We start from the raw sequence: 56,326 nt of genomic DNA on the forward strand, positions 1-56,326 counted from the left end.
GTTGTTCCCCCAGCCGCCGCCTCCCGTCTGGATCCTCCACACATCGGGATTCGGCTTCCCCCCGGCGGAACCGTCGAAATCCTCGAACAGCACCGAGTCGTCTCCGTACCGAGCCCCGAGGAAGGAGAAGCCGGTGAACCACCAGACGCCGCCGAGCACCAGCACGACCGCGAGGGTCCCGGCAGCGATGCCGAGGGTCAGCCGGCGTCGTCGTCGTCGTCGCGTCTGCTCGGAAGAGGGGCTGCCGGGGTCGGTGAAAGGGGCGGTCGCGGTCACGGGAGCAGTCCCTTCGGATCGTGGCGGAGGAGGTCGCACGCGGCGCTGACCGCATCGCGCTCCCACAGCGAGCTGTCGAAGCTGACCGAGATATTGAGGCGACGGCGCAACACCGCGGTCAGCGCTGTGATGCCGTTGCGGCCCGCGGGGTCCACCGAAACCCGCACCACCGCGTCGTCCGAGGCCCAGGGAAGCGGCTCGAGGGCTCGGAGGAAGCCCATGTCGCTGAGGGTCGGGCTCGCCGCGGCGGGGACCTCGGTCGCTGCGCGGCGCCGCCACGCATGGGTGGCGAGGCCCGAGGTGAGCGCCGCGAGCGGACGGCCGACGTGAAGATCCCGATGGAAGCGCGCGCCCGCGACGTCGATGCCGTCCCGGACCGAGACCGGGTGGCCGACCACGAAGTTCGCGAGCGTCGATCGTCCGGAGGGCAGGTATCGGCGCAGGTCGACGAGGATGGCGCCCTCGTCCGTCACGGGGATGCCCGAGCGGCGCAGGGCCTCGTGGAGAGCGAACATCATCGCAAGGGTCGGAGGCACACGCCCTCTGCTCCAGTCGGCGACGGCGCGGAAGGTGGCGGCATCCATCGTCCCTGTCACGAGGTCCAGGCGGCCTCGCCGACCGGGCACCGTCGGCCCCGCGTACCCCGGCCGATCATCGGTCCATCGGTCCCGCAGCAGTGCGCCGAGGCGGCTCGCGTGACGCCCGTAGGTTGCAGACAGCGCGGCAGGGAGGGGGTTGCGGTCGTCCGCGCTCGCGAAGACGGCGGGCGTACCGCGTCCCGCGAGGGCGCCGGCGGTGAGCATCACGCTGAGGAAGCCGTCGCCGAGCCGGTGATCGATGCACAGCGACGCCCGATCCTCGCCGAGGAAGACCATGAAGGGGAGGTCGGGTGCCACGATCTCGCGCAGCCGCGGCAGGCCCGCGTCGCCGGTGCTTTCGACGGGCAGCGGCTGGACCATGCGCTCGGCCTGTGCATCGAGCCGGCTGGCGTCGTAGCGCCAGCGGCTGCCCTCGAATGTGCGACCTGCGCGCGCGGCGGCGCCCATCCCGATGAGGGCGCGCACGGCGCGCACCACGGTCGCCCGCTCGGGCACGATCAGCGGCGCGAGCTCGACGCTGATCCGCACGCCCTCCGAGAGCAGGTCCCTGCCGGCGATCCTTCCCGACGAGACCGCGCCGCGCTCCGGCTCGACGGCGTCGTGCCGGGGGGACGTCGTCGCTCTGGGCTCTCGTGCGATGACCACGGCTACACCATGTCCGTCGCTGCGGCCAGGTCGGGTGCGAACTCGAGCGGAAGGTCGAGGTCGTGGAACCAGGTCGCGGCATAGTTGGTGAGCTTGCCGTTGGCGTTGTCTATCGCGATGACTCGCCGGCCCATCTGCAGGGCGATGAGCATCGCATGCAGTCGATCGGTGATGATCGTCTCGCCGGGGGAGAGGAGCGCGACGCCGGTCGCGAGCCGCTTCGACGCGTCCGCGAACCAGCGGTCGGTCGACCGGTTCATCGTGCGTGTCACCGCGCCCTCGAACAAGGTGCGGCTCAACCGCTGGCGCAGTCGGTCGGCGAACGTCATCGCGGGCCAGTCGACCGCCGTCTCTATGCTGCCGGGCCCGGCGCTCTCATCGTCACGACGCAGCAGATGCACCACCGCGACGGAGGGCGCCGCCGACTCGAGTCGCCCCAGCATGTGCACGCTGTCGGGTGCGAGGATCACGTTCGGCACGAAGGCACTGACCGCGGAGAACGAGACCCGGTCCCGCACCGCCATGCGCAGAAGGCGCCGGGGAGCCATGCGCGACGCGAACGCGCGCCGATCGGCATCCGACTCGAAGTGCACAGACTGCGGCTCCTGGATCAGCTCGATCCGCGGATCGAGGCGCTCGGCGAGACGATAGCGGTGCTCGCTGTGCTGCGGGTACAGGCCGCCGAAGTTGCCGCCACCCTGTATGGCGACGGGCCACCGCGATTCATAGACCTTCGGCGAGATCGTGCGCCACGAGTACGCGGCTTCCAGGCGGATCCCCGCCTGGCGCCAGAACTCGGCCTGGCCGAGTGCGATCACGGAGTCGCCGATGTTCTCGTAGTCGGGGAAGTCGGTGAGCACGAGCCGGTCGATCCCGCGGTGCAGTGCGGACATCGCGATGTAGGAACGGCGCTGCATCCTGCCGATCGCGTCCTCGGCGTGCGGAATGCGCGAGTTCGTGTTCTCGATCGGCAGCGTCACGGGGAGTCCTCCACGGTACGGCCGCCGCGCAGGCGGCGGGTGAGGGTGGATCGCAGCGACGAACGGGTCGTCGCGTCGAGGGCGATGAAGTAATAGAGGGTGATCGCCGTGATCGCCCAGACGGCGCCGATGACGGGGATCAGGGGGAGCGGCGGGTCGAGCAGGCTCACCAGCACCAGCGCGGCGGCCACAGGTGCGACGGTTCCGAACGGCAGCAGCAGGCAGCGGATCGCGAAGTCCTTGACGGCGAGGTCGAGACGTCGCAGTGCGATCGCGATGTAGAAGGGCTCCAGCACGAGGATCGGGAGGGTGAGCCCCCACGCGATCCCGGTGAGCCCGGACGTCGCCCCGAGCACGACCGCCAGCGCCGTGCCCGTGACCGCCCAGACGGTGTGGAGGATCGCGTACCCGCGCACCGAACCCTGCGCGGTGAGAATGGGGACCGCAAGCAGGTGGTTGTTGTTCGCGAACATCGACAGCACGAGGATCTGCGCGACGACGGCCGCGCCCACGCCCGACGGGCCGAGCCAGACGCTCATGATCTCGGGCATGAAGACCACCACGGGCACGAGGACGACCGTCATCAGCATGTTGGCGTAGCTGGTGCCCCGGAGGTACATCTGTCCCATCGATGCGCCCGCCGCACCGCCTTCGCGCATCGAGGCGGTCGGCAGGATCGCGGTCGCGAGCGAATTCGTCACCTCCTTCACGAGGAGGTAGATGCGCTGGCCCGCGGCGTACAGGGCGGTGTAGGCGATCGGGAGCATGAGCGCGGTGAGGATGCCGCCCACTTGCATGATCACGACGCCAGCGAGGCCCAGGATCATGAGCTGCGCCGACATCGCGAACAGCTCGCGGAACACGCTCCACCGGAAGTCCCGCGGGCGGGCGGTGATCTGCGGCGCCCGTCTGCGTCGCAGGACGTACGTCGCTATGCCGAATGCGAGAATGCCGAGCACATCCACCGCCGCGACGGCGACGATCCCGATTCCCGCCCAGCACACCAGCACAGTGAGCGCGACACGGAAGACGGCGAGGCCGATGAGGAGGTAGTTGACGTCGTTGAGGCGCCCGATCCCGGTGAGGATCTGCCGGTTCGCGGAGAACGAGAGCAGGATGAAGACGTTGGCGACGCCGAGGGCCGCGAGGATCCAGGCGGTGTCGGTGAGTTCCGGGCTGAACTGCGTGCGGGGGATCGTGAGGGCGAACACCAGAACGGTGGCGCTGGAGAGGATGACCGCCGTCGCGAGGAAGAACACATTGCTCGCCGCGGCGACCCGGCGCATGCGGGCGAAATCGTTGGAGGGAGCCGCCACCCCGATGAACCGGGTGGTGGCTCCTCCGACGCCGAGATCCTGCTGGAACAGTGCGCCCACGGCCACGGTGAGCATGTAGAGGCCGTACGCCTCTGCGCCGAACGCGGTGAGAACCACCGGGAGCAGCGCCACATACGCGATCATCGACGCGAAGCGCGCTGCGTAGGTCGTGATGACCGCGCCCGTGATCCCCCCCGCGCCGGCGGCGAGGTCGGGCTGAGCGCGGGTCTTGCGCTGCGCCACGGCGTCGACCGGGGTACGCATCTCAGCCCTGCCCGGCGGAGTCGGCGCTGAGCGTGAGATCGAGGCGGTAGACGAGGGTCTCGTCCGACTCGTAGACCAGCTCCCAGCGGGGGTCGTCCTCGAGGAAGCCCTGGAACCGGTCGAGCGCTCCGTCGGGGAGGGTGCCGTAGTACGTGCTGTACGCGCGCATCTGCTCCGTGATGACCACCAGGGCCGGCCGCTGCTCCCACACCAGGCTGTCGGTGAGGCGCTCCACGCGGCGCGGGTCGGCGAATTCCTCGTCCTCCCAGCCGGGCCACGACGTCAGCCACATGTCGATGCCGCTGTCGAAGAGTTGGTTTGCGCGTACGAAGTCGACGTACTCCGCGACGATCCGGCCCGGTGCGCCGGGTGCGACGCCGATCGTGAGCGTGGAGGGATCCTCTTCTGTGAGCACCTGGGTGGTCAGCCGCACGGACTCGGGGGTGACGAGGTTGGCGAACCATCCGCCGTATGACGTCTGGATCGACCCCAGAGCCACGATCGTGAGGATGGCCGAGACGGCCACCTGTGCTGCGCGCCTGCCGCGAGCGAGCCCGCCGCCGAGCATCCGTGTGAGGACGGGAGCGAGGATGAGCATGCACCCGGGGATCGAATAGAGGAAGACGCGGAACATCGCCTCGCCGCCGTACCCCTGGCCGAGGAGGATCAATCCAGGAGAGAAGGCGACCACCGCCGGCACGGCGATGTCACGCCACCGGTCGCGACGGCGGATGAGGTGCACCGCGACGACCGCTGCGGTCGACACCCACACGAGCCCGGTGATTCCGCGAGCGATCCACGAGTTGAAGACCTGTCCGATGCTCGGGGCGCCCAGCACCTCGTTGCGCGCCGACGGCGTCAGGATGTTGCTGAGGAGGTCGAGGTTGATGAGGTCTCCGAACTTCACCACGACCTCGAAGTGCAGGAGCAGGTAGCCGACGGCGATCGCGGCGAACACCGCGACGAGGTAGCGAGGTCGCACGCGTCCCAGCAGCGTGAGCATCAGGGTCGCCGCCAGAAGCCAGTACGGCGTGAGCTGATGCGTCACGACGATCGCGGTGAAGATCGGCACCGCCACCCACGAGGCCGCCCTGGTGCGGGTCGACGCCAGCACCAGAGCGATCACGACGATCCCGAGGGCGAAGGCGATGGCCTGAGGTGAGAGGTAGTCCTGCCCGACCCAGTTCACGAGTTGCGCCCCGAAGGCGGCGACCAGCGCGGTCGGGGCGGCATACCCGTAGGTGCGGGCGAGGAAGAACACCGCCGCCGTGAACGCGAGCTGCGCACCGACCGCGAACCATTGCGCGATGACGATCGTGTCCGACCCGGTGATCGTGTTGATCCATGCGATGAGCGAGAACGCCCCCGGCCAGTTGTGGTAGATGTCGGCGGTCACGTCGACACTGCCGTAGCGCTGGATGTAGTCGATCGGACCGAAGTGCTTGTACGTCCACGAGTAGAGCGGCGCATCGGTCGACACCGCCGTGGGAAGCCGCATCATGAGGACGGTCGCGACGAGAGCGACTCCGGCCGTGCGGGTGGCCCCGGACGCGATGGCGACGCAGAACGCGATGGTCGCGAGCGCGATCGACGCAGGGAAGAGCGGACTGGCGGCCGGGATCAGCCCGAACAGGTTCCACGGCGCGTCGTGGAGGGTGGGGATGGCGAGCGCCCAGGCGACGACGGCCACGAGGAGCACGATCGCCGCGTACTTCCCGGCACGACGGGCCGCCGACCGGTCGGTCGCTGCAGGGGAGGTCACCCGCGGCTCGGTGACTGTCATGCGCCCCTCCTCGTGACGAACGTCGCCAGCGCGCCGCCGCACGTCGCGGCAGCGGCCGCGAGCAGCCACGCCGCGGGTGCCCACCATTGGAGGTTGACGGTCGCGGTCGTGAGGAGGATCACCGCCGACAGGCCGAGGGCGGGTACGACGATCGGCGCGAAATGCGGGGGAAGAGGCACCCAGGCCCGCACGAGAGAGCCGGGACCGATCAGTATGAAGATCGCCAGGAAGGCGAATGACACGCCTGCGGCAGTGGGAAGCAGCGCGAGCAGCCCGAAGAGGCCGCCCAGCGCGGCCAGCACCGACCACAGTCGTCGATCGAGGGCGACGTCGCGCGAGGGCGGCCCGGCGAACGTGCCGGCGTCGCGCTGCGCACGTCGCTCGGCGAAGTAGGCCGCGGGGCCGCCGATGACGCTGGCCAGCTCGACCCGCCCGATTCCCTTGGACTCCCGTGACAGAGTGGCGGTCACCGTGGTCTCGTCGACCGATGCCATCGGCTTGTTGACCAGACGCGCAAGAGCTCGCGGCGATCTGGCGATGGCTGCGCCGACGGTGCGGGGGTCCAGTGCGACGGTCACGGCCCACGCTCCGAATCCGCGGCCATAGCCGACGGCTTGCGCCTCCAGCGCCGCCAGGTCGTCTCGGTGCCGGTGCCAGACGACGGCAGCTGGGTTGACCACGATCGCCTGCCCGTCGTAGAGCACGCGGAGGAACATGTCGAGGTCTTCGCCGCCCTTCGTGCGGGTGCCGGCGCCCAGGGCGGTGTCGAAGCCGCCGAGGGCGAGCATGTGGTCACGGCGTACCGCGAAGTTCGCACCCGTCCCGAACTCGCCGACGCAGAACGGGAACATCGGCAGATCGTCCGGCGGATCGCTCAACCGGAACGTGCGTGCAGCGGTGAGCTTCGACCAGCTCACGCGTGCGTCGAACCACGCCTGGACGGCATTGCGCAGCTCGCCACTGGGCACGATCCCGGTCACGCACCCCACATCGTCGGCCTGCGCGAATCCCGCCGCGATCGCCCAGAGCCACTGCGGATCGACGATCACGTCGTCATCGGTATACGCGACGATGGCCGAGGACGCCGCCTCGAGCCCGGCGTTGCGAGCGTGCGACAGCCCCGCCCTCTCCTCTCGCACGTAGCGGAACTCGGGGAACTCTTCGGCCAGCAGATCGCGGGTCATATCGTCAGAGGGCGCGTTGTCGACCACGACGATCTCCATGAGCGGATAGTCGATCCCGCGGATGGCGCCGAGCGACTCCCGCAGGAGGGCGCCTCGATCTCGCGTGCAGACCACGACGGTGATCGGCCCCGGTGCCGTACGTGCCGCGGGCGGGGTGGCGGGGAGGCGATCGACAGCGTTCACTACGGAGGCGGCATCTGCTTCGCCGTCCACGACGGGGACCGCGATGTATCCGCGGACCGAGCCGTGATCGCGCACCAGGAGTCTGGCGCGGTCGAACTGGTCGCCTGATTCGAGCACGAGGCGCTGGGGTGCGCCGGCGAGGTCGGATGCCTCGACGAGACCCACCCACGTCGCGACGTTTCTGTCGACCATCCCGTGCAGCGGCATGGCCAGGGGGAGCGTCAGAGTGGTCATGCGGGTGCACCTTTCGAGGGGAGGGGCGCGGCGCGGTGGGGGTGTGCGTGGCGGAGGCCGACGATGCCGATGACCGTCAGCACGAGCGCCGCGCACACGACGGCTGTCGACGCGCCCAGCGCCCCCCAGCGGGGGACGAGGAGGAGGACGAATGCGAGCAGCGTCAGCAACCAGACCGCGTTGCCGACGAGCACCGGTCGCACGCGGTGCCGCGCACGAGACAGTGCCGACCAGATGTCGTAGCCGGGGCGGATCGCGCTCGCGGCGGCGAGGATCCCGACGACCGCCATTCCGTAGAGGGGCGGATACCCCCGACCGAGGAGAAGGAACATGAGCGGAGTGGCGATCGCTGCCGTCGCGCCGAGGGCACCCACCGCGATCGACACCTTCAGCGCATAGCCGTGAGCGAGTTCGGCGGTGTGCGCGAATGCGCCGACCGCGCTGCGGGCGAGCGCGGTGGCCACGGCCACGCCTACGAGGTCGAGGGCGACGCTGAACTGGAACGCGATGGCGAAGATCGCTCCTTCGACGGGTGAGGCCAGCGTGGTCACGAGGAACGAGAGCGACAGGCCGGCGCACATCACGATGCCGACGGCGATGGCGTTCTCGAACGCGAACCGCCGGAAGGCGCGTGCGAGATCGCCGTCCCACCGCCGCACGGACCCGGACAGTCCATTGTCACGACGGAGCGCTCGTGGAATGAGCACGGTGAGACTCACGGTCGTCATCGCGATCGCGGGCAGGATCGTGGCGAGCACCAGGATGAGGGGCGTCGCATGCGCGGCGAAGGCGAGCAGTGCGAGGAGGCCCAGCTTGAGGAGGTTGGCCGACCCGTTGACGATGAGCGTCGCGCGCGCGTCAGAGGCACCGGCGAGCGCCTGCGCCTGCACGTTGAACAGCGCCCACGCGACAGAGCACGTCGCGACCACGCAGACAGTGGCGACCGGCGGCAGCGCCGACGGAAGGAGACCCGCGACGACCGCGCCCGCGACGACTCCGGACACCAGCGACAACACAGCGGTGGTGGTGAGCGCCCGTCGGAGGGTCTCGCGGGCGGCAGGACCGCCGAGGGGGAGCATCACCACCAGTGCGCTGCCGGGTCCGTTGGACGCCAATGCCGCGGCGGCCATCACTGCGGCGAGCACAGATGCCTCGATGCCGAGCTGGGCCTGAGGGATCCACACCGCCGCGAGCAGCCAGAACACGAAGCCCGAGCCCGCCGTCGCGGCGTACCCCGACGCGAGCCACAGCGAGTCGCGCGAGACGCGGGCGCGGACGTTCGTGGCAGGCGCAGCCTCGTCTGCGCGGGCGGGGCTGCTCATACGTGTGCCCCGTCGGTGATCGGCGACCGTGCCGCGCCGGGGCGCACCGCGGCGAGGCTGCCCCACACGTATCCGGACCCGGCGAGTGCGAGTGACAGGGCGATCGCGAACGCGGGCACCAGACCGGCACGACCGCGCCGCAGTTCTCGCCACACACCGGCGGGAAGGACCCGCGTCGCGTACGCCGACTCCGCGGCGAGCGCGTCCTGGCGGCCCACCGTGCGTGCGATCCCTGCCTTCGACAGTCCTTCGCACCAGCTGCGGTGCGCGACATAGCCGAGCCGCACGCGGTCTGCGCTCACGTGGTGACGCACGTTCGCCGTCGGCGCGTAGACGATGGTACGCGTGGGGTCGGCCTGGCGCAGGAGGATGCACGCCTCCGTCTCCTCGCATCCGATCGGCAGGGCGCCGATGCGGCCCGTGTCGGGATTGAAGCCGCCGATGGCGAGCAGCGGCTCGCGGCGGAACGCCATCGAGCAGCCCATCACGTTGCGAATGGGCCCCGCCGCGGGAAGACCGCGGTAGCTGCATCCGACGATCCACAGCAGTTCCTCCGGCAGCACGGCCGGTGCCGCCCCGGGCCAGATGGGGCTGGCGCTGCCGCCCACCGCGACAACGCTCGCATCGGCGAAAGGGGCCACGAGCGCATCGAGCCACCCCGGTTGCGCGGCGGCGTCGTCGTCGAGGAACGCGACGACCTCGCCAGTAGCCGCCCGAAGGGCGGTGTTGCGCCCACCGGAGAGTCCGCGGCGAGCGGTGTTGGGCAGGACGATGAACTCCGGCCAGCGCGAGCGGGCTCGCTCCAGCAGCTCATCGTTGTGGTCGACGACGAGGATCGTCTCGTGTGACGGGGTCTGCGCGGACAGCGAGTCCATCGCGAGCACGAGTTGGTCCCAGCGGTCGATCGTGTAGGCGCAGACGACGACGCTGACAGACATGGCTAGCCGGCCGTGTTGACGGATTCCTCGAGCACCGGGGCGGGGGGCGCGGAGCGGTGCGCGCTCGCGGGCGTCGCTTCGCGCACGGAGGTCGAGAACACGGGCGTGGTCGCGCGACGGCGTGTGCGTCCCCAGCGGTTGACGCGCTCGTCGAGCACCGTGCGCAGCACGCGAAGGCCGTCGCTCACGGCGTTGAGGTTGCTTTCGCCGTGGATGCGCAGGAGCTCCACGCTCGGTACCTCGACGACGGTGAGCCGGTTCTCGGCGAAGCGGCAGTTGAGCAGCGTCTCGATCTCGAACCCGTCGCCCCACAGCATCTCGCCCTCGGCGCCGGCGATGTCGGGCGCCGGCAGGTCGAGCGCGGGCACGATGCGGCGCCAGAACGCGTTGTAGCCGTAGCAGAGGTCGGAGTACGTGGTCCCCAGGAGGACGTTCGTCAGGAGGTTGAGGAACTTGTTGCCCAGCTGCCGGTGGAACGTGATGTCCTCGCTGCCGCCGCCCGCCATGAAGCGGCTTCCCTTGGCGACGTCCGCACCGCCGACCAGCGCGTCGACGAAGCGGGGGATCTCGTCGGCATCGGCCGAGCCGTCGGCGTCGAACATCACGATGATGTCGCCGGTCGCCCGCTCGAATCCGCAGACCAGAGCGTTGCCCTTGCCTTTGCGAGTCTGGGTGATGACGTCGACCGAGGGTCGCACGCGCCGTGCGACCTCCGCGGAGCCGTCGACGGAATGTCCGTCGACGACGATGATCTCGTGCACGTCGGGGAGGAGGGGGAGGACGATCTCGAGGTTCTTGGCCTCGTTCCGGACCGGAACGATGATCGAGACGCGGGGGGAGGAGAGGTTCGGATCGTTGGACATGTGACGCCCTTCCATGGGGAACGGTGGAGCGGTGATTGTCTGTCCGACGCGAACGGGCTGGTCGCACCCGTCGCATCGATGCGGTCCAGCACACCCCGTGTGACGGGATCCGCTCGTGGGGAAGCGGGTCCGGTGGGGCTCGGTTTGCCGATTTCGTTCTTCTTCGAGCGTGACCGGGTGGTGTTTCAGTCGCGTGAACGCGACACCAGATTCGGGTTAACGGCGGCGATTTCGTGTCCCCTCTTCGGGGGACATTTCGCAGGTGATGCAATAAAATGTCCTCCATTAGGTGGACAACAGCGGGCGCCCGGCACCATGGAGCGTCATCTCAGGATCGGGGTCCAGAATGGGTGACGATCGCACCACCCCCGAGGGCCGATCGCCTCGGGTCACTTCAATCTGGGGGCAAGGACACGTGGGAATCTCGAAGAAGACGGTTCCGCAGGCGAATGACATGTGCGAGTGCGGGCACGCATTCGAAGCGCACGAGCACTACCGCAAGGGCACCGAGTGCTCGATCTGCGATGTGAGGGCGTGCTCCGCCTTCTCGGCGGTGGCGGTCGCGGAGTACTCGAACGCCCAGTGACGGCCGCCGGCAGCCGATGGCCGTGCAGACGCCGTCGCGCCCGATCGTGGGCATACGCCGGCGACCATGCGAGCGTCGTCCGAAACGTGCCGGCATGCGCTCGCTCTAGACTTGACCCTCGTGGTCACCCGTCTGTCGCACTTCTTCCTCCGCACGCTCCGTGAAGACCCCGCCGACGCCGAGGTCACGAGCCACAAGCTGCTCGTGCGCGCCGGCTACATCCGGCGCCAGGCGCCGGGCATCTTCGCGTGGCTGCCGCTGGGCCTGCGCGTCAAGGCGAAGCTCGAGCAGGTCATCCGCGACGAGATGACGAACGCGGGCGCCTATGAGGTGCACTTCCCGGCGCTGCTGCCCCGCGAGCCCTACGAGGTCACGGGCCGCTGGGAGGAGTATGGCGACGGCATCTTCCGCCTGAAGGACCGCAAGGACGCCGACTATCTGCTCGCTCCCACGCACGAAGAGGTCTTCACGCTGCTCGTGAAGGACCTGTACTCGTCGTACAAGGACCTTCCTCTGACGATCTACCAGATCCAGGACAAGTACCGCGACGAGGCCCGTCCTCGAGCGGGTCTGCTGCGCGGACGCGAGTTCACCATGAAGGACGCCTACTCCTTCGACTCGTCCGACGCGGGGCTCGACGCGAGCTACATGCTGCAGCGCGACGCGTACGAGCGCATCTTCCAGCGGCTGGGTCTCGAATACGTGATCGTGCAGGCGGATGCCGGGGCCATGGGTGGTTCGCGATCGGAAGAGTTCCTGCATCCCACGGCCGTCGGCGAAGACACCTTCGTGCGCTCGGCGGGAGGATACGCCGCCAACGTCGAGGCGTTCACGACCATCGCCCCCGAGCCGATCGCGCTCGACGGGCTCGGTGCTCCCGTGATCTTCGACTCGCCGAACACGCCGACGATCCAGACGCTCGTCGATCACTCGAACGCGCACCTCGAGGCTCCCGCTTCCGGCATCGCCGGCCCCGCGACGGACGCGGTGACGGAGTGGACCGCCGCCCACACGCTGAAGAACGTCGTGCTGGCGCTGACGCATCTCGACGGCACGCGCGAGCTCGTCATCGTCGGCGTGCCCGGCGACCGCGACGTCGACGACAAGCGCGTCGAGGTGGCCTTCGCCCCGGCGTCGGTCGAGCCCGCCACCGAGCAGGATTTCGAGAAGCAGCCGTTGCTGGTCAAGGGGTACATCGGGCCGTGGTCCGAGACCGGCCCTGTGCTCGGCGAGGAGTCGGCCACCGGGATCCGGTACCTGCTCGACCCCCGCGTCGTCGACGGCACCGCATGGGTCACCGGCGCCAACATCGACCAGAAGCACGTGCACACGCTCGTCGCGGGCCGCGACTTCACCGGCGACGGATTCGTCGAGGTGGCGAGCGTGCGCGCGGGCGACCCGGCGCCCGACGGTTCGGGTCCGGTCGAGCTCGCGCGCGGCATGGAGATCGGGCATGTCTTCCAGCTCGGCCGCAAGTACGCCGACGCGCTGGGTCTCAAGGTGCTCGACGAGAACGGCAAGCTCGTCACCGTCACGATGGGCTCGTACGGCATCGGCGTGACGCGCATCCTCGCGATCATCGCCGAGCTCAACAACGACGACAAGGGGCTCATCTGGCCCGCCTCCGTCGCCCCGTTCGACGTGCATGTGGTCGCCGCGGGCCGCGAGCCCGTCATGTTCGACGTGGCGGCGCAGCTGTCGGCAGACCTCGAGGCGGTCGGTCTCGACGTGCTCTACGACGACCGTCCCAAGGTCTCGCCCGGCGTGAAGTTCGGCGACGCCGAGCTCATCGGCGTGCCGAAGATCGTCATCGTGGGCCGCGGCGCCGCCGACGGTCAGGTCGAGCTCTGGGACCGCCGCACCGGCGACCGCGAGGTCGTCTCGGTGGCGGAGGCCGTCGCCCACCTCAGCGCGCGCTGAACCGAGCGCGGGCCCGTAGGCCCCGCCGACACGACCGGATCGTTCACGCGTCGTCCACCGAACGGCGGTTCCGCGTGGCACTCTGGGCGTCATGGGACCCAGCGACACCGGAACCATCCCGCATCCCGTGACTGAGGAGCTGCGCGCGACGATCGCCGCGGCGGGCATCACGGAGAGCACCGATCTCGTGGCGCGCATCCTCGCGACCGGCATCGGACTGGGGATCGACGACACCGAGCGACTCGACCTCAAGATCACGTCCGCGGCGCTCAGCGAGATGCGCGCAGCCTTCCGCCTGTTCGCGCCGTACCGGGGGATCCCCAAGGTCACGATCTTCGGATCGGCGCGCACTCTGCCGGACGACGCGCTGTACCGGCAGGCGTCCGAGGCGGCGACGGCGCTCGCCGAGCGCGGCTGGATGGTGGTGACCGGTGCCGGACCGGGCATCATGCAGGCCGCCGCGGAGGGCGCGGGGCCGCACAACTCGCTCGGCGTCTCGATCCGCCTCCCGTTCGAGGAGAAGCCGAATGCGATCGTCGGCGCGAACGCGCGCAACGTGGCGATGAAGTACTTCTTCACGCGCAAGCTCATGCTCGTGAAGGAGTCGAGCGGATTCATCTGCGTACCGGGCGGCTTCGGCACGCTGGACGAGATGTTCGAGCTGCTGACGCTGCAGCAGACCGGCAAAGCGGATCCGACGCCGATCGTCCTGCTCGATGCGCCCGGCGGGACGTTCTGGTCGGGACTGCGCCGCTTCGTCGACGAGCACCTGCTGCCGTCCGGCGTGATCTCCTCGGGCGACTTCGATCGGGTGCTCGTCACCGACTCGGTGACCGCAGCGGTCGACGAGCTCACCGGGTTCTACCGCAACTACGACTCGTTGCGGTGGGTCGGCAAGCGACTCGTGCTGCGGCTGAAGGCGGAGCCGACGGATGCTGAGCTCCAGGCGCTCAACGCCGCGTTCGGCCACCTCGTCACCGAGGGCGAGATCGAGCGGCGCGGACCGCTCACCGTCGAGGTGGAGGACGACGACAAGCTCCACTTGCCGCGATTGGTACTGCGGCTGAATCAGTTCCGGGTGGGGGAGCTCTACCGCTTGATCCGGGCGATCAACTCGCTCGAATCTGCGCCGGCCGCCTGACGCCTTCGGCCGCCGGCGGGCGGCGGGCGGCGGCATCCGTCTCGATGAGGCCGTTCTCATGTTCTCGTCGCCGGCCGTTCACCTCGGGTTCCAGGCGGCTTCGCCCCACGGGGCGAGGCTGGCGCCACCCCACGCCAGCCCGCTGTCATGCATGCCGAGAGGACGCTCGTGAGCATCATCGAAGGATTCCGCCGTTCCCTGCCCATGGCCGACCACGCACGAGGCAAGCGCCTCGCCGTGACGTGCCAGTACAAGTGCGCCAACGCGTGCCTAGGCCCCGAGTGCAACTCGTCGCACAACGAGACGTTCCAGGAGGTCGCGTCGGCAGCGCTGTCGCGCCGCGCGCTCCTCGGACTCGGCGCCGCGGGTGCGGTCGCCCTCACCGTCGGCGGGCTCCGCGGGCAGACGCCGCTGTCGGGCCCCGGCTCGTCGGGCGTCGGCGGAGCGGGCGCCGCGTTCGCGCGTCCGGCGGGCGGCAGCCTCCCGTTCGACCCGATCGCGCCGGTGAACCGTCTGGTCGACGAGTTCACCGTGCCGGCCGGCTACACGTGGCAGCCGATCATCCGCTGGGGCGACCCGCTGTTCTCGAACGCGCCGGTCTTCGACATCAACGCGCAGTCGCCCGCAGCCCAGGCTGTGCAGTTCGGCTACAACTGCGACTACCTCGACATCGTCGCCGACCCGAGCGGCAAGACAGGCGTGCTCGTGAACAACCACGAGTACGTCAACCCCGAGATCATGTTCCCGCCCACCAGCGACGCCGCCGAGCTGCAGCGCCGTGGCGACATCTACAAGGCCGCGCAGGGCATGTCGGTCGTCGAGATCACGCGAAAGCGCACCGGTGAGCCCTGGTCGTACGTCGTCGACGGCAAGCGCAACCGTCGCATCACGGTCGAGACGGTGTTCGAGCTCACCGGTCCCGCCGCGGGCAGCGACCTCGTGAAGACGGCCGCCGACCCCGAGGGCCGCTGGGTGCACGGCACGCTGGGCAACTGCGCCGGCGGCACCACGCCGTGGGGGACGATCCTCTCGGGCGAGGAGAACTTCAACGGCTACTTCGCCTGGGCCGCCGACACCGCCGCGCAGAAGCGCTACCAGTCGTCGCCGTCGACCTCAACCTCCACCGGCTGGGACAAGTACGACCCCCGCTTCGACGCGCACAACGCCGACTACGTCAACGAGCCGAACCGCTTCGGCTACATCGTCGAGATCGACCCGCAAGATCCGACCTCGATCCCGCGCAAGCACACCGCGATGGGCCGCTTCAAGCACGAGGGTGCGAACGTCATCGTCGCCGAGGACGGCCGCGTGGTCGCCTACATGGGCGACGACGAGCGAAACGACTACCTGTACAAGTTCGTCTCGAAGAACAAGATCTCGGGCTCGCGCAAGAAGAACCTCGGACTGCTGAGCGAGGGCGACCTCTACGTCGCCAAGTTCTCGGGCAACTCGCCGGCGAATCAGATCATCGGCAACGGCGCCCTGCCTGCCGACGGCGCCTTCGACGGCTCGGGCACCTGGATCCCGCTCACGCAGAACGGTCAGAGCGTCGTCGCCGGGTTCACGACCGAGCAGGTGCTCGTCTACACCCGTCTGGCGGCGGATGCCGTGGGCGCGACGAAGATGGATCGTCCGGAGGACGTCGAGCCCAACCCCAAGACGGGCAAGGTGTACCTCGCGCTCACGAACAACTCGAGCCGGTCGGTGGCGACGCTGGACGAGGCGAACCCGGTCACGGGGAACCGCTACGGCCACGTCATCGAGATGACGGAGACCGCCGGGCAGGCGGGCACGACGTTCGGCTGGAGCATCCTGCTCCTGTGTGGCGACCCGGCGGTGTTCGCGAACTCGTACTTCGCCGGATTCCCGAAGGAGCTCGTGTCGCCGATCTCGTGCCCCGACAACGTGGCGTTCGACTCGGCGGGCAACCTCTGGATCTCGACCGACGGTGCGCCGAGCACCATCGGCTTCAACGACGGCCTGTTCCTGGTGCCGCTCGAGGGCGCGGAGCGCGGCCACGTGCAGCAGTTCCTCTCGGTGCCGCGCGAGGCCGAGACCTGCGGCCCGGTCATCCACGACAAAGACGGCCTCGTGTTCGTCGCGGTGCAGCACCCGGGCGAGGGCGGCACGTTCGACGCGCCGACGTCGCTCTTCCCCGACTACGGCAAGACCGGTCCGGGCTTTGCGGGTAGGGCACCGCGTCCGTCGGTCGTCCAGGTGTACCGCGGCTGAGGCCGCTTCGGATCGAGACGCCGCCCCGCTCCTCAGGCGGGGCGGCGTGGCGGCATCAGGACTCCGGGTCGCGGTCGCCGCGGATGCCCGGTGGCGTGGGAGGCCCGGCGGACGTCAGCAGCTGACCCTGCCGTGCGACATGGTGTCGTCAGGAGTGTCCCGGGTCACGAGCGCCTTCAGCATGCCCGCGGCGGTGACGAGCTTGCCGTGCCGAGGCTCCCAGAACTCGCACTCGACGGGCGTCACGCGCAGCAGCACGATGCCGGGGGTCTCGAGGCCGTCCTCGAACCAGATGTCGAGGCTGGGGGAGTACAGCTCCTTCATCTTCGCCTCATCGCGGATGACCTCCGCGCGCCCGGCGACGGACACGTACCGGTGTCCCTTCGAGTCGAGGTACGACAGGCCGACGTCGTGCTGCGGATCGGCCTGGCTCTCGGCGACCTTCCCGGTGCCGGCGAGGGTGAAGAACCAGATATCGCCCTTCTCGTCCATCTGCCGCGTGCTCATCGGCCGGCTGACGAGGTTCCCCGACGAGTCGCGGGTGGTCAGCATCGTGAAGTCGATGTCTTCGACGAGTTCCTTGACCCGCTCGATCGCTTCGGGGCCGGTGACGAGATCTTCCTCTGCGTGGGTCATGCCGCCAGATTGCGTCAGGTGTCAGCACGGGCGCCAGGGCATTGACAGCACGGATGCCGCGTCGTACGCCCACCTCCGGGCGGTCACATCCGCGCGAAGCGCGCGCGGGCTACCGTGAAGGCGGCGTAGGCCAGGAAGCCGATGCCGATCGTCCATGCGAGCGCCGAGCCGAACGGCAGCGCCAGCATGGCGTCGATGGCGCCGTCGAGGCTGCCAGCCGTCTCGGCGTCGGTCACCAACGCGGACACGATGAGCAACACACCCAGAGCGGCCAGCGCGACCCCCTTGGCGACGAATCCCACGACGCCGAGCGCCGTGACCCCTCGGCCCAGCGCGCCGTCGGGAATCTGCATGCGTGCGCGGAAGCTGCGCCGCACGCCCATCGCCACGAACGCGACGCCCGCGATAGCGATCGCCAGGCCGATCGCCGCCAGGACGATGGAGCCTCCGGGCACCCGGAGCAACTCGCGGCTGGCATCCTCGGCCGTCTGGTCGGCGTCCGGTCGCGCGCCGATCGCCACCGCCGCCGCGATCAGGCCGAGCGCGAGGAACACCGCGGCCTGACCCCACTCGGCGAGGCGGCGTCCCCACGTGCGGGCGGCGCCCTTCGTGTCGCCGGACCGGTCCCTGGCCAGAAGGCCCTCGGCCGTATGCCAGACCCCGAGCGCGCACAGCCCGACTGCGATGAGCCACAGTACGACGAAGCCCGCGGGGGCGCCCGCCACCGCCTTCATGGCGCCGGCCTGGTCACCCTCGCCCGTGCCGCCCGAGGCGATCACGATCACGATCACGCCGATGAGTGCGTGGATGACGGCGTTCGCGACGTAGCCGCCGCGAGCGACGCCCTCGAAGACGCTGTTCGACTCCGCATCGCGGGCGAGCTGCTTCGCGTTGCTCTTCACCCGCCCGCCGGTCGTCATCCCCCTCACGCTAGATGGCTGCCACGCGGCGCGCAGGGGCTTGACGGAACCGCGCATCGGTGACTCCCAGAGACGCGGTCCTATCTTGGGGGGATGATCCGCGAGGGCCGTCGACCACCGGCGACCGGCTGGAGCGTCGTACCCCGCCTGGTGCGGGGAGCTCCTCCCGTCGTGCTCGTCGCCGTGGGCGCGCTCTCGCTCCTCGTCGGCCTGCTCATCGTCACGCGGCCGCTCACATCCCTCGTGCTGCTGACCGTGTACGTGGGCCTCAGCGCGGTCTTCTCGGGAGTCGCGCGCCTGTTCGCCGCGCCCGAGACGCGTCTGTGGTCGCGCGTGATGTTCGGCGGCCTGTGGATCGCCCTGGGTCTCGCGATCCTCTCCGGACTCGGCCGCACGCTCGAGCTTCTGCCCGAGATCATCGCGGTGCTCCTCGTCCTCGGCGGTCTGGCGTCCCTCTACGACGCGATGTTGCGCGGCAACGTGAGCCAGCGCGTGCTCGCCGGCGTGTGGGGCGGCACGCAGATCGCGTTCGGCGTCCTGTCGTACGCCTGGCCCGACGTCACGGTCCTCCTCGTCGCGGTGGTCTTCGGTGTGCGCACGATCGTGTTCGGGGCGACACTGCTCGTCCGTGCGGTGCGCGCCTTCGTGGAGGGAAGGCGTTCCGTGCCGGCGACGGGGCTGCCCGCCGCATCCCTCCCGGCATCCGCGTCCCCGAGACGCGGCCATGCCCGTGCTGCATTGCTTGCGGCGGGGCGCTACGCGCTCTCGGCGCTCCTGGTGGTACTCGCCGTCGGCGGGTGGTGGGCGAACTCGTGGTTCGAGGACGGCGCCCAAGTGGTCGACGCGTTCTACGACCCGCCGGCCGTCGTGCCGTACGAACACGGGCGGCTGATCCGCAGCGACGACTTCTCGGGGCAGAAGCCGGCGGGCGCCGACGTTCGGCGCATCCTGTACACGACCCGTGATGCCAACGGCCAGCCGGCGGTCGCCAGCGCATTGGTCATCGTGCCGCAGGACCCGCCTCCCGGGCCGCGGCCGGTCGTCATCTGGAACCACGGCACGACCGGCGTCGCCCGCGGCTGCGCGCCCAGCCTGCGCGACGCGTCGGCGACCAAGTGGGCGATCCCGGGGCTCGACCAGGCGATCGCGAACGGCTGGGTGGTCGTCGCCTCCGACTACTCCGGGCAGGGGGCGCCCGGGGTCTTCCCGTACCTCATCGGCCGCGGCGAGGCGCGCTCGTCGCTCGACGCCGTCGTCGCTGCGCGAGAGCTCGACGGGGTCACACTGTCGAGCCGCACCGCGGTCTGGGGGCATTCCCAGGGCGGACACGCCGCCCTCTGGACTTCGCAGATCGCCGAGGAGTACGCGCCGGATCTGGATATGCGAGGCACCGCCCTGCTCGCGCCGGCCGCCGAGCCGGTCGCGCTCGCCGAGGAGTTGACGAGCGGTGACGCGAACGCGCTGCTGTCGATCCTCATCTCGTGGGTGCTCGTGCCTTACGCCGACACGTACGACGACGTCGACCTCACCCGCTATATCGCGCCAGGCTCGGAGGCGATCGTCCGCGAGATGACCCAGCGCTGTCCGTCCGAGCCCGGTGTGATCGTGTCGGTCGCGACCGCGCTGGGCGTCTCGGAAGACCGTCCGCTCTTCGTCGGCGACCTCACCACCGGTGCGCTCGGCCGTCGTTTGGAGGACAACACGCCGACGGGCCCGTGGACGCAGCCGATCCTCATCGCATGGGGGGACGAGGACGAGGTCATCCCGCCCCGCCTGCAGGAAGAGTTCGTCGAACGGCTGTGCGCGGAGGGCAACCAGGTGCGCCGCCTGGAGTACCGCGGGTACGACCACCTGCGCTCGCTGCTGCCGGGATCGCACTTCGTCCCGGTGCTGATCGAATGGACGGATGCCCGGTTCCGCCACTCCGCTACGCACGTCGACGACTGCCCGGAGCTGTGATCGCGGGCCCGCGGGGGAGCGCCCCGCCGGGGCCGCGCCACATGGAGCCGACTCGCAGAACCGTTGGACGCGGCATCCGGTAATGTTGGAGGGTTCCGGCGCGCGTCGACGCGCCGGTGAGAGCTGAATACGGAGGCCACTGTGGACATCGATCTCGGACTGCTGCGGACTGTCGAGCGCGAGAAGGAGATCCCCTTCGACGAGCTCGTGCGCATCATCGAACAGGCGATCCTGACCGCCTACGCCAAGCACACCTCGCCCACCGGCGAGCTGCCGGAGGGCGCGCGCGCGGAGCTGGACCGCAAGACCGGTCACGTGGCCGTGTTCATCCCGCTCCTCGATGAGGAAGGCGCCGTCGTCGGCGAGGAGGAGTCGACCCCCGAGGACTTCGGCCGCATCGCCGCGTTCGCCGCGAAGCAGGTCATCAGCCAGCGTCTGCGTGACATCGCCGACGACGCGGTGCTGGGGGAGTTCCGCGGCAAGGAGGGCGATATCGTCGCCGGCATCGTGCAGCAGGGACCGAATCCGCGCATGGTGCACGTCGACCTCGGCACGGTCGAGGCGATCCTGCCCCCCGAGGAGCAGGTGCCCGGCGAAGACTACGCCCACGGCGCGCGTCTGCGCGTCTACGTCACGTCGGTCGCGAAGGGCACCAAGGGCCCGCAGATCACCGTCTCACGCACGCACCCGGGTCTCGTCCGCAAGCTGTTCGCGCTCGAGGTGCCCGAGATCCCCGCAGGACTCGTCGAGATCGTCTCGCTCGCGCGCGAGGCCGGCCACCGCACCAAGATCGCGGTGAAGGCGAACGACCCGTCGATCAACGCCAAGGGGGCGTGCATCGGCGAGCTCGGCCGTCGCGTGCGCGCGGTCACCGAAGAGCTCGGCGGCGAGAAGATCGACATCGTCGACTACGACCCCGAGCTCGCGAAGTTCGTCGCGAACGCGCTGTCGCCTGCGAAGGTGACCTCGAGCTTCATCCTCGACGCCTCGAACAAGGCCGTGCGCGCGCTCGTGCCCGACTACCAGCTGTCGCTCGCGATCGGCAAGGAGGGTCAGAACGCCCGCCTGGCCGCCAAGCTCACGGGCGCGAAGATCGACATCCAGCCGGACTCGATCCTCGAGGAGGGCTGACCAGCGGCGCCGGCTCCCAGCTGCGCGGTGTAACATGGACTCAGTACGAACGTGCGTCGGATGCCGCACGCGTGCTCTCCGGTCCACCCTCCTCAGGGTGGTCTCCATCGATTCCCACCTCGTCGTCGACGAGCGTGCATCGATGCCCGGAAGAGGCGCGTGGGTGCACGAGACGCAGGAGTGCGTGGATGCCGCCATCCGGCGCCGCGCCTTCGTGCGGGCATTGCGTGTGTCAGGCCCGCTTGACACGCAGACCATCGAAAAGCACATCCAGCGAAAAGGCTGAACGGCTATGGAAACAAAGTGAACGGCTCGAAATGAGACCCGTCCGCCGATAACGGTCTGCCCTGTCCGGGGTGGGCCCCAGACAGGAGAATTGTGGCTGGAAAACCACGCGTACACGAGATCGCTTCCGAGCTCGGCGTCGACAGCAAGGTCGCGCTCGAGAAGCTGAAAGCTCTCGGCGAATACGTCAAGAGCCCCTCGTCCACCATCGAACCCCCCGTAGCGCGGAAGCTCCGCGCTGCGCTCGAAGCCGACGGCGCGGCGAAGTCCGCTGACGGCGCGCCCGCAGCGGCGAAGCCCGCCGCTGCGGCACCTTCCGCACCCGCGGCCAAGCCCGGTGCGCCCGCGAGTCGTCCCGGCCCGGCTGCGAAGCCCGGTCCGGCGCGCCCGGCCGCGCCCGCTGCTCCGGCAGCGAAGGCCGCCCCCGCGGCTCCGGCCGCGCCCGCTGCTCCGGCAGCGAAGGCCGCCCCCGCGGCTCCGGCGGCTCCCGCCGCCAAGGCGCCCGCCGCGAAGGCGCCGGAGGCTCCGGCCGCACCCGGCGCGCCCAAGCCCGGCCCGGCCGCCGCGACGCCGCAGCCCCCGCGCCCGGGTGGCACGCCGCGTCCCGGCAACAACCCCTTCGCATCGTCGCAGGGTATGGGCCAGCGTCCCGCCGGCCCGCGTCCGGGAAACAACCCGTTCGCGTCGGCACAGGGCATGGGCCAGCGCCCGAGCCCCGGCAACATCCCGCGTCCCCAGGCTCCGCGCCCGGGTGCCCCGCGTCCCGGCGCCCCGCGTCCGGGTGGTGCGGGCCGTCCCGGTGGTGGCGGTCGTCCCGGCGCTCCCTTCCAGCAGCGTCCCGGCGGCCCCGGTCGTCCCGGCGGTGCCGGCGGCGGCTTCCAGCGTCCCGGCGGCGCGCCCGGTGCGGGCGCACCCGGCGGCTTCGCCGGTCGTCCCGGTGGCGGCGGCGGTCGCGGCCGTGGCCCTGGTGGTGGCACCGCCGGCGCCTTCGGCAAGGGCGGCGGCAAGTCGAAGCAGCGCAAGTCGCGTCGGGCGAAGCGCCAGGAATTCGAGATGCGGTCGGCGCCGGTCGTCGGCGGCGTCAACGTCTCGAAGGGCAACGGCGAGATCATCCGGATGCGCCGCGGCGCATCGATCGCCGACTTCGCCGACAAGCTCGAGGCCCTGCGCGGCTACACCGTGCAGCCCGGCACGCTCGTGACGATCCTCTTCAACCTCGGCGAGATGGCCACGGCCACCGAGTCGCTGGACGAGGCGACGTTCGAGGTGCTCGGCGCCGAGCTCGGCTACAAGATCCAGATGGTCTCGCCCGAGGACGAGGACAAGGAGCTCCTCGAGGGCTTCGGTCTCGACCTCGAGGCCGAGCTGGAGGCGGAGAACGAGGAGGACCTCGAGATCCGGCCTCCGGTCGTGACCGTCATGGGTCACGTCGACCACGGTAAGACGCGACTGCTCGACGCCATCCGCCAGACCAACGTGGTCGCGGGCGAGGCCGGCGGCATCACGCAGCACATCGGTGCGTACCAGGTCTGGACCGAGCACGACGGCATCGACCGCGCCATCACCTTCATCGACACCCCCGGTCACGAGGCGTTCACCGCCATGCGTGCCCGTGGTGCGCAGGTCACCGACATCGCGATCCTCGTGGTCGCGGCCGACGACGGCATCATGCCGCAGACGGTGGAGGCCCTGAACCACGCCCAGGCGGCGAACGTGCCGATCGTGGTCGCGGTGAACAAGGTCGACAAGCCCGACGCCAACCCGGCCAAGGTGCGCCAGCAGCTCACCGAGTACGGTCTGGTCGCCGAGGAGTACGGCGGCGACGTGCTGTTCGTCGACGTGTCGGCTCGCCAGAACACCGGTATCCAGGAGCTCCTGGACGCCGTGCTGCTCACGGCCGACGCCGGACTGGACCTCACGGCCAACCCGAACAAGGACGCCCGCGGTGTCGCGATCGAGGCCAAGCTCGACAAGGGTCGCGGTTCGGTCGCCACGGTGCTCATCCAGTCCGGAACGCTGCGCGTCGGCGACGCCATCGTCGCGGGCACGGCCTACGGCCGCGTGCGCGCCATGATCGACGAGAACGGCGACCCGGTCGAGGAGGCGTACCCCTCGCGTCCGGTGCAGGTGCAGGGTCTCAACTCGGTGCCGCGAGCCGGCGACACGTTCATCGTGACCGAGGAGGACCGCACGGCCCGCCAGATCGCCGAGAAGCGTGAGGCCGCCGAGCGCAACGCCCAGCTGGCCAAGGCCCGCAAGCGCATCTCGCTCGAGGACTTCACCCGCGCTCTCGAAGAGGGCAAGGTCGAGTCGCTCAACCTCATCATCAAGGGTGACGTGTCGGGTGCCGTCGAGGCGCTCGAGGAGTCACTGCTCAAGATCGAGGTCGACGACTCCGTCCAGCTGCGGATCATCCACCGCGGTGTCGGTGCGATCACCGAGTCCGACATCAACCTCGCGACGATCGACAACGCGATCGTCATCGGCTTCAACGTCCGTCCCGACACGAAGGCGCGCGAGCGCGCCGCTCGTGAGGGTGTGGATGTCCGGTTCTACTCGGTCATCTACAACGCGATCGACGACGTCGAGCAGTCGCTCAAGGGCCTGCTCAAGCCGGAGTACGAAGAGGTCCAGTCGGGCGTCGCCGAGATCCGCGAGGTGTTCCGCTCCTCGAAGTTCGGCAACATCGCCGGTGTCATCGTCCGCTCGGGCACGATCACGCGCAACGCCAAGGCGCGCGTCATCCGCGACGGCGTGGTCATCGCCGACGGCCTGGCGATCGAGTCGCTGCGCCGCTTCAAGGACGACGTCACCGAGGTCCGCACGGACTTCGAAGCCGGTATCGGCCTCGGCAAGTACAACGACATCCAGGTGGGCGACGAGATCGAGACCACCGAGATGGTCGAGAAGCCCCGCGCGTAAGTCGCGCAACGTGAGGGGCGTCCTGATCCGTCAGGGCGTCCCTCACGCTTCGGAAGGAGCATCATCATGTCTTCGGAACGTCAGGCCCGTCTGGGCGACCGCATCCGCGTGATCCTGGCCGAGAGGCTCGAGAAGGGCCTGCGCGACCCGCGCCTGGGCTTCGTCACCATCACGGACGTGCGCGTCACGGGTGACCTGCAGCACGCGTCCGTGTTCTACACGGTGCTGGGTTCTGCCGAGGAGCGTGCGGATTCCGCGAAGGCGCTCAAGGCGGCGACCGGGATGCTGCGCTCCGAGGTGGGCAAGCACCTCAACGTCCGCCTCACCCCGTCGCTCGAGTTCATCCCCGACGCGATCCCCGAGAACGCGGGTCACATCGCCGACCTGCTGCGCGAGGCGCAGGAGCGGGATGCCGCGGTCGCGGGTCTCGCCGCGTCCGCGACGTACGCCGGCGACGCCGACCCGTACCTCAAGCCTCGCGAACTCGACGACGACGAGTAAGCGCTCGCCACGAGTCCCCTAGAATCGCGCCGGATCCCCCGGCGCGATTCTGCGCAGTACGTCGATTTCTGCGGAGCGCCGCCTATCCCGGGAGCCGCAGCATCCCTTCGGCCGCTTCGGCGAGTCCGTCCGCGATGAGCGAGTCGATGGCGCGGTCGCGCTGCAGCGCGTCAGGCCAGTCGGGCACGACCTCGGCGAGCGGCACCGCGTGGGTGGCAGCATCCCTCAGCGTCTTCAGCACCGCGCCGCGCGCCTGCCGGTCGCTGCCCTCGTACCGCGCCTGCTTGCGGCGTTCGTCGCCCGTGTCGGGGCGACCGGCTGCGAGCCAGGCGCAGCGATCGCTGAGCGGACACGCGTCGCACCGGGGGATCCGCGCGGTGCAGACCGTTGCGCCGAGCTCCATCGCCGCGGCGTTCACGACGGCGGCGATCGTGCGATCCGCGGGCAGGATCGCCTCCATCGCCGCGAGGTCGCGACGCGACGGCGGCCCCGCCTGCGACCGGCCGTCGATCGCGCGCGCCAGAACGCGCCGCGTGTTGGTGTCGACGACGGGATGCCGGTCGCCGTATGCGAAGACCGCCACGGCGCGGGCGGTGTAGTCGCCGACGCCCGTCAGCGCGAGCAGCGCGTCCACGTCGCGCGGGACGACGCCGTCGTGGCGGTCGCGGATCTCGACCGCCGCACGGTGCAGCCACAGCGCCCGGCGCGGGTACCCCAGGTTCGCCCACTGTCGCACCGCGTCGGCGGGGGCGGCCGCGGCCAGGTCGGCGGGCGTCGGCCATCGGGTGAGCCACGCCTCGAGGTGGGGGATGACGCGGTTCACCGGCGTCTGCTGCAGCATGAACTCGCTCACGAGCACGCCCCACGGCCCGAATCCGGCCCGCCGCCACGGCAGGTCGCGGGCGTTCGCCCGGTACCACTCGACCAGGGGCGCGGCGAGGTCGGGCATGCCTTCCAGCGTAGGCGTCCGGGCGGGCGAGGCGCCTGTGCGCCGTAGGCTGGAACCATGCGCCTGCCCGTCACACCGACCACGACGCTGTGGCGCGAGCTGCGCGACCGCGTGCGACGCCGGTACCCCGCCGGGCGGGTGATCGTCGCGATCGACGGACTCGACGGGGCGGGCAAGACGGTCTTCGCCGACGGCCTCGCCGAGGTCTTCGCCGAGACCGGCGCCGCGGTGTTCCGTGCCGGCATCGACGGGTTCCACCGCCCGCGCGCTGAGCGGTACGTCCGCGGGCGCCGCAGCCCCGAGGGCTTCTACTGGGACTCCTACGACTACGCCACGTTCCGTCGGGTGCTGATCGACCCGTTCCGCGACGGCGCGCAGACGGCCGGGACCACCGGGTTCCAGCTGACCGCGTTCGACGTGACCCGCGACGCTCCCGTCGAGTCCCAGTGGGTCACCGCACCGCTCGACGCCGTGCTGGTCGTCGACGGCATCTTCCTGAACCGTCCCGAGCTGCAGGACCTGTGGGACTGGTCGATCTGGCTCGATGTTCCCGTCGAGGTCGCCTATGGTCGCATGGCGCTCCGCGACGACTCCGATCCCGACCCCGACGCGCCCTCGAACGCGCGCTACAGGCAGGGGCAGGAGATCTACCTGAACGAGGCGAGGCCGCGGGAGGCAGCATCCGTCATCGTCGACAACACCGACCTCGCACACCCCCGGATCGTGGGGCGCAGCTGATGGCGGCACCCGGAATCCTGCTGGTCGACAAGCCCGGCGGCATCACCTCGCACGACGTCGTCGCGCGCGCTCGTCGCGCCCTCGGCACGCGCAAGATCGGCCACGCCGGCACGCTCGACCCGATGGCGACCGGCCTGCTCGTGCTCGGCGTCGAGGGTGCGACGCGCCTGCTGACCTTCGTGGTCGGGCTCGACAAGACCTACGAGGCGACGATCCGCCTCGGCGTCGCCACCGACACCGACGATGCCGAGGGGCAGGTCGTCTCGGAGACGGATGCTGCGTCCCTAGACTCCGTCGCTATCGCCGACGGCATCGCCGCGCTGACCGGCCGCATCTCGCAGGTGCCGAGCACATACTCGGCGATCAAGGTCGACGGCCGCCGCGCGTACGACCTCGCGCGGGCGGGGGAGGACGTGCAGCTCAAGGCCCGCGAGGTCACGGTATCGAGGTTCGACGCGCTCGCCGAGCGGCGCCCTTCGACGGGCTCAGGGGCCGGCGGCGTCGTCGACCTCGACGTGGTGGTCGACTGCTCCAGCGGCACCTACATCCGATCGCTCGCCCGCGATCTCGGCGCCGCGCTCGGCGTCGGCGGTCACCTCACGGCCCTGCGGCGCACGCGCATCGGCCCCTTCGACGTGGCGCCGGCCGCCGCCGTCGACGCGCTCGCCGACGCGCCGTTGCTCGACCCCGCTGCCGCGGCCGCTGCCGTGCTCGGCCGGTTCGACGTCACCGCCGACGAGGCCCGCGACCTGCGCCACGGCAAGCGCCTCCTGGGCGCCGCGGTGCGGCTTCCCGCGAGCCCGACCGCCGCGATCGACCCCGACGGCGTGCTCGTCGGCATCGTCGAGCGCCGCGGCGCCGATGTCAAGAGCGCCATGAACATGCCCGAGGAGGCTGCCCGTTGATCCTGTGGTTCACGATCGCCCAGGTCGTCGTCGCCGTCGCGGCGGGTCTCTTCTGCGTGATCGCGGGTCTCGCGGGGCGCCGCCCGAGCGACTGGACCGTCGGTTCGCTCGCGCTGGTCGAACTGCTGCTGCTGGTGCAGGTCGTGGTGGCGATCATCGCGCCCTTCGCGGGCAACCCGCCGTCTGGCAGCCTGCTCGAGTTCTGGGTCTACCTCGTGTCCGCGGTGCTGCTCCCGTTCGCGGCAGTCGCCTGGGCGCTGCTCGAGCGCAGTCGCTGGAGCACGGTGATCATGGGCATTGCGGCCTTGTCCATCGCGGTCATGGTGTGGCGCATGTACGTCATCTGGACCGTCCAGGTGGCCTGAGAAGCCGCGGCCTCGGCGACACGAACTAAACTCGTCTGGTTATGTCGACCACTCCCGCTCGCCCCCGCATGACCGGCATCGGCCGCGTGCTCGTGATCGTCTACGCGATCATGGCCCTCGGCGCCACCGGTCGGTCCTTCGTGCAGATCGTCGAGCGTTTCGACGAAGCACCCGTCGCATACACGCTGTCGGCACTCTCCGCGGTCGTCTACATCGTCGCGACGCTCGCGCTCGTGTTCGCGGGGCGCCGCGGCTGGTATGTCGTGGCGTGGGTGGCGATCGTGTTCGAGCTCGTCGGCGTCCTGGTCATCGGTACTCTGAGCCTCGTCATGCCCGAGCTCTTCGCGCACCCGACGGTATGGTCGTGGTTCGGCATGGGCTACCTGTTCGTGCCGCTCGTGCTCCCGTTCCTCGGCATCTGGTGGCTCGCGACCCATCACCCCGCCGCCGAGGCGCACACACCCGCAGCCGCGGCGGTCGCGTCGTGATCGTCTTCCGTGACCCGAGCGAGGTGCCCGCGGACTTCGGCCCCTCGGTCGTCGCGATCGGCAAGTTCGACGGGGTGCACTCGGGGCATCGCGCGGTCATCGATCGGGCGAGAGTGGATGCTGAGGCCTCCGGTGCGCGCGTCGTCGCGGTGACCTTCGACCGCAATCCGCTGGCGCTGCTGCGCCCCGAGATCTGCCCCGACAGCCTGGTCGGCGTCGAGCAGAAGCTCCGTCTGCTGGCCGACGCCGGCGTCGACGCGACGCTCATGCTCACCTTCGACCGGGGACTGGCCGACCTCGGCGCGCGGGAGTTCGTCGAGCACGTGCTCGTCGGCGCGCTCGGCGTGCGGATCGTGATGGTCGGCGCGGACTTCCGGTTCGGCCGCGGCGGCGCCGGAAACCCCGAGCTGCTGCGCGAGCTCGGACCGGAATTCGGCTTCGAGGTCGATGTCGTCGACGACGTGCGCGCCATCGACGCGGGCCGCCGCGTCTCGTCGACGTGGGTGCGCGAACTGCTCGACGCCGGCGACGTGGCGGGCGCGATGCGCCTGCTGGGGCGACCCCACGCCGTGCGCGGCGAGGTCGTCCACGGGGCCAAGCGCGGTCGCGAGTTGGGCTTCCCGACCGCGAACCTCTCGGCCGACCTCGAAGGCTTCGTTCCGGCCGAGGGCGTCTATGCCGGATGGCTGGTGGATGAGGGGATGCCGCGGGACGGGGCATCCGAGCCTCGCAGCAGCGTGCGGTACCCCGCGGCCGTCAGCATCGGCACCAACCCCACGTTCGACGACGTCGAGGTGCGCCAGGTCGAGGCGTACGTGCTCGACGAGACCGACCTCGACCTCTACGGACACGTCGTCGAGGTGGAGTTCGTGTCGCGGATCCGCGGGATGGTCGCCTTCGAGGGGATCGAGCCGCTCATCGCGCAGATGAGCGACGACATCGTGCGCGTGCGGGACGAGCTGGCCTGACGCGCCCGGGCCGCAGCATCCGTCCGCTCGTCGACGCCCCTCGGCACCCGTAGACCCGCGCACCCGCTCGCCTCTACGATCGAGCCGTGCACGCGCTGGACCTGCTGGCGGCCGCCGCTGCCGCCGATTCCCCGAACCTGTGGGGTGCGCTGGGCTGCGCCGTGGCGTACTCCGCCTCGCTGCTGGCAACGCTCGACGCGTTCGCCGACCTGATCCTCGCCCGCGGCGACGCGCCGGCGGGACGACTGAGCCCGGGGATGGGGCTGAAGTTCGGGTCCAAGCTCGTGGCCGCCGCGATCGCGGTGATCTCCGCAGCGATCGTGCTCGCGCTCGACGACAACTGGTTCGCGTTCACGACGCTGTCCATCGCCTTCGTCGTGGTGGTCGGCATCGGGCTCATCGTGCTCCTGCGGCACGCGAAGGTCACCGCCCCGCCGCCGGCGAGCAGCGGCGGGTGAGGCATCGGTCCCGTTCTCCGCGCGTCGTGCTCATGTGAGCAAAGTCTGTGCAGATGTTGGCGCATATCCACCGTCTATGTCAGCCTGGAAGTGACGACGAAGGGAGGATCGTGGACGCCGTCGACGAGCTTCTCTCCATCCGCGCCGCCGAGCTCTACTACGAGGAGAACCTCACGCAGGAGGAGATCGGCAAGAGCCTCCAGATCACCCGCTGGAAGGTCGGGCGCCTGCTCACCCAGGCGAAGGAGGAGGGCTTCGTGCGCATCGAGATCCTCCACTCCCGCGCGCGCCGTCCGCAGCTCGAACGACGTCTGCGCGACGAGCGCGGCCTGACCGACGCGGTCGTGGTCTCGCGCGCGGGCGTCCGCAACGACGACGAGCTCCAGCAGCGGGTCGCGCAGGCCGCCGCCGACTACCTGGCCGGCCTCCGGCCCGGCCCCCGTGTGCTCGGCGTCAGCTGGGGGCGCACCCTCTCCGACATCGCGCACCACCTGCGCGAGGGGTGGTCCCCAGGCACCGACGTCGTGCAGATCAACGGCGGCGTCAGCATGACCCAGCGACCCGGCACCGCGGCGGCGACCGCTGTCAGCATCGCGCAGAAGGGCGGGGGCACGGCCGCGCTGCTGCCGAGCCCCGCGATCCTCGAGCAGCGGGCGACCAAGGAGGCCATCGAGGCCGACCGTGTCGTGGCCCGCGTCCTCGACGCCGCGCGCTCGGCGAACGCGTATCTGTTCAGCGCGGGCGCCGCCGACCACGGCTCCGTCCACGTCGACAGCGGCTACCTCACGACGGCCGACATCGACCGGCTCGTCGCGGCGGGAGCGGTCGGCGACGTCATCGGGCGCTACATCGACACCCAGGGGCGCATCGTCGACCGGGACCTCGACGCGCGCACCATCGGGCTCTCGCTCGACGACCTGCGTGGGGCCGATGTCGCGATCGCGGCGATCACCGGCACCCCCAAGCGCGCGGTCGCGTCCGCGGTGGTCGCGTCGGGCCTGTGCACGGTGCTCGTCACCGACGAATCGACGGCGCATCATCTGCTCGACGAATGAGCCTCGGCGTCGGCATCCCATTTCCCCATCCCAACGAAAGCCAGGTCAGGACATGTCAGGCACCTCCATCGTGACGCTGCCCGAGCGGGCCGTCGAGTTGCTCGGCGGGCAGCCCGACGACACCACGCTGCGGCGCTACCTCCACGGGCTCCCCGGCGTCGACGCGGTCGGCCTCGAGCAGCGTGCGGCGGGTCTCGGCACCCGCTCCATCAAGACCACGTCGAAGGCGTGGGCGCTCGACAAGATCATCGAGCTCATCGACCTCACCACGCTCGAGGGCGCCGACACACCCGGCAAGGTGCGGTCGCTGGTCGCGAAGGCGTTGAATCCGGATGCCTCGGACCCGACCTGCCCGCGCGTCGCCGCGGTGTGCGTCTACGGCGACATGGTGCCGTACGCCGTCGAGGCGCTCGGCGCCGCGCACGGCGACCCCGACGACGGGGGAGTGAGCGTCGCCGCCGTCGCCACCGCGTTCCCGAGCGGGCGCGCGTCGCTCGACATCAAGCTCGCCGACACCGCCGAGGCGGTCGCCCACGGCGCCGACGAGATCGACATGGTCATCGACCGCGGGGCGTTCCTCGCGGGCCGCTACGGGCTCGTCTTCGACCAGATCGCGCGCGTCAAGCAGGCGTGCCGCCGGCCAGACGGTACGTACGCGTCGCTCAAGGTGATCCTCGAGACCGGCGAGCTCAACACCTACGACAACATCAAGCGCGCATCGTGGCTCGCGATCCTGGCGGGCGGCGACTTCATCAAGACCTCGACGGGCAAGGTGCAGCCGGCGGCGACGCTTCCGGTGACGCTCCTCATGCTCGAGGTCGTGCGCGACTGGCACCGCGCCACCGGCGAGAAGGTCGGCGTGAAGCCGGCCGGCGGCATCCGCACCTCGAAGGACGCCATCAAGTACCTCGTCACCGTCGCCGAGACCGTCGGCGAGGAGTGGCTGCAGCCGCACCTCTTCCGGTACGGGGCATCCAGCCTCCTCAACGACGTGCTCCTGCAGCGGCAGAAGCTGACGACCGGCCACTACTCCGGCGCCGACTACGTGACCATCGACTGACCGGGAAAGAAGACATGAGTTTCCTCGAATACGCACCGGCCCCCGAGTCCCGCGCGATCCTCAACCTGCGCGACGAGTACGGGCTGTTCATCGACGGCGAGTTCCGCCCCGGATCGGGCGAGTCGTTCGCCACGATCTCACCCGCCGACGAGAAGCACATCGCGGCCATCGCCTCGGCGAACGAGGGGGATGTCGACGCCGCCGTCGCCGCCGCGCGTCGCGCCTACGACAAGACGTGGTCGAAGATGAGCGGCCGGGACCGCGGGAAGTACCTCTTCCGCATCGCGCGCCTGGTGCAGGAGCGTGCCCGCGAGCTCGCCGTGGCCGAGAGCCTCGACAACGGCAAGCCCATCAAGGAGAGCCGCGACGTCGACATTCCGCTGGTCGCCGCGTGGTTCTTCTATTACGCAGGCTGGGCCGACAAGCTGGACTACGCCGGGCTCGGTGCCGACCCGCGTTCGCTCGGCGTCGCGGGCCAGGTGATCCCGTGGAACTTCCCGCTGCTCATGCTCGCGTGGAAGATCGCCCCGGCGCTCGCCGCGGGCAACACCGTCGTCCTCAAGCCCGCCGAGACCACACCGCTGTCGGCGCTCATCTTCGCGGAGATCCTGCAGCAGGCCGATCTGCCTCCGGGCGTGGTCAACATCGTCACGGGTGCCGGTGCCACCGGTGCTGCACTCGTGCGGCACCCCGACGTGAACAAGGTCGCCTTCACCGGCTCCACCGCCGTCGGGCGCGAGATCGCGAAGGCCGTCGCCGGCACCGACAAGAAGCTCACGCTCGAGCTGGGCGGCAAGGCCGCGAACATCGTGTTCGAGGACGCCCCCATCGACCAGGCGATCGAGGGCATCGTCAACGGCATCTTCTTCAACCAGGGCCACGTGTGCTGCGCCGGCAGCCGCCTCCTCGTGCAGGAGTCGATCCACGACGAGGTCGTCGACCGGCTGAAGGACCGCCTGTCGACGCTGCGACTCGGCGACCCGCTCGACAAGAACACCGACATCGGCGCCATCAACTCGCGCGAGCAGCTCGACCGCATCAAGGAGCTCAGCAAGGTCGGCGAGGAGGAGGGCGCCGAGCGCTGGAGCGCGCCGTGCGTCATCCCCGACAACGGCTTCTGGTTCGCGCCGACGATCTTCACGAACGTGCAGGCGTCGCACCGCATCGCGCGCGACGAGATCTTCGGCCCGGTGCTCTCGGTGCTGACCTTCCGCACGCCGACGGAGGCGATCGAGAAGGCCAACAACACGCCCTACGGGCTGTCGGCCGGCATCTGGACCGACAAGGGATCGCGCATCCTCGCCGTCGCCGACCGCCTGCGCGCGGGCGTCGTGTGGGCGAACACGTTCAACAGGTTCGACCCCTCGTCGCCGTTCGGCGGATACAAGGAGTCGGGCTACGGCCGCGAGGGCGGCCGCCACGGCCTGGCCGCGTACCTCAAGGGCGGTTCCGCGCTCGACACCGGCCGCCGCGTCGAAGCCGGCCGCGCGAAGAAGGAGGTGTCGGCGTGAGCAAGCGACTGACCGTTCCCAAGACGTACAAGCTCTACATCGGCGGCGCGTTCCCGCGCAGCGAGTCGGGCCGCACGTACGAGGTGGCGACGCCGAAGGGCGACTTCCTCGCGAACGCTGCGCTCGCCTCCCGCAAGGACGCGCGGGATGCCGTCGTCGCGGCCCGCGGCGCCGTGAAGAGTTGGTCGGGCGCCACCGCATACAACCGCGGCCAGGTGCTCTACCGGGTCGCCGAGATCCTCGAAGGCCGCCGCGCCCAGTTTGTGGACGAGATCGTGCAGCAGACGGGTGTCACGGCCGCGGTCGCCGGCGCCGAGGTCGACGCGGCGATCGACCGCTGGGTCTGGTACGCCGGCTGGTGCGACAAGTTCGGCCAGGTCGCCGGCAACGGCAACCCCGTCGCCGGTCCGTACTTCAACATCTCCGTGCCCGAGCCGACCGGGGTCGTGGGCGTCGTCGCTCCGCAGGACACCGCCCTCGTCGGTCTCGTGTCGGCGATCGCACCCGCGCTCGTCACCGGCAACTCCGTCGTCGTCATCGCGTCGCAGCGTTACCCGCTGTCGGCGATCTCGCTCGCCGAGGTTCTCGCCACCAGCGACGTGCCCGGCGGAGTCGTCAACGTGCTGACCGGCTCGCCCGCCGAGATCGCGCCGTGGCTGGCATCGCATCCCGACGTGCACGCGCTCGACCTCGTCGGCGCGGGCGACCTCGACTGGATCGACCTGCAGATCGCCGCGGCCGAGACGCTCACTCGCGTGCTCCCTCCCGAGAACGGGACGGATGCTGCGGCCCCGAGCCTCGCCCGCATCACGGCGTTCACCGAGACCAAGACCGTCTGGCATCCGAAGAGCCTGGTGTAGGCGGCGCGGGACGACCGACTTCCGGAGCGGGACGGATGCCTTGGGCCGAGGCATCCGTCCCGCTCCGTTGTCCTGACCGCATCACACCGCGACGAGACCTCGCAACAGCACCGCAGCCGTCCGTCGATCGGTGCTGTCGCGCGTTCTCGCAGCCCGTTGTGACGTGATGCGGCCTCGCGGCGCACAGGCTTCAGCCCAGCTCGAGGCCGCCCCACTCGCCCGGACGCGCCAGCTCGCCGTAGTGCACGTCGACGTCGTCCGCCGACACCGAGGCCACACACGCCAGGAGCGACAGGGTCGGATAGCCGAGCGGGCGGTTGTCGCGGATGATGGCGCCGTCGTCGGTGGGCGGGAGCTCGGCCGAGCGCTCGAGCACCTCGATCCACGGCATCCACCATCGCCCGTCGACGGCAGGCTCCGTCGACTGGAATTCGCCCAGCCACCGCACGATGCGGGGGGTAGCGCTGTCGTCGACATCGTCGTGGGCGACCATGTGCGTCCCGGGCTCGAGCTCCGTCGTGCGCAGGGTGACGCCGTCCCACGTGAGCACGCGGGCGTGGGCTCCTTCGACCTCGACGAGGTTGAAGCCGTGCGTCGCCGGCTCGCCGGCGGGAGAGCGGCCCGCGACCGCGTCGAGCACGATGCCGCCGCGCGACACGAGCTCGGACTCGGGGCGCGTCGACTCGTCGGCGCGGTTGAGGAGCACCGCGAGGCGTCCGGCCGTCGGGTCCGCGGCGAGCCAGGCGCCGCCCGCGCGGACGTCGCGCACGCCCAGGACGCCGTCGTGCGCCTCGGGCCACCAGCGGCCGAGCGGGTTCCACGGCCGGGCGGGGTCCTCATCGCGGATCGCGAGCACGCGCGTGGGCTCGTCCGCCGATTCGGGGACGCGGATCACGACGGTGCACATTGCGGGGCTCCTGTGGTGGTGTCGTCCGGCGGGGGCCGGGTGTCGGGCAGTCGTGCCAAGATCAGAGGGTGTTCGTCGTAGTCGGGGTCACCGGTGGCATCGCCGCCTACAAGACGGTTCAGCTCGTGCGTCTGCTGGTCAAAGCGGGTCACGAGGTCCACGTCGTCCCCACGGAGGACGCGCTGCGCTTCGTGGGGATGCCGACGTGGGAGGCGATCAGCCGCCACCCCGTGACGACCTCCGTCCACGACGACGTCGCACGCGTTCGTCACGTCGCGCTCGGCCAGGCGGCCGACCTCGTGATCGTGGCGCCCGCGACGGCGAACACCCTGGCGAAGATGACCGCGGGACTCGCGGACGACCTCCTCGGAACGACCCTACTCGCCACCACGGCACCGGTCGTCGTGGCGCCGGCGATGCACACCGAGATGTGGCGGCACCCCTCGACCGTCCACAACATGGCGGTCCTGCGTGAGCGCGGCGTGATCGTGGTCGGCCCCGAGGAGGGCGAACTCACCGGCGGCGACAGCGGGCCGGGACGGATGTCGGAGCCCGAGGCGATCCTCGAGGCCGCACTCGCCGCGGCCGAGGGTGGCGCCGGCGACCTGCGCGGACTGCGCGTCGTCGTGAGCGCCGGCGGCACCCGTGAGCCGATCGATCCCGTCCGCTACATCGGCAACCGCTCGAGCGGTCGGCAGGGCGTCGCGGTCGCGCTCTCGGCCGCGGAGCGCGGAGCCGACGTCGTGCTCGTCGCGGCCCATGTCGATGACGGTGTGCTGGCCGCAGCATCCGCCCGTCCGGGCCTGCGCGTCGTGCGCGCGGGCACCGCGGCAGAGCTCGGCGAGGCCGTCGAGGCTGAGGCGGGAGCAGCCGATGTGGTGGTGATGGCCGCGGCCGTCGCCGATTACCGCGTGGCCGAGGTGTCGCCGCTCAAGCGTGCGAAGGAGTCCGCGCCGGTCGGCGGGATCACCCTCGACCTCATAGAGAACGACGACATCCTCGCGGGGCTGGTCCGGGGTCGGCGCGAGGGGCAGACGATCGTCGGCTTCGCGGCCGAGACTCCCGGCGACGGAGAGACATTGCTCGACCGCGGGCGGCGCAAGGCGGCGCGCAAGGGTGCGGACCTGCTGGCGGTGAACGAGGTCGGCTGGTCAAAGGGATTCGAGGCCGCCGACAACGCCGTCACGATCATCAGTGCCGACGGCGAGGTCATCGGGGCCCGGCGCGGGAGCAAGGACGACGTGGCGGAAGCCCTCTGGGATGCGGTCCGGATGGTGCGCGAGAGCAAAGCGAAAGCAAAGTAACGAATAAGTAACGGCGCATGTAGAGTGGTCCGAACCACGTCGACGAGGACGTGGGGAACGACCTCGGAGGACATGCCCGATGCCCCACTCCGCGGCTTCCGATCGCGGTCGCGACCGGATCCACGCTCTGTCCGTCATGTGCGTCCTCGCGATCGCGAGCCTGGTGATCGCCTTCCTCGGTGCCACACCCGCGCGGGTGAGCTCGCGGGAGCTGATGGGTGACGAGCGAACGCCCGGAGAGGCGGCCTTCATCGCCAGTCATCGCGGGGGAGCGGCGACCGCGCCGGAGAACACGCTGCCGGCCATCACCGCCGCGCTCGCCGCCGGATTCGACTACGTCGAGGTCGACGTCGCGCTCACTGCCGACCGGCATCCGGTCCTCATGCACGACAAGACGGTCGACCGCACCACCGACGGTCACGGACGGCTGGCCTCCCTCGCGCTGGCCGACGTGAAGAGGCTCGATGCCGGCTCATGGTTCGACCGCTCCTACGCCGGCACGCCCGTGCCGACTTTCGTGGAGTTCCTCGATGCCCTGGTCGCCACCGACGGCCGCGCGATCGTCGAGATGAAGGGCGAATGGGATGCCGCGGCCGTCGATGCGGCCGTCGCCGAGGTCGCCGCGCGCGGCCTCGAACGCCGCATCGTCTTCGCGAGCTTCGATGCGCGGACGCTCGCGCTCGCCGCGGCCGGGTCGGATGTGCTGTCGCGGCTGCTCATCCTCAAGCAGCTCCCGTCGGATGTCGTGAGCGCGGTCGCCGAGGCCGGCGCGCGCGGCGTCGTCGTGAACCGCAAGGCCGTGCTCGCGCGCCCGGGCATCGTCGACGAGCTGCACGCCGTGGGTGCCCGCGTCGTCGTCTACACGCTCAACGACGACTCGCAGTGGGATGAGGTGACGGCCCTCGGCGTCGACGGCATCGTCACCGACGACCCGCACACGCTGTCGGAGTGGCAGAGCGCCTACGCCGGGCCGTGAGGCCTGTGCGGGTGCGCGCGGCGTGGCCCGCAGCATCCGTCCTGCTCTCTCGTTAGGGTCGAAGGCGCGCCGCCCTTTCGCCTGCCGCGGTGCGCGAGAGGTGGCGTGGGAATGGTCGTGCGGACCCGGTTGACCCGGATCGTGATCGGGTGCGTCGCGCTCACCGCCCTGGCCGCGGTCGTCACCGGGTGCCGTCCGGAATCCGAGGCGACGCCGTCGAGCAGCCCCTCGAGCACGGTGACGGAACAGACGCCCTCCGCCACACCGGTCGAGACAGAGGAGCCCCGGGCCGGCTTCGAGGTGCCGGGCGCGTGTGAGGAGATCTACTCCGCCGCGATGCTCGCGCAGCTCAACTCGGCGAACCCGCCCCTCAACGATCCCGGCGTGACGATGCTGTCGACCGAGAACGCCGACCTGCTCGAGATCATCCACGGCGGAGCGCCGACGCTGCGCTGTTCGTGGGGGCAGCCGAGCGAGTACGGGCTCGCGACCAACGTGACCGCGATCGATGCCGACCAGGAGGATGCCGTGCTCGCGGCGCTGCCGCAGGCGGGCTTCGGCTGCGAGGCGCTCGGCGACGGCACCGTGTGCCGCATCGAGCAGAAGGGCATCACGCTCGACGACGAGGAGTACACGCGTGGCGAGACGCACTACATCGGCGGCGGCGGACTCGTGACGACCGCGTGGATCAACTTCGCTCCCGAGGGGTACACCGAAGACATCGTGGCGACCCTCTGGGGCTGAGTCCCGCGTTTCCCGCGTCAGGTTGCCCCGTTCGGGGGCCCCTTCCCCTAGAATGGTGCGCGGGGAACCGCTGACGATGTCGCAGCTCGCAGAAGCGAGTGCCCGCGACCGCCGGCGGCGAATCCCTGATCCCGCGTTCGCGACGGCGTTCGCGCCGCCCGCGGGACCACGCAGAACCATCGGTGTCATCCGATCCCCGCCGGACTCCCTATCCGGCATTCACGCTCAGGAGGAGCATGCCGACCACGGCACCCGCCCAGACGGCGCAGCGTCGCCGCAAGTCCTCGTCCGCGCGCCGCGACGACGAGGCCCCCATCATCCCGATCCTCGCCCGCAAGGTGCGCGAGGTCGAGGCGAAGGCCCAGCGCGGCAAGCTGGGGCCGACGAACCGCGTCAAGTTCCAGGTCATCGCCTTCCTCGTCCGCGAGGAGCGCGCGCGTGTGAAGAGCGACACGGAGCTGACGGATGCTGCGCGCGCCGAGCTGCTGAAGCGGCTCGACGGCGTCGCCACCATCCTCGCGAAGACCGCCGCGCGCGACACGTCGCTCATCCAGCTGCTCGAGGTCGACCAGGCCACGTCTCCCGTCGCCCGCCGCATGCGCCGCGACTGGCTGCTCGAATCGGGTGCCGAGCTGGCACCGGACGAGCTGATCATCACCGACGTCGCCCCGGTCGTCGCGACCGTCGTGCCTGCCGCGCTCGCCGAGCGCCAGGTGGTACCGCCGCAGGTCGAGGCCCGCCGCGAATCGAACCCGTTCCTCGCACCGGACCTCACGATCCGCGCCCCGAAGCAGACGCCCCGCCGCCGCCTCGACAGCTGGGAGCTCATGGGCCCGCTGTACAAGGCGTTCGAGACCGGCGCCGGCGGCGCGAGCGCCTCCATGGACCTCCCGCCCGTGCCGGAGTTCGACCGCCTGTCGCCCAAGGGCCTCGAGGTCATGCCGCACCAGTCGCGATTCCTCGAGTCCGTGCGTGCCGGTCACCGCACCTTCCTCCTCGCCGATGAGCCGGGCCTCGGCAAGACGGCGGAGTCGGTGCTCGCAGCATCCGTCGCGAACGCGTACCCGCTCCTGGCGGTCGTGCCCAACGTCGTCAAGATGAACTGGGCGCGCGAGGTCGAGCGCTGGACGCCGCAGCGCCGCGCGACGGTGATCCACGGCGACGGTGAGGACATCGACGCCTTCGCCGACGTGTTCATCGTCAACTACGAGATCCTCGACCGCCACCTGTCGTGGCTCAGCTCGCTCGGGCTGAAGGGCATGGTCGTCGACGAGGCGCACTTCATCAAGAACCTCACGTCGCAGCGTTCACAGAACGTGCTCGCCCTGGCGACGCGCATCCGCGAGCAGGTCACCAATCCGCTGCTGCTCGCCCTGACCGGCACGCCGCTGATCAACGACGTCGAGGACTTCGACGCGATCTGGCGCTTCCTCGGCTGGACCACCGGCGAGAAGCCCGGCCCGGTGCTCATGGAGAAGCTCGACGAGACGGGGCTGACGCCCGCCGACAAGGCCTTCTACCCCGAGGCGCGCGACGCGGTGATCTCGATGGGGATCGTGCGGCGCAAGAAGAAGGATGTCGCGGCCGACCTGCCCGACAAGCTCATCGCCGACCTCCCCGTGGAGCTCGACGACGAGTTCGGCCGCTCGATCCGCCAGGCCGAGCGCGACCTCGGCGAGCGGCTCGCCGCGAAGTACCGCCGCATCATCGAGGCGCGCGGCGACCGCGGCCACGGCCCCGGTCACATCGACGAGGACATCGTCCGCCTCGTGGCGCACAACGAGCTCGAGGAGTCGAAGGCCGCCGGCACGGGCTCCGAGAACGTGTTCACGATGGTGCGCAAGATCGGCCAGGCCAAGGCCGTGCTCGCCGCCGACTACGCGGTGCAGCTGCAGCGCTCGGTCGGCAAGGTCGTGTTCTTCGCCAAGCACATCGACGTCATGGACACCGCCGAGGCGCACTTCGCCGCCGCGGGGCTCAAGACGGTGTCGCTGCGCGGCGACCAGGCCACCACCGCCCGGCAGCAGGCGATCGACGCGTTCAACAACGACCCCGAGGTCGGCATCGCGGTCTGCTCGCTCACCGCGGCGGGCGTCGGCGTGAACATGCAGGCGTCGTCGAACGTCGTCCTCGCCGAGCTGTCGTGGACTGCCGCCGAGCAGACGCAGGCGATCGACCGCGTCCACCGCATCGGCCAGGACGAGCCCGTCACCGCGTGGCGCATCATCGCCGCGCACACGATCGACACCAAGATCGCCGAGCTCATCGACTCGAAGCAGGGCCTCGCCGCGCGCGCGCTCGACGGCGAGCAGGTCGACCCGCAGTCGAGCGACTCCGTGCAGCTGTCGGCGCTCATGCATCTGCTGCGTCAGGCGCTCGGCGCCGCGTAGCGCGCGATTCGACCAGGGGCGGCGCGGTTTCGCGCCGCCCTTCGTCGTGTCATGTGGGCATCCCGGCCCTCGCGTGTGGCAGGGCGCGCCTTCCGGCACTAGTGTCGGGGGAGGCAGCGACGCCGACCCTCTTCACCACCGACCCGACAGCGAGGAACACAGCAATGAAGATCGGCATCCTGACGAGCGGCGGCGACTGCCCGGGCCTCAACGCGGTCATCCGTGGCGTGGTGCTCAAGGGCACGACGACCTACGACCTCGAGTTCGTCGGTATCCGCGACGGCTGGCGCGGTGTCGTCGACGGCGACTTCTTCCCGCTGACCCGGCACGAGGTGAAGGGTCTGTCGAAGGTCGGCGGCACGATCCTCGGCACGTCGCGCACGAACCCCTACGAGGGCCCCCGCGGTGGCGCCGAGAACATCGCCAAGACGATGTACGGCCACCGCCTCGACGGCATCATCGCGATCGGCGGCGAGGGCACCCTCGCGGCCGCGAACCGCCTCGCGAACGACGGCATCAACGTGCTGGGCGTCCCGAAGACGATCGACAACGATCTGCGCGCCACCGACTACTCCTTCGGGTTCGACACCGCCGTCAACATCGCGACAGACGCGATGGATCGCCTGCGCACCACCGGTGACTCGCACCAGCGGTGCATGGTCGCCGAGGTGATGGGCCGACACGTCGGCTGGATCGCGCTGCACGCCGGCATGGCAGCCGGAGCCCACGCGATCTGCATCCCCGAGGTGCCGATGTCGATCGACGAGATCACTGCGCTGGTCTCGAAGGCCCACGACCGCGGCCGCGCGCCGCTCGTCGTGGTCTCTGAGGGCTTCACCCTCAAGGGAATGGACGAGGCCTACAGCGACAAGGGCCTCGACGCCTTCAACCGCCCCCGCCTCGGCGGCATCAGCGAGATCCTCGCGCCCGAGATCGAGCGCATCACCGGCATCGAGACCCGTGCGACCGTCCTCGGGCACATCCAGCGCGGCGGCTCGCCGTCCGGCTTCGACCGCGTGCTCGCGACGCGCCTCGGCCTGCACGCCGCCGACGCGGTCGTCGACGGCGCCTGGGGCCAGATGGTCGCGATGCGAGGCACCGACATCGTGCGCGTCCCCTTCGCCGACGCGCTCGGCGAGCTCAACACTGTTCCCCTGTACCGCTACGAAGAGGCCGCAGCGCTCTTCGGCTGAGGTCGTCGGCGCGCTGCGCCCCTTTCTGAGATCAGGAGATCTCGCGAGGGCAGGACGTTTCGCGCCGGATGTTCCCGCGTGGGTCAGAGCTCCTGATCTGGAGACGGATGCTGCGACGCGCTGCCGTGCGTTCGCCCGGGGTGGCAGCATCCGTCCCCGCGCCCGGTCTCTGAGATCAGGAGATCTGGCGAAAGCAGGACGATTCGCGTCGGATCGTCCTGTGTGGGTCAGATCTCCTGATCTGGAGAAGAGGGGTCAGCGCGCCGCAAGGACGGGCCGCCGGTGCGCGCCCTGCGCCATCGCCGTGAGGATCGCGTCCCGCACCTGGTCCCATTGGAACAGCACCTGGTAGTAGTCGAATCGGAGCACGACGTAGCCGCGCAGCACGAGTCGCGCGTCGGCCTCGAGATCGCGGCGGCGATCAGCGGCGTTGCTGTGGTGCGCGAATCCGTCGAGCTGAGTCACCAGGGATGATCCGATCAGGCCGTCGACGGGATGCCCGTCGATCCACACCTGCTGCACGACGTCTACTCCTGCTCGTCGCATCCCGTCGACGAAGAGGGTCTCGAGGCCCGAGTCCGACAGCGCAGACGCCACGGCGGCCAGCGCGGCGGCCCCGGAGCTTCGCCAGGCGACGCGCGCCAAGACCTCGGCGGCGACGGCCTTCTTGCGAATCGCCGACTCCCACACGGGCAGCGCCTCCCGCCGAGGCAGGCAGTGAGCAACGTGGAAGAGAACGTTGAGGGTAGGTTCCTCCGTCTCGTTCCGTCCCGTCGGTGCGGGACCGCTTCCCCAGTGGACGCGCACCGCGTCCGAGTCGATGCGAGAGGCCGTTCCCTGGACGGCAACATGCGTCTTTTCGTCAGTGGCCGAGTCGGGCAGCCAGAAGCCGCGAATCGCGGCCGCGCTGATGCAGGTGACTCGACCGCCCACTCTTGCGGCCGCCACTCGTCTCGAGTCGCACTCGGGCGTGACGAGCCAGGACCGGCGCACGCGGTTCAGCATGCCGGCGGAGACCGCGCCGGCCACGTCGTGCACCGTGAAACCCGCAGCGCGGATGTCGGAGCTGTGCGAGATGCCCTGACGGGCGCGCACCCAGGAAGCGAGCTCGGCTCGGCGGCGGGCGGCGCGGCTGGTGGTCGGCATATCGCCGATCTTCGCGGCAGGCGCTCGCAGCACCGCCCTCTTGGCCCCGATCTGTGGACAACGCTTCAGCAAGCGGCCCTGCGGAGGACGAGGCATCCGTGATTCGCTTCTCCGAGTTCAGGAGATCTGGCGGAAACAGGACGTTTCGCGTTGGGGTGCCCCAGCGATGGTGGAGTCTGGTCCTGTGGAGGAGATGAACTCAGGGAGTAAGGATCCCCGGGCTGGTGGGCGCCATCAGTACACGCCGGCCGAGCGGGCCGAGGCGGTGCGGATCGTTCGGTCGTCGAAGGGGCGCACGATCTTGGAGATCGCCGCGGAGTTGGGCATCAATGACAAGACGTTGAACCAGTGGGTCGTGCAGGCGCGCAACGCGGACATCGATCCGGAGGGCTCGATGACGGATGCCGCGAAGCGGCGGATCCGGGCGCTGGAGAACCAGGTCGCGCAGTTGGAGAAGGATCTCGAGTTCGAGAAAAAAGCGCGGGCCTTCACCCAGGCGATCTCACTGCGTCGGAGAAATTCGAAGTGATCGATGGGTTGAAGGCAGACTTCGGGATCAAGTACCTGTGCGGCAAGCTCGGTGTGTCCGAGTCCGGATATCACGCCCGTCAGAGCCGGCCGCTGTCGGCGCGGGAATCGCGGCGGTGGCAGACGACCTCGCGAGTGCTGGGTGCGTTCGTGCAGTCCGGCCGCGCGGATGGGCACCGCAAGATCGCCGCGACACTGCGCGCCGACGGCTACAGCGTCAACGACAAGACCGTGCTCGCGGTGATGCGGGATCTGGGCGTGATGGCTCCCGCGGCCCGGGCCGCGTATCGGAAGGCGGCCGCGCGTGCCCGACGCACACCGGACCCCGCCGACCTGGTGCAGCGCCGCTTCAACGACACGATCCGGCCCGGGACGGTGCTGGTGGGCGACATCACATACGTCGCCACCGCGGAGGGCTGGTTGTATCTGGCGACCGTCATCGACCTGGCCACCCGCATGGTGATCGGCTGGGCAACCGGGAAACGACAGACCGCGGAGCTGGTCGTCGCCGCCATGAAACGTGCCCAGGCGACCGGTCACGTCCAGCCCGGTGCGATCTTCCACTCCGACCACGGCACCCAGTACCGCTCCAAACGGTTCGCCCGCTTCTGCACCCGTCACGGCATCCGCCGCTCGATGGGTGAGAACTTCGAATGCTGGGACAACGCGGTCGCGGAATCGTTCTTCTCGAAGATCAAGAACGAACGACTCCGCTGGCTGCAGCTGACCACCCGCCGCCACGCGACCCGAGAGATCGCGGACTACATCGAACACTTCAACACCACACGCCGGCACCAGACCCTCGGCTACGCCACCCCCGCCGAGACCATGACCCGACTCACAACCCGACCCGCTGCAATCGCAGCCTGAAACGAAAGGAGCAGGGACCGACTCCACGACACGCGGAGCGCCCTACGTCGGATCGTCCTGTGTGGGTCAGATCTCCTGATCTGGGAGACGGATGCCTCGGCCCGATGCCTGCGCGGCCGCCCTCGGTGGGACGACCCTCAGGCGTCGGCGACGCCGAGCACGTCCAAGAGCCAGGCGAGCTCGAACGCGCGCTCGCGCCATGCGTTGTAGCGGCCCGAGACGCCGCCGTGGCCTGCGACCATCTCGCACTTGAGCAGCGCGTCGGCGCCGACCTCGCGCAGGCGCGCGACCCACTTCGCCGGCTCGACGTACAGCACCCTCGTGTCGTTGAGCGACGTGACAGCGAGGATGCGCGGGTACGCAGCATCCGTCCGCACGTTCTCGTACGGCGAGTACGACTTCATGTAGGCGTAGACGTCGGCGTTGTGGAGGGGGTCGCCCCACTCGTCCCACTCGATCACCGTGAGCGGCAGCGACGGGTCGAGGATCGTCGTCAGCGCGTCGACGAACGGCACGTCCGCGAGCACCCCGGCGAAGAGCTCCGGCGCGATGTTGGCGACCGCACCCATCAAGAGGCCCCCGGCCGAGCCGCCCTCGGCGACGAGCTGCGAGGCCGTCGTGTAGCCGTTGTCGATGAGGTGCAGCGCGCTGTCGACGAAGTCGGTGAACGTGTTGCGCTTGTTGAGCAATTTGCCGTCCTCGTACCACTGGCGGCCCATCTCGCCGCCGCCGCGCACGTGGGCCACGGCGAACACGACACCGCGGTCGAGCTCCGACAGGCGCGGCACCGAGAAGCCCGGCTCGATCGAGTGCTCGTACGAGCCGTACCCGTACAGGTGCACCGGGCGCGGGGAGACGCCGGCATCGCCGAACGACTTCTTGTAGACGAGCGAGATCGGGATCTGCGTGCCGTCCTGCGCCGTCGCCCACACCCGCTCCTGCGCATACTCGGACGGCTCGTAGCCGCCCAGCACCGGCTGACGCTTGCGCAGGTGCAGTTCGCGCGTCGCGATATCGAGGTCGTAGACGGTGCCCGGCGTGACGAACGAGCCGTAGCCGAGGCGCAGCAGGGGAGGCGCCCATTCGGGGTTGCCGCCGGTGCCCACCGAGTAGAGCGGCTCGTCGAAGGTGATCTCGTCGACGCCGCCGGTCGCGTAGTCGAGCATGCCGAGGCGCGCGAGGCCGCCGCGGCGGTAGCCCACGACGCCCCAGTCGCGGAACGTCGAGACGCCCAGCAGACGCTCGCCGGGACGGTGGGGGATCACGACAGAGCGGTCGCCGGAAGGATCGGATGCTGCGACCCGCACCAGCTCGAAGTCCAGGGCCCCATCGTTGTGGAGGATGAAGAGGACGTCCTCGCCGTCGACGACGGCGTGCTCGGAGTCGTACTCGACTCCCTCGGTGCGCGGCCACACCACGCGCGGCTCGCCGCGGAGGTCTTCAGCATCCAGGAGCCATTCCTCGGAGGTGATCGACGAACCGAGCCCGATCACGAGGAAGCGGTCGCTGCGGGTGAACCCGGCGCCGACCCAGTACTTCTCATCGGGCTCGTGGAAGAGCTTCGCGTCTTCAGCGACCGCGGTGCCGAGCTCGTGCAGCCAGACGGTGTCGGGTCGCCACGCATCGTCGACCGTCGTGTACACGATGAAGCGGCCGTCGGGGGAGAAGGTCGCGCCGGCGAACGTGCCGGGGATCTCGTCGGGGAGCTGCTCGCCGGTCACGAGGTTGCGCACGCGCACGGTGTACCGCTCGTCGCCCGCGACGTCGACGCCGTAGAGCATGAGCGTGCCGTCGTTCGACACCTCGAAGCTGCCGAGCGAGAAGAACTCGTGTCCCTCGGCCTCGACGTTGCCGTCGAGGAGGATCTGCTCGCCCGCGACCTCGACGTCGGGGGAGAGCTCCGGGGGCGTCCAGTCGTCGGCGGACGCGAGCGGGGCGCGGCACTGGATGCCGTACTGCTTGCCCTCGAGCGTGCGGCCGTAGTACCACCAGTCGCCGCGGCGGGTCGGCACCGAGAGGTCGGTCTCGAGCGTGCGGCCCTTGATCTCGCCGAAGATGCGCTCCCGCAGACCCTCGAGGTGCGCGGTGCGCTGCTGCGTGTACGCGTTCTCGGCCTCGAGATGCGCGATGACGGCGGCGTCGTCCTTCTCGCGGAACCACTCGTAGCGATCTTCGACGTCATCGCCGTGATGCGAACGGACGGTCGGACGGATGCCGGCGACAGGGGCGGACGGGGCAGGTGCGGAGTCGCTGAGAGTCACCGTTCCACGCTAGTCGTCTCCGAGTTGACCGGCAGGGTCGCCGATGTAGGATTCTTTCTGGCCGGTTGCCGGTTCCTGAATTCCTGGTGAACTCTTCGTTCGTCGCGCCGATCCCGTCGGCACCCTCCACACTCTCCTCACCGAAAGCGAACGGTGGAAACCGCAACCCTCATCATCGTTCTGGTGATCGCGCTGGCGCTGTTCTTCGACTTCACGAACGGCTTCCACGACACGGCGAACGCGATGGCGACGCCCATCGCCACCGGCGCGCTCAAGCCCAAGACCGCAGTCCTGCTCGCCGCCGTCCTGAACCTGGTCGGCGCGTTCCTGTCGACGGAGGTCGCCCAGACGATCTCGGGCGGCATCATCAACGAGGATCAGATCTCGGCGAACATCTTCCCCGAGATCATCCTCGCCGGCCTCATCGGCGCCATCACGTGGAACATGCTCACGTGGCTCCTGGGTCTTCCCTCGTCCTCGTCCCACGCGCTGTTCGGCGGGCTCATCGGCGCGACGATCGTCGGCGTCGGGGTCACCGCGGTCAACTTCGGCGTCGTGATGTCGAAGGTGATCCTGCCGGCGTTCATCGCTCCGGTCACGGCCGGGGTCATCGCGTTCACCGCGACGAAGCTCGCCTACGTGCTGACCCGGCGCTATGACAGCAAGCCCGACGGGCGCGACGGGTTCCGGTTCGGCCAGATCTTCACGTCGTCGCTGGTGGCGCTGGCCCACGGCACGAACGACGCGCAGAAGACGATGGGCATCATCACGCTCCTGCTCATCACCGCGGGACTGCAGTCGGCCTCGAATCCCGAGCCGCAGACCTGGGTGGTGTTCGCGTGTGCGATCACGATCGCGCTCGGCACCTACATGGGCGGCTGGCGCATCATCCGCACGCTCGGCAAGGGCCTCACCGAGGTGAAGCCGGCGCAGGGCTTCGCCGCCGAGGCGTCCACGGCATCGACGATCCTCGCCTCCAGCGCCCTCGGCTTCGCGCTGTCGACCACCCAGGTCGCATCGGGCTCGGTCATCGGCTCCGGACTCGGCCGCCGCGGCTCCCAGGTGCGCTGGCGCACCGCGGGCCGGATCATGGTGGGCTGGATCCTCACGCTGCCCGCGGCCGGCGCCGTCGGCGCTGCCGCCGCGCTCATCGTGGTGTGGCTCCCGGTGTGGGGCGTCATCATCGACGCGGTCCTGGCCGTCGTCATCATCCTGGGACTCTTCCTGCGCTCGCGGCGCGACGAGGTCACCGCGGCGAACGCCATGAGCGAGGTCGCCGACTCCGGTCGCGCCGTCAAGGTCAAGCGCAACCCGCCGCCCACGCGTCGCCAGCGTGCGCTCGCACGGGAGGAGGCGCGTCGCGTCGCCGCGGCGGAGACTGCGGCGAAGAAGGCCGCCAAGGCGGCCGGGCGATCCCAGAACCGGCCGAAGGACGGAAGCCCGCGATGACGATCAACTGGTTCGCCTTCGTTCAGGTGTTCATCGCGGCGTTCACGTCGGCCGTCGTGGTCGTCGGGTTCTACGCGCTCGGCCTGCGACTGCTCGTGCGCGCCGGCCGCGCCCCCGTCGTCGCCCCGGCGGAGTTCACCGACGCCATCACCGTCATCTCCGAGAAGGAGGCGCGCCGCGCCGAGAAGGCCGCCGCGAAGGCGGCCAAGCGCAGCCCGCTGACCGAGGGGCAGAAACGGTTCGCCCTCGTCGGCGCGTACGCGTGCTTCGCGGTCTGCGCCGCGGCCGTGCTCGGCGGACTCCTCCTCATCGTCTTCAACCACTGAAATCGAACCCTCCGCCGCGGTGACCGCCGTCGCGGCGACCGCCTAGGCTGAGGCCCATGGCCACCGCCGCACCCGTCCAGTTCGGTCAGTACCCTCCCGCGCGGCGCACGCTGCTGCACGTGAGCGACACGCACCTGCTCGCAGGCAACGCGCCGCTCGGCGGCCGTTTCGACACCGCGGCGAACCTCGCCCGTGCTCTCGAGGCAGCCGTGGCCACCGGCATCCGTCCCGATGCGATCGTCTTCACAGGCGACCTGACCGATCTCGGTGAGCCCGAGGCGTATGCGGCGCTGCGCGCGGCGGTGGAGCCGGTCGCAGCGCGACTCGGCGCACCGGTGGTGTGGCTCGCCGGCAACCACGACGAGCGCCCTGCCCTGCGCCGCGACCTCCTCGGACTCGAACCGACCGAGGAACCCGTCACCGGGGTGTGGGACCTCGGCGGGCTCCGGCTCATCGGCCTGGACTCGACGGTGCCGGGCTGGCATCACGGCGACCTCGACCACCGGCAGCTCGAGTGGCTGCGCCACGAGCTGGCGACGCCGGCGCCGCTGGGCACGATCCTCGCGCTGCACCATCCGCCGCTGCCGTCGCACGTGCCGCTGTTCGACATCCTCGAACTGCGCGACCAGGGCCGGCTCGCCGACGTGATCGCCGGCACGGACGTGCGCGCGATCCTCGCGGGGCACCTTCACTACTCCACGAGCGGCACGTTCGCGGGCGTCCCGGTGAGTGTGGCCGCGGCGACCTGCTACACGATGAACCTCGCGCGCCCTGCGGTCGACGTCAACGGTATGGACGCCGGCCAGTCGTTCCACCTCGTGCACGTGTACGACGACACCATCACCCACGCCGTGGTGCCCGTGGTCGAGGCGGCCACCGGCGATGTCTTCTCCGCGGAATGGGTCGAGCGGATGTCGCGGCTCACGCCCGAGGAGCGGCTCGAGGCGTTCTCGCGCAAGCGTCGCTGAGGGCGTTCTCGTGACCGCTCAGCGACCGCCGCGGTGTACGTGGAGCCGCGGTCGTGTGTACGCCGTGTACACCCCGGTCTGCCGGCTCCGCGGGTAGGCTCGAAGCATCCCGCACACCGCTGTGAACGACCCACGAGGACTGCAACACATGGCTCTGGACGCAATGACGCGAACCCGCATCGAGACCGACTCCCTGGGATCCATGGAGATCCCCGCCGACGCGTATTGGGGCATCCACACCGCCCGCGCGCTGGAGAACTTCCCGATCTCCAAGAGGCCGATCTCGGTCTACCCCGACCTGGTGCGCGCGCTCGCGATGGTGAAGCAGGCCTCGGCCCGTGCGAACCGTGAGATCGGGGTGCTCGACCCCGCCAAGGCCGACCTCATCGATCGTGCCGCCCAACTCGTCATCGACGGCGACTTCCACGACCAGTTCGTCGTCGGCGTCATCCAGGGCGGCGCCGGCACGTCGACCAACATGAACGCGAACGAGGTCATCACCAACATCGCGCTCGAGCTCGCCGGACGGCAGAAGGGCGATTACGCCTTCCTGTCGCCGATCGACGACACCAACCGCAGCCAGTCGACGAACGACGTCTACCCGACCGCGATCAAGGTCGGCCTCGGTCTCGACCTGAAGACGCTGCTCGAAGAGCTTGATCTGCTGCGCCGTTCATTCCTCGCGAAGGCCGTCGAGTTCCACGATGTGCTGAAGGTCGGTCGCACCCAGCTGCAGGACGCCGTCCCGATGACGCTCGGTCAGGAGTTCCACGGCTTCGCGACCACGCTCGGCTACGACCACCAGCGCCTCACCGAGAACGCGTACCTCCTGTACGAGGTCAACATGGGCGCCACCGCGATCGGCACCGGCATCACGACGCACCCGGCGTACGCGACCGCCGTGCTGCGCCACCTGCGTGAGATCTCGGGCCTCGACCTCGACACCGCCTCCGACCTGGTCGAGGCGACCAGCGACACGGGCTCGTTCATGTCGTTCTCGGCGTCGCTCAAGCGCAACGCGATCAAGCTGTCGAAGATCTGCAACGACCTGCGGCTGCTGTCGTCGGGCCCGCAGGCCGGGTTCGGCGAGATCAACCTGCCCGCACGGCAGGCGGGGTCCAGCATCATGCCCGGCAAGGTGAACCCGGTCATCCCCGAGGTGGTCAACCAGGTCGCGTTCTCGGTCGCCGGTGCCGACCTCACCGTGACGATGGCGGTCGAGGGTGGGCAGCTGCAGCTCAACGCGTTCGAGCCGGTCATCGCGCACTCGATCTTCCAGTCGATCACGTGGCTCCGTCAGGCGATGTACACCCTGCGCGTGAACTGCGTCGACGGCATCACCGCGAACCACGAGCGGCTCGGCGCCATGGTCGGCTCGTCGGTCGGCGTGATCACCGCGCTCACGCCGTTCATCGGCTATGCGGCCGCCGCGGCGCTGGCCAAGACCGCCCTGCTCACCGGGCGCGGCGTCGCCGACCTCGTCGTCGAGGCCGGCCTCATGTCGCGCGACGAGGTCACCAAACAGCTCTCACCCGCGCGCCTGTCGGGTCTCGAGACCATCACCGCCGCGATCCCGATCGCGGCAGCGCCCGAGCAGATCGTCGAGGAGGCTCCGGCGGACACGCGCTGAGCCGGTTGCCGCGGGCGGCCGCTGATCGATAACGTCAGGGAGACTCGAACGAAAGGCGAGAAATGACCGATCCGCAGAACCCGGCCGCACCCGAGCCGCCGCAGCAGCCCGCGTCGCAGCCTCCTGCGCCTCAGCCGTCCGCCGATGCGCCGGCCCCGTCCACGGCCGCGCCCGCCGCCCCCGCGCCGGACTACGCCGCTCCGGCGGCGCCGGCCGCTCAGCCGGAGTACGCTGCCGCGCCGCCTGCGTACCCTGCGGGCGCGCCTGCCTACAGCGCTGCACCGCCCGCGGCGTACGGTGCGCCGGCCGACGCGCCGGTCCCGGGCAAGACGCTCGGCATCGTCGCGTTCATCCTGTCGTTCTTCGTGCAGCTCGTCGCGCTGATCCTCGGCATCGTCGCGCTCGTGCAGAGCCGCAAGGCCGGCGTCAAGAACGGCTTCGCCCTCGCCGCCATCATCATCTCGGCGGTCCTGCTCGTCGTCGGCATCATCGTCACGATCATCATCCTGACCGTGGTGTTCGGCGGCCTCGCGGCCGCGTGCGCCGAACTCGGCCCGGGTGTGTGGGACCTCCAGGGCGGCGGCACCATCACCTGCAACTGACGCAGGCATCGACACCGAGGGGCGGGTCCGCGGCGCGGGCCCGCCCCTCGCGTCGTGGGGCGCGACCTCAGCCGAGGATGCGGCAGTGCGTCGTGAGCGCGCCGATGCCGTCGATGCCGACGGTGACCGTGGAGCGGTCCCGCAGGAAGACCTGGGGATCCCGCGAGTAGCCGGCGCCGCCGGGGCTGCCCGTCGAGATGAGCGTTCCCGGCAGCAGCGTCGCCGACTTCGACAGGTGCGAGATCAGCGTCGCGACCGGTCGCACCATCTGGCCGGTGGTCGCATCCTGCAGGGTGGTGCCGTCGAGCACCGTCCAGATGTGGAGGTCCTGCGGATCGGGAACCTCGTCCGCGGTGACCACGAACGGACCCGTGGGCGTGAAGCCGTCGAAGGACTTGCAGCGCGACCACTGGGCCTCGGAGTACTGGATGTCGCGCGCGGTGATGTCGTTCACCACCGTGTAGCCCCAGACGTGGTCGAGCGCGTCCTCGGGGGCGACGTCCTTCGCGGGGGTGCCGATGATGACGCCGAGCTCTGCCTCGTAGTCGACGGACTCGCTGAGCGACCGCGGCCAGATCGTGGTGTGGTCGTGCCCGGCGAGCGAGTTCGGCCAGAGCACGAACACGGTGGGCGTCGAGTCCGTCTTCAGCCCGAGCTCGCTGGAGTGCGCGGCGTAGTTGAGCCCGATCGCGAGGATGACGGGCGGCGCGAGAACGGCGGACGCGAACGACATTCCGTCGAGCGGATGCCGCGTCCCCCGGCTGGCGGCATCCCCTACGCGTGCGAGCATGTCGTCGCCGCCGGCGATGAGCTCCTCGAGCACACGGGGCGCTCCGTCGAACAGCTCCTCGACGATCGCCACCTCGTCGCCCTCGACAAGGGCGAGCCTCGGCTCGCCCGACTCCGGTGGCACGACATGGGCGAAGCGCATGTCCCCAACCTAGCCGCCGGGGTGCGCGGACGGGGCCGTCCACAGCCCGTATGACGGGTGCGCGTGCTGCACCCATAGGCTGTGCGCATGACGCTCGACCCCGGTGCCTCCCGTCCCCGGCCCTCGCTCACGCCGCCGGAGTTCGCCTCCGCGCTCGCCCAGCCCCGCGTCGCCGTTCCCGCGGCGATCACGCCGCCGGCGACCTCGCCCGCGCCCGTGCAGGTTCCCACCGCTGCCGCCTCGCGCCGCGGACGCAGCGCATCGGTCTGGATCGTCGGCATCCTGGTACTCGCACTGATCGTGCTGGTGGCGTACTTCCTCAACGCGCTCGGGCCGGCGGCGTCGCTCATCGGGATGGTGCTCGCCGTCGTGCCGCTCGTCGGCGTGCTGTTCGCCCTGCGCATCGTCGACCGGTGGGAACCCGAGCCCCGAGGTCTCGTCATGCTCGCGATCGCCTGGGGTGCGATCGCCGCCGTCGCCATCGCACTCGGCGTCGACCTGCTGCTGTCCATGGTGTTCGGGCCGGCGACCGGGGCGGCCCGCGAGGTGCTGCAGACGGTCGTCCAGGCACCCGTCGTCGAGGAGTTCGCGAAGGGCCTCGGGGTCTTCCTCATCTTCGCGACCGCCCGGCGCGCGTTCGACGGCCCGATCGACGGCATCGTCTACGGTGCGCTGGTCGGCGCCGGCTTCGCGTTCACCGAGAACATCCAGTACTTCGCCGTGAGCTTCATCGAGGGCGGCGCGGCCGAGACGACGACGACCTTCTTCCTCCGCGGCATCCTGTCGCCGTTCGCGCATGTCATGTTCACGAGCGTCACCGGCTTCGCGCTCGGTCTCGCCGCGCGGCGCGGCCTGTCGGCGGGGCAGGCGATCGGACCCGGGCTGCTCGGGCTCGCGGGCGCCATCGCGCTGCACGCGTTCTGGAACGGGTCGGCGATGTTCGGCGATTTCTTCTTCCTCTACCTGACCCTGCAGGTGCCGTTGTTCGTCGGATTCATCCTCGGAATCGTGGCGCTGCGGCGGGAGGAATCGCGCCTCACCCGGCGCCGGCTCGGCGAGTACGCCGCGGCGGGATGGTTCACCCCGCAGGAGGTCGACATGCTCGCGACCGCCGCCGGCCGCAAGGCGGCCCTGGCGTGGGCGCGGACGCTCCGAGGAGACCGCACGCCGCTCATGAAGACCTTCATCACGGACGCCACGGCCCTGGCCGCGACCCGTCAGCGGGCGATCAGCGGCCGCGACCCGCATGCCACGGCCGAGGAGCGGGATCTGCTCGCGAGGACGGCGGCGACCCGCGCGGCGATGTTCGCACCGTAGAGCGCGAGCATCGGGGCGCCCCCTCAGACAAAGACTCAGCGCTCGGTGCCGCGGCGATGCCTGCGTGTCTACCGAGCGCTGAGTTGGTCTTTCCCCAGCATGCCGGGAGGGCTGCGCGGGTGTCAAGGGAACGCCGGAGGTTCCCCTGACGGCGAACTCGCTCCGCGCGCGCGGGCTTCGGATGGTTGGATGGACGCATGACTGACGACCGCACCAAGCCCGAGATCGACGCACCCGCCGGGCCGGCCCCGGCCGACCTGGTCGTCCGCGACATCGTCGTGGGCGAGGGCGCCGAGGCGAAGCCCGGCGACACCGTGACCGTCCACTACGTGGGCGTCGAGTACGAAACGGGCGAGGAGTTCGACTCGTCGTGGAACCGCGGCGAGAGCATCCAGTTCCCCCTCCGCGGCCTCATCCAGGGGTGGCAGGACGGTATTCCGGGCATGAAGGAGGGCGGTCGCCGCGAGCTCGTCATCCCGCCGCACCTCGCCTACGGTCCGGCCGGCGGCCACTTCCTCGGCGGCAAGACGCTGATCTTCATCATCGACCTCATCAAGGTCGGCTGACCACACTTCGATCGTCAGGAGGGGACGGGTGCCGCGGCATCCGTCCCCTCCGTCGTCTTCGGAAGTTCGCACGTAATTTGCATTCATGGGAATAGAACGTCTGCAAAGCTGTGTTGGACCCCGTATGCCCGTCCCCTCGGGCGCCCCCTGAACACGAAGGACGACCATGACCGACGCCACCACGATCGACGTTCCCGGCTACAAGGCGGGCACCTGGGTGCTCGACCCCGCGCACAGCGAGGTCACCTTCAGCGTGCGCCACATGATGATCTCGAAGGTGCGCGGCACCTTCGGCATGAAGAGCGCGACCCTCGTCGCCCCCGAGAACCCGCTCGACGCGAAGGTCGAGGCGTCCGTCGACGTCACCTCCGTCGACACCAAGGACGAGGGCCGCGACAACCACCTCCGTTCCGCCGACTTCTTCGACACCGAGAACCACCCGACGATGGAGTTCGTCTCGACCGGCGCCCGTATCGAGAAGGGCGAGTTCCTCGTCGACGGCGACCTCACCATCCGCGGCGTCACGAAGCCCGTCACCTTCGAGTTCGAGTTCGGCGGCTTCGGCACCGACCCGTGGGGCAACTACAAGGCGGGCGCGACGGCCAAGACCGTCGTCAACCGCGAGGACTTCGGCCTCACCTGGAACGCCGCCCTCGAGACCGGTGGCGTGCTGGTCGGCAAGGACGTCACCATCACGCTCGACCTGCAGGGCGCGCTCCAGCAGGACTGACACGCAGCAACGCGACGGAGAGCGGATGCCTCGGCCCCGAGGCATCCGCTCTCCGTCTTCGTCTGTGCGGCTCAGCCCGACACCGACACCGTCTCGCGGACGCTCCCCGCATTCTCGACGAGGTCGGCGTGGACGTGGGCGACGCCGCGGCGCGCGACCTTGTTGTGCCGGATCGTGCCGTCGATCGACGTGAAATGCTCGGTCGAATCGCCGTCGGTGAGGTACACCGGCTGAACGATGGTCCAGTCGAGCTCGGAGCCGCGCAGCACGCCCTCCTGGATCTCGGAGTCGATGATCTGCGGGCGGATGAGGAGCGCGAACAGGATGCGGTCGGTCAGGCGCAGCAGCGAGCGTGTGTCGCCGACGCCGTATGACGACTGCACCACGAGCCGGTGCACGCCGGCGCGCCGCGCGGCCGCCACGATCTCGGCGGTGCCCTTCGAACGGACGTCGTTGCGCGTGCCCCGCGCGCCCCGCAGCCGGACGCGCAACGTCGGCTCCGAGATGCCGAGCGTGACGACGATGGCGTCGTGCCCCGCGATCACGGCATCGAGGACGGCTGCCCGGGTGGCGTCGCCGTCGACGCGCTCGAGGCCCGCGCGGGCCGGGAGTGAGGAGGCGTGTCGCGCGAGCGCCGTGACACGGTGCCCTCGTTCGAGGAAAGCGTCGCAGACGGCGCGGCCCGTTCCGCCGGTGGCGCCGATGACGAGGATGTTCATGAGGGTCTCCCTTCGGTGATGTTCTCACCCTCGCAGTCCATGCCTGGATGATCTATCGTCAGAAGTACGTATTTCATGATCGATCGTCCGGAGATGAGATGAGCGTCGCGATGCCGTGGGACAGCGAGGACGCCCTCACGGCGGCTCTCTACCGGGTGCGTATGCGTGGCGCTTTCTATTCGTGGACCGAGGCGACCACCGAATGCGCCGTCGAGATGCCGCAGTTCCCCGACACCCTGAGCTTCCACATCGTCGCGCACGGGACGGCGTACCTCGAGGTCGACGGCACCGATCCGGTCCGACTCACCGTGGGCGAGCTCGCCCTCGTACCGCGCGGAATCGCGCATCGCGTGGCGACGACGCCGGGCGCCGAGGTCGTCGGCCGCGCGGACCTCTTGCCGCAGGCGATGCTCGGCGATGCGTTCTCGGTGCTTCGCATCGGGCCGGAGGCCGCCGAGCCTCCGCTGGCCCTCCTGTGCGGCGTCGTCGCCTTCGACTCGCCGGCCGTCGACGACATGCTCGCCGTGCTCCCGCCGATCGTCAGGGTGGACTCCGCCCGTCACCCCGTCATGGCGGCACTGCTGCCGCTGCT

General features: G+C 70.2%; 52 protein-coding genes (2 of these 52 cut by a window edge). 35 read left to right on the forward strand and 17 right to left on the reverse strand.

Features of this window, described 5'->3' with window-relative positions:
• The 9 genes in view from ACEYYH_RS07420 to ACEYYH_RS07460 are tightly spaced (at most 2 nt apart) and all read right to left on the reverse strand, a layout consistent with a single transcriptional unit that may run on beyond the window.
• A protein-coding gene (locus tag ACEYYH_RS07420; protein WP_374977587.1) for a family 16 glycosylhydrolase crosses the window boundary here: on the reverse strand, window positions 1-276 show its 5' portion. The gene continues 657 nt to the left of window position 1, outside the view; 276 of the gene's 933 nt are visible here — the first part of the coding sequence; it begins with the start codon at window positions 274-276; its stop codon lies off the left edge, out of view.
• Window positions 273-1,520, reverse strand: a complete 1,248-nt coding sequence (locus tag ACEYYH_RS07425) for a hypothetical protein (protein WP_374977588.1) — start codon at window positions 1,518-1,520, stop codon at window positions 273-275. The genes ACEYYH_RS07420 and ACEYYH_RS07425 overlap by 4 nt, the downstream gene beginning before the upstream one ends.
• A 2-nt stretch (window positions 1,521-1,522) precedes the next feature.
• On the reverse strand, window positions 1,523-2,500 hold the full coding sequence (locus ACEYYH_RS07430) for a polysaccharide pyruvyl transferase family protein (protein ID WP_374977589.1): 978 nt from the start codon (window positions 2,498-2,500) through the stop codon (window positions 1,523-1,525).
• Window positions 2,497-4,080, reverse strand: a complete 1,584-nt coding sequence (locus ACEYYH_RS07435; RefSeq protein WP_374977590.1) for an oligosaccharide flippase family protein — start codon at window positions 4,078-4,080, stop codon at window positions 2,497-2,499. The genes ACEYYH_RS07430 and ACEYYH_RS07435 overlap by 4 nt, the downstream gene beginning before the upstream one ends.
• A 1-nt stretch (window position 4,081) precedes the next feature.
• Window positions 4,082-5,863, reverse strand: a complete 1,782-nt coding sequence (locus ACEYYH_RS07440) for a hypothetical protein (RefSeq protein WP_374977591.1) — start codon at window positions 5,861-5,863, stop codon at window positions 4,082-4,084.
• Complete coding sequence (locus ACEYYH_RS07445; protein WP_374977592.1) at window positions 5,860-7,464, reverse strand: glycosyltransferase family 2 protein; 1,605 nt, start codon at window positions 7,462-7,464, stop codon at window positions 5,860-5,862. Before ACEYYH_RS07445 ends, ACEYYH_RS07440 begins: the two co-directional genes overlap by 4 nt.
• Window positions 7,461-8,786, reverse strand: a complete 1,326-nt coding sequence (locus tag ACEYYH_RS07450) for a lipopolysaccharide biosynthesis protein (RefSeq protein WP_374977593.1) — start codon at window positions 8,784-8,786, stop codon at window positions 7,461-7,463. The genes ACEYYH_RS07445 and ACEYYH_RS07450 overlap by 4 nt, the downstream gene beginning before the upstream one ends.
• The gene (locus ACEYYH_RS07455; RefSeq protein WP_374977594.1) at window positions 8,783-9,724 is read right to left on the reverse strand and encodes a glycosyltransferase family 2 protein; all 942 of its coding nucleotides are present in this window, start codon (window positions 9,722-9,724) and stop codon (window positions 8,783-8,785) included. The genes ACEYYH_RS07450 and ACEYYH_RS07455 overlap by 4 nt, the downstream gene beginning before the upstream one ends.
• 2 nt (window positions 9,725-9,726) lie before the next feature.
• Window positions 9,727-10,587 (reverse strand): glycosyltransferase family 2 protein, encoded by an 861-nt coding sequence (locus tag ACEYYH_RS07460; RefSeq protein ID WP_374977595.1) that lies wholly within the window; start codon window positions 10,585-10,587, stop codon window positions 9,727-9,729.
• A gap of 415 nt (window positions 10,588-11,002) precedes the next feature.
• On the opposite strand from ACEYYH_RS07460, the gene ACEYYH_RS07465 reads away from it, so the two are divergent.
• The 4 genes from ACEYYH_RS07465 to ACEYYH_RS07480 all read left to right on the forward strand — a co-directional run bounded on the left by ACEYYH_RS07465 (window position 11,003) and on the right by ACEYYH_RS07480 (window position 16,466).
• Window positions 11,003-11,173: a hypothetical protein gene (locus ACEYYH_RS07465; RefSeq protein ID WP_374977596.1), complete on the forward strand. Its 171-nt coding sequence runs from the start codon at window positions 11,003-11,005 to the stop codon at window positions 11,171-11,173.
• A 120-nt stretch (window positions 11,174-11,293) separates the two neighbouring features.
• Entirely contained in the window at window positions 11,294-13,093 is a 1,800-nt protein-coding gene (locus ACEYYH_RS07470; RefSeq protein WP_374977597.1) for a proline--tRNA ligase, read from the forward strand.
• 91 nt (window positions 13,094-13,184) lie between these two features.
• The gene (locus ACEYYH_RS07475; RefSeq protein ID WP_374977598.1) at window positions 13,185-14,234 is read left to right on the forward strand and encodes a TIGR00730 family Rossman fold protein; all 1,050 of its coding nucleotides are present in this window, start codon (window positions 13,185-13,187) and stop codon (window positions 14,232-14,234) included.
• Between the two features lie 204 nt (window positions 14,235-14,438).
• Complete coding sequence (locus ACEYYH_RS07480; protein ID WP_374978182.1) at window positions 14,439-16,466, forward strand: PhoX family phosphatase; 2,028 nt, start codon at window positions 14,439-14,441, stop codon at window positions 16,464-16,466.
• Window positions 16,467-16,580: 114 nt separating this feature from the next.
• On the opposite strand, the gene ACEYYH_RS07485 is transcribed toward ACEYYH_RS07480, so the two are convergent.
• Window positions 16,581-17,102, reverse strand: coding sequence for a pyridoxamine 5'-phosphate oxidase family protein (locus tag ACEYYH_RS07485; protein WP_374977599.1), 522 nt, complete (start codon window positions 17,100-17,102; stop codon window positions 16,581-16,583).
• A gap of 83 nt (window positions 17,103-17,185) precedes the next feature.
• Complete coding sequence (locus ACEYYH_RS07490; protein WP_374977600.1) at window positions 17,186-18,022, reverse strand: DUF1206 domain-containing protein; 837 nt, start codon at window positions 18,020-18,022, stop codon at window positions 17,186-17,188.
• 93 nt (window positions 18,023-18,115) lie between these two features.
• On the opposite strand from ACEYYH_RS07490, the gene ACEYYH_RS07495 reads away from it, so the two are divergent.
• The 5 genes from ACEYYH_RS07495 (at window position 18,116) to rbfA (ending at window position 24,820) form a co-directional block, all read left to right on the forward strand.
• Window positions 18,116-19,981: a lipase family protein gene (locus tag ACEYYH_RS07495; RefSeq protein ID WP_374977601.1), complete on the forward strand. Its 1,866-nt coding sequence runs from the start codon at window positions 18,116-18,118 to the stop codon at window positions 19,979-19,981.
• Between the two features lie 141 nt (window positions 19,982-20,122).
• Window positions 20,123-21,112 carry a transcription termination factor NusA gene (nusA, locus tag ACEYYH_RS07500; protein ID WP_116193892.1) on the forward strand — a complete coding sequence of 330 codons (990 nt, stop codon included), beginning with the start codon at window positions 20,123-20,125 and terminating at the stop codon, window positions 21,110-21,112.
• A gap of 34 nt (window positions 21,113-21,146) precedes the next feature.
• Window positions 21,147-21,398, forward strand: coding sequence for a YlxR family protein (locus ACEYYH_RS07505; RefSeq protein WP_374977602.1), 252 nt, complete (start codon window positions 21,147-21,149; stop codon window positions 21,396-21,398).
• 92 nt (window positions 21,399-21,490) lie between these two features.
• Window positions 21,491-24,319: a translation initiation factor IF-2 gene (gene infB / locus ACEYYH_RS07510; RefSeq protein ID WP_374977603.1), complete on the forward strand. Its 2,829-nt coding sequence runs from the start codon at window positions 21,491-21,493 to the stop codon at window positions 24,317-24,319.
• Between the two features lie 66 nt (window positions 24,320-24,385).
• Entirely contained in the window at window positions 24,386-24,820 is a 435-nt protein-coding gene (rbfA, locus tag ACEYYH_RS07515) for a 30S ribosome-binding factor RbfA (RefSeq protein ID WP_116193889.1), read from the forward strand.
• A gap of 82 nt (window positions 24,821-24,902) precedes the next feature.
• Here rbfA and ACEYYH_RS07520 read toward each other — a convergent pair whose 3' ends face one another.
• Window positions 24,903-25,769, reverse strand: a complete 867-nt coding sequence (locus ACEYYH_RS07520; protein WP_374977604.1) for an A/G-specific adenine glycosylase — start codon at window positions 25,767-25,769, stop codon at window positions 24,903-24,905.
• Between the two features lie 57 nt (window positions 25,770-25,826).
• Here ACEYYH_RS07520 and ACEYYH_RS07525 point away from each other — a divergent pair, with 57 nt between their 5' ends.
• The 10 genes from ACEYYH_RS07525 to ACEYYH_RS07570 all read left to right on the forward strand — a co-directional run bounded on the left by ACEYYH_RS07525 (window position 25,827) and on the right by ACEYYH_RS07570 (window position 34,177).
• Entirely contained in the window at window positions 25,827-26,507 is a 681-nt protein-coding gene (locus ACEYYH_RS07525; protein ID WP_374977605.1) for a uridine kinase, read from the forward strand.
• Window positions 26,507-27,412 carry a tRNA pseudouridine(55) synthase TruB gene (truB, locus tag ACEYYH_RS07530; RefSeq protein WP_374977606.1) on the forward strand — a complete coding sequence of 302 codons (906 nt, stop codon included), beginning with the start codon at window positions 26,507-26,509 and terminating at the stop codon, window positions 27,410-27,412. The genes ACEYYH_RS07525 and truB overlap by 1 nt, the downstream gene beginning before the upstream one ends.
• Window positions 27,409-27,777, forward strand: a complete 369-nt coding sequence (locus tag ACEYYH_RS07535) for a hypothetical protein (RefSeq protein ID WP_374977607.1) — start codon at window positions 27,409-27,411, stop codon at window positions 27,775-27,777. The genes truB and ACEYYH_RS07535 overlap by 4 nt, the downstream gene beginning before the upstream one ends.
• 68 nt (window positions 27,778-27,845) lie before the next feature.
• Window positions 27,846-28,265 (forward strand): hypothetical protein, encoded by a 420-nt coding sequence (locus ACEYYH_RS07540; RefSeq protein WP_181911930.1) that lies wholly within the window; start codon window positions 27,846-27,848, stop codon window positions 28,263-28,265.
• The gene (locus tag ACEYYH_RS07545; RefSeq protein ID WP_374977608.1) at window positions 28,262-29,233 is read left to right on the forward strand and encodes a bifunctional riboflavin kinase/FAD synthetase; all 972 of its coding nucleotides are present in this window, start codon (window positions 28,262-28,264) and stop codon (window positions 29,231-29,233) included. Before ACEYYH_RS07540 ends, ACEYYH_RS07545 begins: the two co-directional genes overlap by 4 nt.
• Window positions 29,234-29,319: 86 nt before the next feature.
• Window positions 29,320-29,691, forward strand: coding sequence for a hypothetical protein (locus tag ACEYYH_RS07550; protein ID WP_374977609.1), 372 nt, complete (start codon window positions 29,320-29,322; stop codon window positions 29,689-29,691).
• 110 nt (window positions 29,692-29,801) lie between these two features.
• Window positions 29,802-30,746: a sugar-binding transcriptional regulator gene (locus tag ACEYYH_RS07555; protein WP_374977610.1), complete on the forward strand. Its 945-nt coding sequence runs from the start codon at window positions 29,802-29,804 to the stop codon at window positions 30,744-30,746.
• A gap of 52 nt (window positions 30,747-30,798) precedes the next feature.
• Entirely contained in the window at window positions 30,799-31,806 is a 1,008-nt protein-coding gene (deoC, locus tag ACEYYH_RS07560) for a deoxyribose-phosphate aldolase (protein WP_374977611.1), read from the forward strand.
• 14 nt (window positions 31,807-31,820) lie between these two features.
• Entirely contained in the window at window positions 31,821-33,317 is a 1,497-nt protein-coding gene (locus ACEYYH_RS07565; RefSeq protein ID WP_374977612.1) for an aldehyde dehydrogenase family protein, read from the forward strand.
• Window positions 33,314-34,177, forward strand: a complete 864-nt coding sequence (locus ACEYYH_RS07570; RefSeq protein ID WP_374977613.1) for an aldehyde dehydrogenase family protein — start codon at window positions 33,314-33,316, stop codon at window positions 34,175-34,177. Before ACEYYH_RS07565 ends, ACEYYH_RS07570 begins: the two co-directional genes overlap by 4 nt.
• A gap of 190 nt (window positions 34,178-34,367) precedes the next feature.
• Here ACEYYH_RS07570 and ACEYYH_RS07575 read toward each other — a convergent pair whose 3' ends face one another.
• Window positions 34,368-35,084: an NRDE family protein gene (locus tag ACEYYH_RS07575; protein ID WP_374977614.1), complete on the reverse strand. Its 717-nt coding sequence runs from the start codon at window positions 35,082-35,084 to the stop codon at window positions 34,368-34,370.
• A gap of 68 nt (window positions 35,085-35,152) precedes the next feature.
• Here ACEYYH_RS07575 and coaBC point away from each other — a divergent pair, with 68 nt between their 5' ends.
• The 5 genes from coaBC to ACEYYH_RS07600 all read left to right on the forward strand — a co-directional run bounded on the left by coaBC (window position 35,153) and on the right by ACEYYH_RS07600 (window position 41,691).
• Window positions 35,153-36,388, forward strand: coding sequence for a bifunctional phosphopantothenoylcysteine decarboxylase/phosphopantothenate--cysteine ligase CoaBC (gene coaBC, locus ACEYYH_RS07580; protein ID WP_374977615.1), 1,236 nt, complete (start codon window positions 35,153-35,155; stop codon window positions 36,386-36,388).
• Window positions 36,389-36,467: 79 nt separating this feature from the next.
• Entirely contained in the window at window positions 36,468-37,364 is an 897-nt protein-coding gene (locus tag ACEYYH_RS07585; protein WP_374977616.1) for a glycerophosphodiester phosphodiesterase, read from the forward strand.
• A gap of 111 nt (window positions 37,365-37,475) precedes the next feature.
• On the forward strand, window positions 37,476-38,108 hold the full coding sequence (locus ACEYYH_RS07590) for a hypothetical protein (RefSeq protein ID WP_374977617.1): 633 nt from the start codon (window positions 37,476-37,478) through the stop codon (window positions 38,106-38,108).
• Between the two features lie 236 nt (window positions 38,109-38,344).
• Window positions 38,345-40,498, forward strand: a complete 2,154-nt coding sequence (locus ACEYYH_RS07595) for a DEAD/DEAH box helicase (protein WP_374977618.1) — start codon at window positions 38,345-38,347, stop codon at window positions 40,496-40,498.
• A gap of 164 nt (window positions 40,499-40,662) precedes the next feature.
• On the forward strand, window positions 40,663-41,691 hold the full coding sequence (locus ACEYYH_RS07600; protein ID WP_374977619.1) for an ATP-dependent 6-phosphofructokinase: 1,029 nt from the start codon (window positions 40,663-40,665) through the stop codon (window positions 41,689-41,691).
• A gap of 255 nt (window positions 41,692-41,946) precedes the next feature.
• Here ACEYYH_RS07600 and ACEYYH_RS07605 read toward each other — a convergent pair whose 3' ends face one another.
• Window positions 41,947-42,837: an endonuclease domain-containing protein gene (locus ACEYYH_RS07605; RefSeq protein ID WP_374977620.1), complete on the reverse strand. Its 891-nt coding sequence runs from the start codon at window positions 42,835-42,837 to the stop codon at window positions 41,947-41,949.
• A gap of 193 nt (window positions 42,838-43,030) precedes the next feature.
• On the opposite strand from ACEYYH_RS07605, the gene ACEYYH_RS07610 reads away from it, so the two are divergent.
• Both ACEYYH_RS07610 and ACEYYH_RS07615 read left to right on the forward strand, forming a co-directional pair.
• Window positions 43,031-43,366 carry a transposase gene (locus ACEYYH_RS07610; RefSeq protein ID WP_374978152.1) on the forward strand — a complete coding sequence of 112 codons (336 nt, stop codon included), beginning with the start codon at window positions 43,031-43,033 and terminating at the stop codon, window positions 43,364-43,366.
• Window positions 43,363-44,235: an IS3 family transposase gene (locus ACEYYH_RS07615; protein ID WP_374975770.1), complete on the forward strand. Its 873-nt coding sequence runs from the start codon at window positions 43,363-43,365 to the stop codon at window positions 44,233-44,235. The genes ACEYYH_RS07610 and ACEYYH_RS07615 overlap by 4 nt, the downstream gene beginning before the upstream one ends.
• Window positions 44,236-44,372: 137 nt before the next feature.
• Here the strand turns inward: ACEYYH_RS07615 and ACEYYH_RS07620 are convergent, their stop codons facing one another.
• Complete coding sequence (locus ACEYYH_RS07620; RefSeq protein WP_374977621.1) at window positions 44,373-46,496, reverse strand: S9 family peptidase; 2,124 nt, start codon at window positions 46,494-46,496, stop codon at window positions 44,373-44,375.
• A gap of 153 nt (window positions 46,497-46,649) precedes the next feature.
• Here ACEYYH_RS07620 and ACEYYH_RS07625 point away from each other — a divergent pair, with 153 nt between their 5' ends.
• The 5 genes from ACEYYH_RS07625 (at window position 46,650) to ACEYYH_RS07645 (ending at window position 51,471) form a co-directional block, all read left to right on the forward strand.
• The gene (locus tag ACEYYH_RS07625) at window positions 46,650-47,945 is read left to right on the forward strand and encodes an inorganic phosphate transporter (protein ID WP_116193870.1); all 1,296 of its coding nucleotides are present in this window, start codon (window positions 46,650-46,652) and stop codon (window positions 47,943-47,945) included.
• Window positions 47,942-48,271, forward strand: a complete 330-nt coding sequence (locus ACEYYH_RS07630) for a peptidase (RefSeq protein ID WP_374977622.1) — start codon at window positions 47,942-47,944, stop codon at window positions 48,269-48,271. Before ACEYYH_RS07625 ends, ACEYYH_RS07630 begins: the two co-directional genes overlap by 4 nt.
• Window positions 48,272-48,327: 56 nt before the next feature.
• Complete coding sequence (locus ACEYYH_RS07635; protein WP_374977623.1) at window positions 48,328-49,239, forward strand: phosphodiesterase; 912 nt, start codon at window positions 48,328-48,330, stop codon at window positions 49,237-49,239.
• Between the two features lie 148 nt (window positions 49,240-49,387).
• Entirely contained in the window at window positions 49,388-50,869 is a 1,482-nt protein-coding gene (locus ACEYYH_RS07640) for an aspartate ammonia-lyase (protein ID WP_374977624.1), read from the forward strand.
• Between the two features lie 62 nt (window positions 50,870-50,931).
• Window positions 50,932-51,471 carry a DUF4190 domain-containing protein gene (locus ACEYYH_RS07645; protein ID WP_374977625.1) on the forward strand — a complete coding sequence of 180 codons (540 nt, stop codon included), beginning with the start codon at window positions 50,932-50,934 and terminating at the stop codon, window positions 51,469-51,471.
• Window positions 51,472-51,538: 67 nt separating this feature from the next.
• Here ACEYYH_RS07645 and ACEYYH_RS07650 read toward each other — a convergent pair whose 3' ends face one another.
• Window positions 51,539-52,402, reverse strand: coding sequence for a fumarylacetoacetate hydrolase family protein (locus ACEYYH_RS07650; protein ID WP_374977626.1), 864 nt, complete (start codon window positions 52,400-52,402; stop codon window positions 51,539-51,541).
• A gap of 87 nt (window positions 52,403-52,489) precedes the next feature.
• On the opposite strand from ACEYYH_RS07650, the gene ACEYYH_RS07655 reads away from it, so the two are divergent.
• The 3 genes from ACEYYH_RS07655 (at window position 52,490) to ACEYYH_RS07665 (ending at window position 55,015) form a co-directional block, all read left to right on the forward strand.
• Window positions 52,490-53,719, forward strand: a complete 1,230-nt coding sequence (locus ACEYYH_RS07655) for a PrsW family glutamic-type intramembrane protease (protein ID WP_374977627.1) — start codon at window positions 52,490-52,492, stop codon at window positions 53,717-53,719.
• 197 nt (window positions 53,720-53,916) lie between these two features.
• The gene (locus ACEYYH_RS07660; RefSeq protein ID WP_331912438.1) at window positions 53,917-54,285 is read left to right on the forward strand and encodes an FKBP-type peptidyl-prolyl cis-trans isomerase; all 369 of its coding nucleotides are present in this window, start codon (window positions 53,917-53,919) and stop codon (window positions 54,283-54,285) included.
• A 166-nt stretch (window positions 54,286-54,451) separates the two neighbouring features.
• Entirely contained in the window at window positions 54,452-55,015 is a 564-nt protein-coding gene (locus ACEYYH_RS07665; RefSeq protein WP_116193862.1) for a YceI family protein, read from the forward strand.
• 71 nt (window positions 55,016-55,086) lie between these two features.
• Here the strand turns inward: ACEYYH_RS07665 and ACEYYH_RS07670 are convergent, their stop codons facing one another.
• Window positions 55,087-55,734 carry an NAD(P)-dependent oxidoreductase gene (locus tag ACEYYH_RS07670; protein WP_374977628.1) on the reverse strand — a complete coding sequence of 216 codons (648 nt, stop codon included), beginning with the start codon at window positions 55,732-55,734 and terminating at the stop codon, window positions 55,087-55,089.
• Window positions 55,735-55,832: 98 nt separating this feature from the next.
• Between ACEYYH_RS07670 and ACEYYH_RS07675 the strand changes: the two genes are divergently transcribed.
• On the forward strand, window positions 55,833-56,326 hold the 5' portion of the coding sequence (locus ACEYYH_RS07675; protein ID WP_374977629.1) for an AraC family transcriptional regulator. 454 nt of this gene lie beyond the right edge of the window; the window shows 494 of its 948 coding nt (coding positions 1-494); it begins with the start codon at window positions 55,833-55,835; its stop codon lies off the right edge, out of view.

This window comes from Microbacterium trichothecenolyticum, from assembly GCF_041938625.1.
In the GTDB taxonomy this organism is placed as follows: domain Bacteria; phylum Actinomycetota; class Actinomycetes; order Actinomycetales; family Microbacteriaceae; genus Microbacterium; species Microbacterium trichothecenolyticum_D.

What these genes read in the sequence shown, in the direction of transcription:
- ACEYYH_RS07520 (WP_374977604.1), bottom strand. Translation starts at nt 25,769, where the DNA reads ATGCCCGACCTCGCCGCGCCCCTGGTCGAGTGGTACCGGGCGAACGCC.
- ACEYYH_RS07440 (WP_374977591.1), bottom strand. Translation starts at nt 5,863, where the DNA reads ATGACAGTCACCGAGCCGCGGGTGACCTCCCCTGCAGCGACCGACCGG.
- ACEYYH_RS07585 (WP_374977616.1), top strand. Translation starts at nt 36,468, where the DNA reads ATGCCCCACTCCGCGGCTTCCGATCGCGGTCGCGACCGGATCCACGCT.
- ACEYYH_RS07525 (WP_374977605.1), top strand. Translation starts at nt 25,827, where the DNA reads ATGCGCCTGCCCGTCACACCGACCACGACGCTGTGGCGCGAGCTGCGC.
- ACEYYH_RS07605 (WP_374977620.1), bottom strand. Translation starts at nt 42,837, where the DNA reads ATGCCGACCACCAGCCGCGCCGCCCGCCGCCGAGCCGAGCTCGCTTCC.
- ACEYYH_RS07670 (WP_374977628.1), bottom strand. Translation starts at nt 55,734, where the DNA reads ATGAACATCCTCGTCATCGGCGCCACCGGCGGAACGGGCCGCGCCGTC.
- ACEYYH_RS07630 (WP_374977622.1), top strand. Translation starts at nt 47,942, where the DNA reads ATGACGATCAACTGGTTCGCCTTCGTTCAGGTGTTCATCGCGGCGTTC.
- ACEYYH_RS07540 (WP_181911930.1), top strand. Translation starts at nt 27,846, where the DNA reads ATGACCGGCATCGGCCGCGTGCTCGTGATCGTCTACGCGATCATGGCC.
- ACEYYH_RS07450 (WP_374977593.1), bottom strand. Translation starts at nt 8,786, where the DNA reads ATGAGCAGCCCCGCCCGCGCAGACGAGGCTGCGCCTGCCACGAACGTC.
- ACEYYH_RS07435 (WP_374977590.1), bottom strand. Translation starts at nt 4,080, where the DNA reads ATGCGTACCCCGGTCGACGCCGTGGCGCAGCGCAAGACCCGCGCTCAG.
- ACEYYH_RS07505 (WP_374977602.1), top strand. Translation starts at nt 21,147, where the DNA reads ATGGACTCAGTACGAACGTGCGTCGGATGCCGCACGCGTGCTCTCCGG.
- ACEYYH_RS07475 (WP_374977598.1), top strand. Translation starts at nt 13,185, where the DNA reads ATGGGACCCAGCGACACCGGAACCATCCCGCATCCCGTGACTGAGGAG.
- ACEYYH_RS07595 (WP_374977618.1), top strand. Translation starts at nt 38,345, where the DNA reads ATGCCGACCACGGCACCCGCCCAGACGGCGCAGCGTCGCCGCAAGTCC.
- ACEYYH_RS07665 (WP_116193862.1), top strand. Translation starts at nt 54,452, where the DNA reads ATGACCGACGCCACCACGATCGACGTTCCCGGCTACAAGGCGGGCACC.
- ACEYYH_RS07590 (WP_374977617.1), top strand. Translation starts at nt 37,476, where the DNA reads ATGGTCGTGCGGACCCGGTTGACCCGGATCGTGATCGGGTGCGTCGCG.
- ACEYYH_RS07640 (WP_374977624.1), top strand. Translation starts at nt 49,388, where the DNA reads ATGGCTCTGGACGCAATGACGCGAACCCGCATCGAGACCGACTCCCTG.
- ACEYYH_RS07655 (WP_374977627.1), top strand. Translation starts at nt 52,490, where the DNA reads ATGACGCTCGACCCCGGTGCCTCCCGTCCCCGGCCCTCGCTCACGCCG.
- ACEYYH_RS07645 (WP_374977625.1), top strand. Translation starts at nt 50,932, where the DNA reads ATGACCGATCCGCAGAACCCGGCCGCACCCGAGCCGCCGCAGCAGCCC.
- ACEYYH_RS07650 (WP_374977626.1), bottom strand. Translation starts at nt 52,402, where the DNA reads ATGCGCTTCGCCCATGTCGTGCCACCGGAGTCGGGCGAGCCGAGGCTC.
- ACEYYH_RS07610 (WP_374978152.1), top strand. Translation starts at nt 43,031, where the DNA reads ATGAACTCAGGGAGTAAGGATCCCCGGGCTGGTGGGCGCCATCAGTAC.
- truB (WP_374977606.1), top strand. Translation starts at nt 26,507, where the DNA reads ATGGCGGCACCCGGAATCCTGCTGGTCGACAAGCCCGGCGGCATCACC.
- ACEYYH_RS07480 (WP_374978182.1), top strand. Translation starts at nt 14,439, where the DNA reads ATGGCCGACCACGCACGAGGCAAGCGCCTCGCCGTGACGTGCCAGTAC.
- ACEYYH_RS07575 (WP_374977614.1), bottom strand. Translation starts at nt 35,084, where the DNA reads ATGTGCACCGTCGTGATCCGCGTCCCCGAATCGGCGGACGAGCCCACG.
- ACEYYH_RS07460 (WP_374977595.1), bottom strand. Translation starts at nt 10,587, where the DNA reads ATGTCCAACGATCCGAACCTCTCCTCCCCCCGCGTCTCGATCATCGTT.
- deoC (WP_374977611.1), top strand. Translation starts at nt 30,799, where the DNA reads ATGTCAGGCACCTCCATCGTGACGCTGCCCGAGCGGGCCGTCGAGTTG.
- ACEYYH_RS07445 (WP_374977592.1), bottom strand. Translation starts at nt 7,464, where the DNA reads ATGACCACTCTGACGCTCCCCCTGGCCATGCCGCTGCACGGGATGGTC.
- ACEYYH_RS07600 (WP_374977619.1), top strand. Translation starts at nt 40,663, where the DNA reads ATGAAGATCGGCATCCTGACGAGCGGCGGCGACTGCCCGGGCCTCAAC.
- ACEYYH_RS07565 (WP_374977612.1), top strand. Translation starts at nt 31,821, where the DNA reads ATGAGTTTCCTCGAATACGCACCGGCCCCCGAGTCCCGCGCGATCCTC.
- ACEYYH_RS07635 (WP_374977623.1), top strand. Translation starts at nt 48,328, where the DNA reads ATGGCCACCGCCGCACCCGTCCAGTTCGGTCAGTACCCTCCCGCGCGG.
- ACEYYH_RS07490 (WP_374977600.1), bottom strand. Translation starts at nt 18,022, where the DNA reads ATGACGACCGGCGGGCGGGTGAAGAGCAACGCGAAGCAGCTCGCCCGC.
- ACEYYH_RS07495 (WP_374977601.1), top strand. Translation starts at nt 18,116, where the DNA reads ATGATCCGCGAGGGCCGTCGACCACCGGCGACCGGCTGGAGCGTCGTA.
- ACEYYH_RS07455 (WP_374977594.1), bottom strand. Translation starts at nt 9,724, where the DNA reads ATGTCTGTCAGCGTCGTCGTCTGCGCCTACACGATCGACCGCTGGGAC.
- ACEYYH_RS07660 (WP_331912438.1), top strand. Translation starts at nt 53,917, where the DNA reads ATGACTGACGACCGCACCAAGCCCGAGATCGACGCACCCGCCGGGCCG.
- rbfA (WP_116193889.1), top strand. Translation starts at nt 24,386, where the DNA reads ATGTCTTCGGAACGTCAGGCCCGTCTGGGCGACCGCATCCGCGTGATC.
- ACEYYH_RS07485 (WP_374977599.1), bottom strand. Translation starts at nt 17,102, where the DNA reads ATGACCCACGCAGAGGAAGATCTCGTCACCGGCCCCGAAGCGATCGAG.